56 protein-coding genes, 3 tRNA genes and 3 riboswitches (1 of these 62 running past the window's edge) are annotated in these 57,671 nt (G+C 35.8%); of the genes, 58 read left to right on the plus strand and 1 reads right to left on the minus strand.

What is annotated here, in order from left to right:
- Positions 1-82: 82 nt before the first annotated feature.
- The 3 genes from MWH28_RS08140 to MWH28_RS08150 all read left to right on the plus strand — a co-directional run bounded on the left by MWH28_RS08140 (position 83) and on the right by MWH28_RS08150 (position 533).
- Positions 83-159 (plus strand) — tRNA-Ile (locus MWH28_RS08140).
- 118 nt (positions 160-277) lie between these two features.
- A tRNA-Arg gene (locus MWH28_RS08145) sits at positions 278-354 on the plus strand.
- A 102-nt stretch (positions 355-456) separates the two neighbouring features.
- A tRNA-His gene (locus MWH28_RS08150) sits at positions 457-533 on the plus strand.
- A 141-nt stretch (positions 534-674) separates the two neighbouring features.
- Here MWH28_RS08150 and MWH28_RS12880 read toward each other — a convergent pair.
- Entirely contained in the window at positions 675-797 is a 123-nt protein-coding gene (locus tag MWH28_RS12880) for a hypothetical protein (RefSeq protein ID WP_282580171.1), read from the minus strand.
- Between the two features lie 294 nt (positions 798-1,091).
- Here MWH28_RS12880 and rsmH point away from each other — a divergent pair, with 294 nt between their 5' ends.
- The 55 genes from rsmH to cobS all read left to right on the plus strand — a co-directional run.
- Complete coding sequence (gene rsmH, locus MWH28_RS08155; RefSeq protein WP_248618864.1) at positions 1,092-2,027, plus strand: 16S rRNA (cytosine(1402)-N(4))-methyltransferase RsmH; 936 nt, start codon at positions 1,092-1,094, stop codon at positions 2,025-2,027.
- Positions 2,028-2,065: 38 nt separating this feature from the next.
- On the plus strand, positions 2,066-2,542 hold the full coding sequence (locus MWH28_RS08160) for an FtsB family cell division protein (protein ID WP_248618865.1): 477 nt from the start codon (positions 2,066-2,068) through the stop codon (positions 2,540-2,542).
- Between the two features lie 32 nt (positions 2,543-2,574).
- Positions 2,575-4,653, plus strand: a complete 2,079-nt coding sequence (locus MWH28_RS08165; protein ID WP_248618866.1) for a stage V sporulation protein D — start codon at positions 2,575-2,577, stop codon at positions 4,651-4,653.
- A gap of 33 nt (positions 4,654-4,686) precedes the next feature.
- Positions 4,687-6,171: a UDP-N-acetylmuramoyl-L-alanyl-D-glutamate--2,6-diaminopimelate ligase gene (locus tag MWH28_RS08170; protein ID WP_248618867.1), complete on the plus strand. Its 1,485-nt coding sequence runs from the start codon at positions 4,687-4,689 to the stop codon at positions 6,169-6,171.
- Positions 6,171-7,544, plus strand: coding sequence for a UDP-N-acetylmuramoyl-tripeptide--D-alanyl-D-alanine ligase (locus MWH28_RS08175; protein WP_248618868.1), 1,374 nt, complete (start codon positions 6,171-6,173; stop codon positions 7,542-7,544). Before MWH28_RS08170 ends, MWH28_RS08175 begins: the two co-directional genes overlap by 1 nt.
- A gap of 12 nt (positions 7,545-7,556) precedes the next feature.
- The gene (gene mraY / locus MWH28_RS08180; RefSeq protein ID WP_248618869.1) at positions 7,557-8,510 is read left to right on the plus strand and encodes a phospho-N-acetylmuramoyl-pentapeptide-transferase; all 954 of its coding nucleotides are present in this window, start codon (positions 7,557-7,559) and stop codon (positions 8,508-8,510) included.
- A gap of 58 nt (positions 8,511-8,568) precedes the next feature.
- Positions 8,569-9,933, plus strand: a complete 1,365-nt coding sequence (gene murD, locus MWH28_RS08185) for a UDP-N-acetylmuramoyl-L-alanine--D-glutamate ligase (RefSeq protein ID WP_248618870.1) — start codon at positions 8,569-8,571, stop codon at positions 9,931-9,933.
- Position 9,934: 1 nt separating this feature from the next.
- Complete coding sequence (gene spoVE / locus MWH28_RS08190) at positions 9,935-11,029, plus strand: stage V sporulation protein E (protein ID WP_248618871.1); 1,095 nt, start codon at positions 9,935-9,937, stop codon at positions 11,027-11,029.
- Positions 11,030-11,042: 13 nt separating this feature from the next.
- Positions 11,043-12,149 (plus strand): undecaprenyldiphospho-muramoylpentapeptide beta-N-acetylglucosaminyltransferase, encoded by a 1,107-nt coding sequence (gene murG, locus MWH28_RS08195; protein ID WP_248618872.1) that lies wholly within the window; start codon positions 11,043-11,045, stop codon positions 12,147-12,149.
- 280 nt (positions 12,150-12,429) lie between these two features.
- Positions 12,430-13,335, plus strand: coding sequence for a UDP-N-acetylmuramate dehydrogenase (gene murB, locus MWH28_RS08200; RefSeq protein ID WP_248618873.1), 906 nt, complete (start codon positions 12,430-12,432; stop codon positions 13,333-13,335).
- 16 nt (positions 13,336-13,351) lie between these two features.
- Positions 13,352-14,620, plus strand: coding sequence for a UDP-N-acetylglucosamine 1-carboxyvinyltransferase (murA, locus tag MWH28_RS08205; protein ID WP_248618874.1), 1,269 nt, complete (start codon positions 13,352-13,354; stop codon positions 14,618-14,620).
- Between the two features lie 404 nt (positions 14,621-15,024).
- Positions 15,025-15,729 carry a cell division protein FtsQ/DivIB gene (locus tag MWH28_RS08210; RefSeq protein WP_248618875.1) on the plus strand — a complete coding sequence of 235 codons (705 nt, stop codon included), beginning with the start codon at positions 15,025-15,027 and terminating at the stop codon, positions 15,727-15,729.
- A 141-nt stretch (positions 15,730-15,870) separates the two neighbouring features.
- Positions 15,871-17,157 carry a cell division protein FtsA gene (gene ftsA / locus MWH28_RS08215; RefSeq protein ID WP_248618876.1) on the plus strand — a complete coding sequence of 429 codons (1,287 nt, stop codon included), beginning with the start codon at positions 15,871-15,873 and terminating at the stop codon, positions 17,155-17,157.
- A gap of 25 nt (positions 17,158-17,182) precedes the next feature.
- Positions 17,183-18,283: a cell division protein FtsZ gene (ftsZ, locus tag MWH28_RS08220; RefSeq protein ID WP_248618877.1), complete on the plus strand. Its 1,101-nt coding sequence runs from the start codon at positions 17,183-17,185 to the stop codon at positions 18,281-18,283.
- 160 nt (positions 18,284-18,443) lie between these two features.
- Positions 18,444-19,355 (plus strand): sigma-E processing peptidase SpoIIGA, encoded by a 912-nt coding sequence (spoIIGA, locus tag MWH28_RS08225; RefSeq protein ID WP_248618878.1) that lies wholly within the window; start codon positions 18,444-18,446, stop codon positions 19,353-19,355.
- A 21-nt stretch (positions 19,356-19,376) separates the two neighbouring features.
- The gene (gene sigE / locus MWH28_RS08230) at positions 19,377-20,114 is read left to right on the plus strand and encodes an RNA polymerase sporulation sigma factor SigE (RefSeq protein ID WP_282580172.1); all 738 of its coding nucleotides are present in this window, start codon (positions 19,377-19,379) and stop codon (positions 20,112-20,114) included.
- A 16-nt stretch (positions 20,115-20,130) separates the two neighbouring features.
- Positions 20,131-20,466 (plus strand): hypothetical protein, encoded by a 336-nt coding sequence (locus MWH28_RS08235; protein ID WP_248618879.1) that lies wholly within the window; start codon positions 20,131-20,133, stop codon positions 20,464-20,466.
- Positions 20,467-20,594: 128 nt separating this feature from the next.
- Positions 20,595-21,635 carry an FAD:protein FMN transferase gene (locus MWH28_RS08240; RefSeq protein ID WP_248618880.1) on the plus strand — a complete coding sequence of 347 codons (1,041 nt, stop codon included), beginning with the start codon at positions 20,595-20,597 and terminating at the stop codon, positions 21,633-21,635.
- 21 nt (positions 21,636-21,656) lie between these two features.
- Positions 21,657-21,903: riboswitch (cobalamin riboswitch) on the plus strand.
- A gap of 92 nt (positions 21,904-21,995) precedes the next feature.
- Entirely contained in the window at positions 21,996-23,273 is a 1,278-nt protein-coding gene (gene thiC / locus MWH28_RS08245) for a phosphomethylpyrimidine synthase ThiC (RefSeq protein ID WP_248618881.1), read from the plus strand.
- An 87-nt stretch (positions 23,274-23,360) separates the two neighbouring features.
- Positions 23,361-24,632, plus strand: a complete 1,272-nt coding sequence (gene thiC / locus MWH28_RS08250; RefSeq protein WP_248618882.1) for a phosphomethylpyrimidine synthase ThiC — start codon at positions 23,361-23,363, stop codon at positions 24,630-24,632.
- A 147-nt stretch (positions 24,633-24,779) separates the two neighbouring features.
- Complete coding sequence (gene cobT, locus MWH28_RS08255) at positions 24,780-25,832, plus strand: nicotinate-nucleotide--dimethylbenzimidazole phosphoribosyltransferase (protein WP_248618883.1); 1,053 nt, start codon at positions 24,780-24,782, stop codon at positions 25,830-25,832.
- 21 nt (positions 25,833-25,853) lie between these two features.
- Positions 25,854-26,354 carry an ECF transporter S component gene (locus MWH28_RS08260; RefSeq protein ID WP_248618884.1) on the plus strand — a complete coding sequence of 167 codons (501 nt, stop codon included), beginning with the start codon at positions 25,854-25,856 and terminating at the stop codon, positions 26,352-26,354.
- 33 nt (positions 26,355-26,387) lie between these two features.
- Positions 26,388-27,128 carry an AIR synthase related protein gene (locus MWH28_RS08265; protein ID WP_248618885.1) on the plus strand — a complete coding sequence of 247 codons (741 nt, stop codon included), beginning with the start codon at positions 26,388-26,390 and terminating at the stop codon, positions 27,126-27,128.
- A gap of 64 nt (positions 27,129-27,192) precedes the next feature.
- Complete coding sequence (locus MWH28_RS08270; RefSeq protein ID WP_248618886.1) at positions 27,193-28,113, plus strand: sugar phosphate isomerase/epimerase family protein; 921 nt, start codon at positions 27,193-27,195, stop codon at positions 28,111-28,113.
- Positions 28,114-28,191: 78 nt separating this feature from the next.
- A riboswitch (cobalamin riboswitch) is annotated at positions 28,192-28,529 on the plus strand.
- A 336-nt stretch (positions 28,530-28,865) separates the two neighbouring features.
- A complete protein-coding gene (locus MWH28_RS08275) occupies positions 28,866-29,978 on the plus strand; it encodes an aldo/keto reductase (RefSeq protein WP_248618887.1) in 1,113 nt (370 codons plus the stop codon).
- A gap of 180 nt (positions 29,979-30,158) precedes the next feature.
- Positions 30,159-31,043, plus strand: a complete 885-nt coding sequence (locus tag MWH28_RS08280; RefSeq protein WP_248618888.1) for a mechanosensitive ion channel family protein — start codon at positions 30,159-30,161, stop codon at positions 31,041-31,043.
- The gene (nikR, locus tag MWH28_RS08285; protein WP_248618889.1) at positions 31,036-31,449 is read left to right on the plus strand and encodes a nickel-responsive transcriptional regulator NikR; all 414 of its coding nucleotides are present in this window, start codon (positions 31,036-31,038) and stop codon (positions 31,447-31,449) included. Before MWH28_RS08280 ends, nikR begins: the two co-directional genes overlap by 8 nt.
- Positions 31,450-32,328: 879 nt before the next feature.
- Entirely contained in the window at positions 32,329-33,174 is an 846-nt protein-coding gene (locus MWH28_RS08290) for a DUF4198 domain-containing protein (RefSeq protein ID WP_248618890.1), read from the plus strand.
- Between the two features lie 427 nt (positions 33,175-33,601).
- Positions 33,602-34,432, plus strand: a complete 831-nt coding sequence (locus MWH28_RS08295; protein WP_248618891.1) for an ABC transporter substrate-binding protein — start codon at positions 33,602-33,604, stop codon at positions 34,430-34,432.
- Positions 34,433-34,464: 32 nt separating this feature from the next.
- Complete coding sequence (locus MWH28_RS08300) at positions 34,465-35,166, plus strand: ABC transporter permease (protein WP_248618892.1); 702 nt, start codon at positions 34,465-34,467, stop codon at positions 35,164-35,166.
- A 76-nt stretch (positions 35,167-35,242) separates the two neighbouring features.
- Positions 35,243-35,893, plus strand: coding sequence for an ABC transporter ATP-binding protein (locus MWH28_RS08305; RefSeq protein ID WP_248618977.1), 651 nt, complete (start codon positions 35,243-35,245; stop codon positions 35,891-35,893).
- Positions 35,894-35,918: 25 nt separating this feature from the next.
- The gene (locus tag MWH28_RS08310; protein ID WP_248618893.1) at positions 35,919-36,254 is read left to right on the plus strand and encodes a winged helix-turn-helix domain-containing protein; all 336 of its coding nucleotides are present in this window, start codon (positions 35,919-35,921) and stop codon (positions 36,252-36,254) included.
- Positions 36,255-36,500: 246 nt separating this feature from the next.
- A riboswitch (cobalamin riboswitch) is annotated at positions 36,501-36,834 on the plus strand.
- A gap of 181 nt (positions 36,835-37,015) precedes the next feature.
- Entirely contained in the window at positions 37,016-38,143 is a 1,128-nt protein-coding gene (locus MWH28_RS08315; protein ID WP_248618894.1) for an FMN-binding protein, read from the plus strand.
- 111 nt (positions 38,144-38,254) lie between these two features.
- Complete coding sequence (locus MWH28_RS08320) at positions 38,255-38,680, plus strand: Ig-like domain-containing protein (RefSeq protein ID WP_248618895.1); 426 nt, start codon at positions 38,255-38,257, stop codon at positions 38,678-38,680.
- Positions 38,681-38,697: 17 nt separating this feature from the next.
- A complete protein-coding gene (cbiM, locus tag MWH28_RS08325) occupies positions 38,698-39,345 on the plus strand; it encodes a cobalt transporter CbiM (RefSeq protein ID WP_248618896.1) in 648 nt (215 codons plus the stop codon).
- Entirely contained in the window at positions 39,342-40,109 is a 768-nt protein-coding gene (cbiQ, locus tag MWH28_RS08330) for a cobalt ECF transporter T component CbiQ (protein ID WP_248618897.1), read from the plus strand. The genes cbiM and cbiQ overlap by 4 nt, the downstream gene beginning before the upstream one ends.
- Positions 40,106-40,732, plus strand: coding sequence for an energy-coupling factor ABC transporter ATP-binding protein (locus MWH28_RS08335; RefSeq protein ID WP_248618898.1), 627 nt, complete (start codon positions 40,106-40,108; stop codon positions 40,730-40,732). The genes cbiQ and MWH28_RS08335 overlap by 4 nt, the downstream gene beginning before the upstream one ends.
- 198 nt (positions 40,733-40,930) lie before the next feature.
- Positions 40,931-41,296, plus strand: a complete 366-nt coding sequence (locus tag MWH28_RS08340) for a sirohydrochlorin chelatase (RefSeq protein ID WP_248618899.1) — start codon at positions 40,931-40,933, stop codon at positions 41,294-41,296.
- Positions 41,297-41,530: 234 nt separating this feature from the next.
- Entirely contained in the window at positions 41,531-42,154 is a 624-nt protein-coding gene (locus MWH28_RS08345; protein WP_345894762.1) for a precorrin-8X methylmutase, read from the plus strand.
- 192 nt (positions 42,155-42,346) lie between these two features.
- Positions 42,347-43,441, plus strand: a complete 1,095-nt coding sequence (cbiD, locus tag MWH28_RS08350) for a cobalt-precorrin-5B (C(1))-methyltransferase CbiD (protein ID WP_248618901.1) — start codon at positions 42,347-42,349, stop codon at positions 43,439-43,441.
- A gap of 313 nt (positions 43,442-43,754) precedes the next feature.
- Positions 43,755-44,381 carry a precorrin-6y C5,15-methyltransferase (decarboxylating) subunit CbiE gene (gene cbiE, locus MWH28_RS08355; protein ID WP_248618902.1) on the plus strand — a complete coding sequence of 209 codons (627 nt, stop codon included), beginning with the start codon at positions 43,755-43,757 and terminating at the stop codon, positions 44,379-44,381.
- Complete coding sequence (gene cbiT, locus MWH28_RS08360; RefSeq protein WP_248618903.1) at positions 44,374-44,961, plus strand: precorrin-6Y C5,15-methyltransferase (decarboxylating) subunit CbiT; 588 nt, start codon at positions 44,374-44,376, stop codon at positions 44,959-44,961. Before cbiE ends, cbiT begins: the two co-directional genes overlap by 8 nt.
- A gap of 4 nt (positions 44,962-44,965) precedes the next feature.
- Positions 44,966-45,667 carry a precorrin-2 C(20)-methyltransferase gene (gene cobI / locus MWH28_RS08365; RefSeq protein WP_248618904.1) on the plus strand — a complete coding sequence of 234 codons (702 nt, stop codon included), beginning with the start codon at positions 44,966-44,968 and terminating at the stop codon, positions 45,665-45,667.
- A 203-nt stretch (positions 45,668-45,870) separates the two neighbouring features.
- Positions 45,871-46,626 carry a precorrin-4 C(11)-methyltransferase gene (gene cobM / locus MWH28_RS08370; RefSeq protein ID WP_248618905.1) on the plus strand — a complete coding sequence of 252 codons (756 nt, stop codon included), beginning with the start codon at positions 45,871-45,873 and terminating at the stop codon, positions 46,624-46,626.
- Positions 46,623-47,654, plus strand: a complete 1,032-nt coding sequence (gene cbiG, locus MWH28_RS08375) for a cobalt-precorrin 5A hydrolase (protein WP_248618906.1) — start codon at positions 46,623-46,625, stop codon at positions 47,652-47,654. The genes cobM and cbiG overlap by 4 nt, the downstream gene beginning before the upstream one ends.
- Before the next feature lie 26 nt (positions 47,655-47,680).
- A complete protein-coding gene (gene cobJ / locus MWH28_RS08380; RefSeq protein WP_345894763.1) occupies positions 47,681-48,367 on the plus strand; it encodes a precorrin-3B C(17)-methyltransferase in 687 nt (228 codons plus the stop codon).
- Entirely contained in the window at positions 48,364-49,119 is a 756-nt protein-coding gene (gene cobK, locus MWH28_RS08385; RefSeq protein ID WP_248618908.1) for a precorrin-6A reductase, read from the plus strand. The genes cobJ and cobK overlap by 4 nt, the downstream gene beginning before the upstream one ends.
- Positions 49,112-49,705 carry a bifunctional adenosylcobinamide kinase/adenosylcobinamide-phosphate guanylyltransferase gene (gene cobU, locus MWH28_RS08390; protein WP_248618909.1) on the plus strand — a complete coding sequence of 198 codons (594 nt, stop codon included), beginning with the start codon at positions 49,112-49,114 and terminating at the stop codon, positions 49,703-49,705. Before cobK ends, cobU begins: the two co-directional genes overlap by 8 nt.
- A 118-nt stretch (positions 49,706-49,823) precedes the next feature.
- Positions 49,824-51,356: a cobyric acid synthase gene (locus MWH28_RS08395; RefSeq protein WP_248618910.1), complete on the plus strand. Its 1,533-nt coding sequence runs from the start codon at positions 49,824-49,826 to the stop codon at positions 51,354-51,356.
- Positions 51,353-52,870: a cobyric acid synthase gene (locus MWH28_RS08400; RefSeq protein WP_248618911.1), complete on the plus strand. Its 1,518-nt coding sequence runs from the start codon at positions 51,353-51,355 to the stop codon at positions 52,868-52,870. The genes MWH28_RS08395 and MWH28_RS08400 overlap by 4 nt, the downstream gene beginning before the upstream one ends.
- A 156-nt stretch (positions 52,871-53,026) precedes the next feature.
- Positions 53,027-54,034: an arsenic resistance protein gene (locus MWH28_RS08405; protein ID WP_248618912.1), complete on the plus strand. Its 1,008-nt coding sequence runs from the start codon at positions 53,027-53,029 to the stop codon at positions 54,032-54,034.
- 92 nt (positions 54,035-54,126) lie between these two features.
- On the plus strand, positions 54,127-55,077 hold the full coding sequence (gene cbiB, locus MWH28_RS08410; RefSeq protein WP_248618913.1) for an adenosylcobinamide-phosphate synthase CbiB: 951 nt from the start codon (positions 54,127-54,129) through the stop codon (positions 55,075-55,077).
- A gap of 218 nt (positions 55,078-55,295) precedes the next feature.
- Positions 55,296-56,675 (plus strand): cobyrinic acid a,c-diamide synthase CobB, encoded by a 1,380-nt coding sequence (locus MWH28_RS08415; protein WP_248618914.1) that lies wholly within the window; start codon positions 55,296-55,298, stop codon positions 56,673-56,675.
- Positions 56,676-57,275: a cob(I)yrinic acid a,c-diamide adenosyltransferase gene (locus tag MWH28_RS08420; protein ID WP_248618915.1), complete on the plus strand. Its 600-nt coding sequence runs from the start codon at positions 56,676-56,678 to the stop codon at positions 57,273-57,275.
- Positions 57,275-57,671, plus strand: partial view of an adenosylcobinamide-GDP ribazoletransferase gene (gene cobS / locus MWH28_RS08425; protein WP_248618916.1) — the 5' portion only. It continues 338 nt past the right edge of the window; 397 of the gene's 735 nt are visible here — the first part of the coding sequence; its start codon is at positions 57,275-57,277; the stop codon falls past the right edge of the window. Before MWH28_RS08420 ends, cobS begins: the two co-directional genes overlap by 1 nt.

Consider the following 57,671-nt stretch of genomic DNA (forward strand, 5'->3'; position numbering starts at 1 on the left):
CGGGAGTAGCTCAGTTGGCTAGAGCACCAGCCTTCCAAGCTGGGTGTCGCCGGTTCGAGTCCGGTTTCCCGCTCCAGAATATGGGTCTATAGCTCAGTTGGTCAGAGCGCACGCCTGATAAGCGTGAGGTCGGTGGTTCAAATCCACCTAGACCCACCAATTTAGAAAGCAGAGAATAGTGAATAGATAATAGAGAACAGTTAAAAAGCATAAAATAATTTGGATTTAAGGTTTGAACTATACACTATTAATTATTATCTATTAACTGAATTATTGTGTGCCTGTAGCTCAGCTGGACAGAGCAACGGCCTTCTAAGCCGTGGGTCGGGGGTTCGAATCCTCCCAGGCACGCCATTAAAACCAGAGAATAGTGAACAGTGAATAGAGAATAGTTGAAAATCAAGAGCTTAAAAGAATTTGTTTTTATTAATTATTATCTATTAACTAAATATTGTGGTGGGTGTAGCTCAGTTGGTTAGAGCGCAGGATTGTGGCTCCTGAGGCCGTGGGTTCAAATCCCGTCATCCACCCCAAATTATTATTTTCCCTTACATAGAGGGTTTTTTTGTTTTATAATACTTTTTAATTAAAAAGGAATATTAAACTTAATTAAAGAAGAAAGCCTTTCTATTTAAATAGAAAGGCTTTCTTCTTTATAATTAGAATAAGATTAATTATTTTCTTTTAAATACTGATTTTATTAATTTGAATGGAGTGGGTAGTTTAAAGCCGCCACTAACTGATTTTACATCATCATGTTCATTTTTAGACCAGGCAAATAGAAAATCGATCTTCATGTTAGTGTCCCTCCTTTATGTAGTGGTTACTTATTATTTATTTTATGTATTAGAGAGAAGAATGTTACATCTTATAAGCGTGACTTTAGGATTAATTTGTTTTAATTAAGACTAACAATTAATCTGCAAATGTGATACAATTATTTACAGATGATCTTATATAATTTTAATTAGTTTTAAAGGGAAAGATAAAAAAGCGTAGAATAATTAATCATTGAGTGATTGAAGGTAGCTAAAAAACTATGATAATTATCTTGAGTAGTAGATTATTAAATAAATTAAGGGGTTTTTATAATGGACTTTAAACATGTTTCAGTTTTATTGAATGAAAGTGTTGAATATTTAAAGTGTAAAAGTGAAGGGATTTATGTTGATTGTACTTTGGGAGGAGCTGGGCATTCGGAGAAGATAATAAAGAATTTAAAAGCAGGAGGAAAGTTAATAGGTATAGATCAAGATCAAGCAGCGATTGAGGCTGCTACAAAGAAGTTGGCTAAATATGATGTTGATTTTGAGTTAGTCAGAGATAATTATCAAAATCTAACTTCTATCTTAGATCAATTAAATATAGACAAAGTTGATGGTTTTTTATTTGATTTAGGAATTTCTTCTTATCAATTAGATACACCAGAGCGGGGTTTTAGTTATAAATATGATGCACCTTTAGATATGAGAATGGATCAAAGAAAAGATACTACAGCAGCTGATTTAGTGAATAATCTCTCAGCTGATAGGTTAACTGAGATAATAAGAAAATATGGTGAGGAGAAATGGGCTAGTAGAATTGCAAAATTTATTGTTAAGTTTCGAGAGGAGCAATCGATTACTAAAACTAACCAACTAGTAAAGGTAATTAAAGCTGCTATTCCAGCGGGAGCTAGAAGATCAGGACCTCATCCAGCTCGAAGAACTTTCCAAGCATTGAGGATAGCAGTTAATAATGAGTTAGATATTATTGAAACTGCTCTTAATGATGCTGTTTCAAGATTAAAGCCTAAAGGGAGAATCTGTGTAATAACTTTCCATTCCTTAGAGGATAGAATTGTAAAACATACTTTCAAAGATTTGAGCACTAAATGTACTTGTCCCCCTAATTTTCCTGTCTGTGCTTGTGATACAAAGCAAAAAGTAAAGGTTATAACTAAGAATCCAGTAACTCCTAGTGAAAGAGAAATTGAGGATAACTTTAGGGCTAGAAGTGCTAAGTTAAGAGTAGCAGAGCGGAAGTAGACTAGTTCTAAAATAAAGGGTAGGTGAATAAGTTGATAATGGGGTTACAGATAAAAAAGAACAAAGATTATCAACCAAAAAGGGCTCGAAGAAGTTCTAAAAATAATAAGCAACAAGGATATACATTGAAATATATGCTGATAGGCGGATTGATTATATTTTCAATAGTTTTATTTTGGATTGTATATATTAATCAGTATGTTCAAATCTCTAGAAAGAATTTAAGAATTGAAACTTTACAAGAAGAACGACAGAGTTTAAAGCGGGATAAGTTATATTTACAATTACAGATTTCTAGATTGCAATCTTTAAATAGAATTGAAGAGGTAGCCAAAGATGAGCTTAATATGGTAAAGCCACAAGAGGTTAATTATCTTGCTTTAGAAGGAGATAAAGAACAAGAAGATTTTGAACAAGATGAGTTTCAATCTGAATCACAGAGTTTGAATTTTAGAGAAAGATTAACCACTTTGATTAAAGGATTGACCCAGGTTGAAGCTGGTTCGCTAGATTAATATTTTGTAATGGAATGAGGTGGATTAGCTAGGTGAATAACTTAAAGCTAGAAATTAGAAAGAGAATAACCTTTCTTTTTGTTATGGTAGTTATAGTAATGGTTTCCTTAATTGCTAGGTTAGCTTGGATTCAGATCATTCAAAATACGAAATATCAACATCAAGCTTTAGATCAACGATTAAGGCAGTTACAAGTAGAGCCCAAAAGAGGAATTATTTATGATAAAAATGGAGTTGAATTGGCTGTTAGTGCTAGTGCTGATACAGTTGTAGCCATACCAAATGAAATAAATAATCCTCGTCAAACTGCTCAACAATTAGCTGATATTTTAGAGATGCCGGAGGATGAAATTTACTCAAAATTGACAAAAACAGCAGCGGCTGTTTATGTAGTACGAAAGACTGATGAAAAAAAAGCTAGAAAAATTAGAGAGTTAAATTTAGCAGGGATTAGATTTACAGAAGAAAGTAAGAGGTTTTATCCTAAAGGTAATCTAGCAGCTCATACTTTAGGTTTTGTAGGAATTGATAGTCAAGGGTTGCAGGGTATAGAGTTATCATATGATGATATATTGCGTGGTAATCCAGGAAGAATATCAGTTGAGAGAGATGCAGCAGGTCGAGAAATTCCCGAAGGAATAAAAGATTATGTTGATCCAGATGATGGACATGATATTTATTTAACAATAGATAATGTGTTACAGCATATTGCTGAAAGAGAACTTGATAAAGCTATGCTTGAGCATGAAGCTAAAAGTGGTACAATTGTTATGATGGATCCTCAAACTGGAGGAGTTATGGCTTTAGCGAATAGACCTACTTTTGATCCTAACGATTTTGTCAATTCTTCCCCTGAACTCTGGAGAAATAGAGCTGTTTCAGATACATATGAACCTGGTTCAACCTTTAAGATCATAACAACTGCAGCGGGGTTAGAAGAAGGAGTAGTTAATCCTAATGATACGTTTTTTGATCCTGGACATATTGAAGTTTCAGGACAGATTATTAACTGTTGGAAGGCTGGAGGACATGGTTCTCAAACTTTTGCTGAGGTTGTTCAAAATTCTTGTAATCCAGGTTTTGTGCAAGTTGGTCAACGAATTGGTACTGATGTATTTTATGATTATATTGAAGCATTTGATTTTGGTAGAAAGACTGATATTGACTTAGTAGGTGAAGCACAAGGGATAAAATATGGCTTAGATCAGATTGGCCCTGTGGAGTTAGCTACAATGTCTTTTGGTCATGGAATTACAGTAACTCCAATTCAGTTAACTACTGCTGTTTCTGCGATAGCTAATGATGGTGAATTATTAAGGCCGCATTTAGTTAGTGAAATTAAAGGCTCAAGAGGAGAGTTGATCAAGGAGATAACTCCAGAGAAAAATAAGAGGGTGATTTCTAGTGAAACTGCTCAAAAAACAAGGGAATTATTGGCTGGTGTTGTAGAAGAGGGCTCGGGAACTAAGGCTGCAGTAGAAGGATATGAGATTGCTGGTAAGACAGGGACTGCTAAGCATTATGGAGTTCAGTTGTATGATTCATCTTTTATTGGTATGGTACCTGCAGATGATCCTCAAATGGTTGTGTTAGTAGTTTTATCTGGGGTTAGTAGTTATCCTTATTACGGTTCGCAAGTTGCAGCGCCTATTTTTCATAATGTTGTTAAAGATGGATTACGTCATTTAGAAATTCCACCAACCACTAGTTCAAAAGATGAAGAAGAGGAGATTGAGAAAGTAGAAGTACCTAATGTAGAAAATTTGTACTTATCAGAAGCTCAAAGAGAGTTGGCGGCTAGAGATTTAAATGTTAAATTAGAAGGAGAAGGGGAATTGGTTGTTGATCAACTTCCTCATCCAGAGGCAGTTGTTAATGAAGGAAGTACAGTAGTATTATTTTTTGAAGATGGTACTAGTCAAGAGAGTGGGTATCAAGTTACTGTACCTGATTTAAGAGGAATGAGAATAAGGGAAGCAGCTGAGTTACTAGGAGAATTAAACTTAAGAGTAAGGTGGGATGGTTCTGGAATTATTGAACGGCAAGACCCTGCTCCAGGAATTACGGTTCAGTCAGGAGAATATATTGAAGTTCAATTATCTGAAGAATGAATCAGACAAACTATTTAAATTAGGAGGTTAATGATGATTAAGTTACAAGAATTAATTGAAGTGTTAACAGTTGAAGATGTTGAAGGAGATTTACAATCGGATATTTTAGGTATTTCTTATGACTCAAGAACTGTTAAAGCCGATTATTTATTTGTAGCGATATCTGGTTTTAAACAAGATGGTCATAGTTTTATTAAAGATGCTATTGCTAATGGTGCTACAGCAGTAGTAGTTGAAAAAGAAGTTAATCTAGATTTATCTCAGCAAGACATTACTCTAATCAAAGTTAATGATACTAGAAAAGCATTAGCTTATCTAGGTGCTAAATTTTATGATTATCCTTCTCGGGATTTAACTGTAATAGGAGTAACAGGAACCAATGGTAAGACGACTACTACATATTTAATTGAGGGAGTTTTGAATAATATTGGATTTAAGACGGGTTTGATAGGTACTATAAAAAATAAGATTGGACCTAAAGAAAAAGAAGCTGAACGAACAACTCCTGAAGCACTTGATTTGCAGAGAATTTTAGCTAAGATGGTTAAAGAGGGTGTAACTCATGTTGTGATGGAGGTTTCTTCTCATGCATTAGAGTTAGATCGAGTTTTAGAAATTGATTTTGATTGTCAGATATTTACTAACTTAAGTCAAGACCATTTAGATTTTCACCGGAATTTTGATCAATATTTGGCAGCTAAACTCAAGTTATTTAAGTTTAATGAGAATCCTGCAATCATCAATTTTGATGATCCAAGGGGTCAGCAAGTTGTTAAGAAAGCAAGAGGAAAGGTAGTAGGTTATGGAATTGATGATCCAAAAGCTGAGATTAGGGCCAACAGAATTCAGATTGATCAAAAGGGTGTTTCTTATTTATTACAAACAGATGAAGAAGAATTTGAGATTAACCTAAAGTTGACTGGGCGATTTAATGTTTATAATTCGTTGGCTGCTATTGGAGCTATCTATAGTTTAGGAGTTGAATTAGAAGAAATTAAGAAGGGGATTGAAGAAACTGAGGGGGTACCAGGTCGTTTTCAGATTATAGATGAGGGCCAACCTTTTGGAGTGATTGTAGATTATGCTCATGCTCCAGCTGGAATGGAGAATGTTTTAAAGACAGCTGATGAAATTACTGAAGGACGTAAAATTATTGTCTTTGGTTGTGGAGGAGATCGTGATCGTAAGAAAAGACCTATTATGGGTAAAATAGGTGCTAATCTAGCTGATTTTGCAATAGTTACTTCTGATAATCCCCGCAGTGAAGATCCGTTAAAGATTATTGAAGATATTGAAGTAGGAATTAAAGAGGATGGAAATGTTGAAGGGGAAGATTATATTATTATTGAAGATAGAGCAGCAGCAATTAAGAAAGGGATTGAGTTGGCCCAAGAGGGGGATTTAGTAATTATAGTAGGTAAAGGGCATGAAACTTATCAAGAGGTTAAAGGTAAGATTTTAGAGTTTGATGATCGTAAGGTTGCGCGAGAAATTTTACAAGGTAGGGGAGAAAATTAATGGAGGAGCTTAGTTTAACAGAGATAGCAGAGGCAATTGATGGTCAGATTAAAAATAAGCAGGAAATAAATATTTCCAATATTTCAATTGATACACGAACTTTACAGTCTGGTGATCTCTTTATAGCATTGATTGGAGATAATTTTGATGGACATCAATTTGTAGCTGATGCTTTTGAAAAAGGGGCCAAAGCAGCAATAGTCTCTCAAGAGATTGATTCTAAGCAGCCACTGATTGAGGTTGAGGATACGACTGTAGCTTTACAAGAGTTGGCCCGATATTATCGTAAGAAGTTTGCAATACCGGTGATTGGTGTAACGGGAAGTACAGGTAAGACTACAACTAAAGATATAGTGGCCTCAGCTTTATCTAAAAAATATAAGGTTTTAAAGACAGCAGGGAACTTTAATAATGAAATAGGTCTGCCATTGACTTTATTTAGACTGGATAGTACCTTTGATGCAGCAGTTGTAGAGATGGGAATGAGAGGGTTAGGACAGATAGAGCAATTGGCCCAGATTGCAGAGCCGAATCTAGGTATTGTCACCAATGTAGGAGTAACTCATATTGAGCTACTAAAGAGTCAAGAGCGGATAGCACAAGCAAAATCTGAACTTGTTTCTAATCTAGGTGATAATAGTGTAGCTATCTTAAATGGTGATGATGAGTATGTTAAGCAGATGGCTTCGTTGGCCTCCGGAAAGGTTATTACCTATGGTTTGAATCAATATAATCAAATAAGAGCAGCTAATATAGAAAATTTAGGAGCAAGTGGGCTCAAGTTTGATTTAGTTGTGGATGATGAATATATTTCTAAAGAGGTCTATATCCCAGCTCCTGGCGAGTATAATGTCTATAATGCTTTGGCTGCTATTTGTGTAGGAATAGCTTTAGAATTTGATCTTGAGGATATAAAGGATGGGTTAGAGGAACTGAAATTAACTGAGATGAGAAATCAGATTTTAGAATCTGAATCAGGCTTTAAAATTATTAATGATGCTTATAATGCCAATCCAACTTCAATGGAAGCAGCCTTAAATACTTTAGAACAAGTAGCTTCTAACAGGAAGATAGCCATCTTAGGAGATATGCTAGAATTAGGTGAAATCGCCAAAGAAGAACATAATAAAGTAGGAAAGTTAGTTGCTGATAAAAGAATTGATTATCTAGTTGCAGTTGGAGAATTGGCTTCCGAAATTGCCATCGGCGCTGAAGATAATGGAATGAAGCAAGAAAATATTTTTAGTTACTTAGACAAAGATGCAGCATTAAAAAAAATATTGAAGATTATTAAAGCAGATGATACAATTTTAGTTAAAGGTTCACGAGGAATGAAATTAGAGCAGATTTCCTATGCTTTACAAGATAAATAGGGAGTGATAATAGTGGTCAATTTAATATACGCAACTACTCTAGCCTTTATTATTTGTTTGATGACTGGGCCAATCATGATTAGTTGGTTTAAAAAATTAGAGTTTGGCCAACAGATCAGAAATTTAGGTCCACAAAGCCATTTAGAAAAAGCAGGAATTCCTACAATGGGCGGAGTTATAATTATACTTTCTGTAGTTATTTCAACTTTAGTTTTTGCAGAAATAAACATGAAGGTGATGTTAGCATTATTTGTAACTGTAGCTTATGGTTTTTTAGGGTTGTTGGATGATTCGATAAAGATAATTGCTAATCGATCATTAGGGTTAAGAGCCTGGCAAAAGATTGTAGGGCAAATTTTGGTTGCCTTATTATTAGCTGTAGTAGTTCTAGGAAAGTTGAACTTAGGAACAGAAGTTTTAATTCCTTTTTTAGGTTCAACTATTGATTTAGGAATATTATATATACCTTTTATACTTATAGTTGTAATCGGTACTTCAAATGCTGTTAATTTAACTGATGGGTTAGATGGATTAGCAGCGGGAGTTACTATTATTGTTACAATTACTTATGCTTATATGACCTTTCAATTTGGAGCGTATGAGCTAGCTATCTTTACAACTGCTATTGCTGGTGCTTGTTTAGGTTTTTCTTGGTTTAATACTCATCCGGCTCAAGTTTTTATGGGTGATACAGGTTCTTTAGCTTTAGGAGGTGCTCTTGCTGCGATAGCAGTTTTAACTCGAACACAGTTTTTTTTGTTGATTATTGGTGGGGTTTATGTAATAGAAGCTTTATCAGTTATGATTCAAGTTAGCTTCTATAAGCTGACTGGGAGGCGGGTTTTCAAAATGAGTCCGATTCATCACCATTTTGAATTGAAAGGCTGGGAAGAATCTAAAATAGTTGTTAGATTTTGGATTTTAACTACTCTATTATCATTAATTGGACTATTAGGATTGGTTTAATTATTCGAAACCTAATTATATTTGTCATGATGAATTGGCATTAAGAAAGGAAGATATTATGAAATTAAAAGATAAACTAGTGACTGTTGTAGGTTTAGGTAAGAGGACTGGGGTCGAAGTAGTTAAATTTTTAGATCAAAAAGGGGCTAAAATAATAGTTACTGATACCAAAACTAAAGCAGAATTAATGATAGAGTTATCTAGATTAGAAGATTATCAATTTAAATTAGATTTAGGAGGGCATACTGAAGAGTTAATTTTGAAATCTGATTTAATTGTTATTAGTCCAGGCGTCCCGTATGATATTCCAATTTTAAAACAAGCGAGAGATAAAGGAATTAAAATAATGAGTGAGATTGAGCTTGCTTATTCTTTTTCTACTACTTCGCTTGTAGCTATTACGGGAACGAATGGAAAAACAACAACTACAACCTTGTTAGGAGAAATATGTTCTAAGTTGGATCGACAAGTGGCTGTCGGTGGTAATATAGGTCGACCTTTAATTAAAGATCTACCTGATTTAAAAAGAGATGATTTAGCAATAGCAGAGATAAGTTCTTTTCAGTTAGAAGAGATAACAGATTTCAAACCTGATATTGGTTTGATTTTGAATATAACACCCGATCATTTAGATCGTCATGGTACTTTTGAAGAGTATATTAAGGCTAAAAGAAGGTTATTGAGTAATCAAACTGAACAGGATTATGCAGTCTTAAATTATGATGATCAGTTAGTCAGGGAATTTGCTGATTATACTGCAGCAGAGACTCTTTTTTTTAGTCAAAAAACTGAATTAGATCGTGGAGTATATATTAAGAATGGGGAGATTATTGCTAATTTGACCGGTCAACCAGAAAAGATTATTGCTACTGATGAGATTAGGATTAAGGGACCACATAATTTAGAAAATACTTTAGGAGCAGTTACCACTTCTTTATTATTAGGAATAAGAAAAGAAATTATAGTTGAAACCTTACATCAATTTGGTGGTGTAGATCATAGAATTGAAAGTGTGGGAGTAGTTAATGGAGTTGAGTATATTAATGATTCAAAAGGAACTAATCCTGTAGCAGCAACTAAAGCAGTAGAGACATTTAAGCAACCTTTAATTTTAATAGCAGGTGGAAAGGATAAAGGGTCTGATTTTTCAAAGTTTGCAGAGGTTATAGTAGATCAGGTTAAGGAGTTGATCTTGCTAGGAGAGACTGCACCTCAGATAGAGCAGGCTGTTAAAAAATTAGGCTATCAGGCTACTAATAATGTCGATAGTATTGAAGAAGCGGTTGATTTAGCAGATAAATTGGCTGTTAAAGGAGATGTCGTTTTATTGTCTCCTGCCTGTGCAAGTTGGGATATGTACAATAACTATAAAGAAAGAGGCGAGGAGTTTAGAGGAACTGTAAAAAAATTGAGGAGGGAGTAATTTGCAACAGAAGGCTCCTGATTTTGTAATTTTTTTTGTGATTATAGTCTTATTAGGAATAGGGGTAGCAATGGTCTTTAGTGCTACTTCAATTTTAGCTTACCAGAGATTTGGGGATAGTTTTCATTACTTAAAGAGGCAATTAGGGTGGTCAGTTTTAGGGATAGCAGCAATGACTACATTTATGAATATTGATTATCATAGATATCTTAAGTGGGCACCTAAAATTTTGTTAGTTAGTATTATATCATTGATTTTAGTTTTGATTCCAGGAATTGGCCATGTAATTGGTGGTTCGAGACGTTGGTTTATAATTTTAGGTTTGCGGGTTCAGCCGTCGGAAATAGCGAAAGTTGCATTAGTAATTTATTTGGCTCGTTATTTATCTTTGAAAAATGATCAATTAAAAAGCTTTTTTAAAGGTTTATTACCACCCCTTGCGATTTTAGGGGCAGTATTTATCTTGATTTTATTGGAACCAGATTTGGGAACTGCTGCTACAATAGCAGGAACGGCAGTTGTGATGTTGGTTGCAGCAGGGGCCAGCTATGTACATTTAGGAAGTTTAGTAGCAATGGGCATACCTGGATTATTATATATGATTATTAGCGAGCCTTATCGTAGAGATAGACTATTGGCTTTTTTAGATCCGTGGCAAGATCCTTTGGATACTGGTTTTCATATTATTCAATCTCTCTATGCTTTAGGTTCTGGTGGTTTATTTGGGATGGGGTTAGGTAGAAGTAGGCAGAAATTCTTTTATTTACCTGAGCCTGGAACTGATTTTATTTTTGCTGTTTTAGGAGAAGAATTAGGGTTTATTGGAACTTTTACGATTGTAACTTTATTCTTTTTATTTGCATGGCGTGGGTTACAGATTGCATTACATGCACAAGATCTATTTGGTAGTATTTTAGCAGTAGGAATTACAACGATGATTACTTTACAAGCAGTAATTAATATGGGAGTAGTTACTGGTTCAATGCCTGTTACTGGAATAACATTACCTTTCATTAGTTATGGAGGTTCTTCGCTAGTAATTATGTTATCAGGAGTAGGTATATTATTGAATATTTCAAGATTTACTACTAATTAGGAGTGGCTAAAATATGAAAATACTAATTTCAGGTGGTGGCACAGGAGGTCATATCTATCCTGGCTTAGCTATAGCTAAGAGTTTAGAACAAAGAAATGATGATGTTGAAATAGCTTTTGTAGGTACTGAGCAAGGGTTAGAAGCAGATATTGTTCCTAAAGAAGGTTATCAACTAAAGACAATTCAAGTACAAGGGTTACCGCGTAAGGTGTCATTAGATTTAATTAAGGCAGCCTTTAAAAGTCTAGTAGGATTTTTTGAGGCAAAGTTAATTTTAAATAATTTTGAACCGGATATTGTAGTAGGAACAGGTGGCTATGTTTGCGGGCCAATTGTTCTAGCAGCAGCTTTAAGTAATATCCCTACGGTAATTCATGAGCAGAATGCTTATCCTGGTTTGACTAATCGTTTATTGGCTAAAGTTGTAGATAAGATTGCTTTAAGTAATCTTGATGCTAAAGAATATTTAAAGGACTTAGATAAGGTAGTTTTAACTGGGAATCCAATTAGACCTGCAATTTTAGAGCAGAATCGAACCAAGGCTTTTAAAGAATTAGGATTGAATCCTAGACAGAAGGTTATTTTAGTTTTTGGAGGTAGTCGAGGGGCTAAAAGCATTAATCAAGCAGTAGTTAAGTTATATAAAGAGATCAAAGGTTCTAATTTGCAGCTGTTACATATAACGGGTAAGAATGGATTTGAGGAAGTTGAAGCTAAAGCAGAAGAGTTGGGAATAAATAATATGGAAAGCGGGCAAATTATAATCAAGCCTTATTTATATAATATGGAAGCGGCTTTAAATGTGGCCGATTTGGTTATTTCTAGAGCTGGAGCTACGGGATTAGCTGAAATTACAGCTTGTGGAATTCCAGCTATTTTAATTCCTTACCCTTATGCTGCTGAAAATCATCAAGAATATAATGCACGTTCTTTAGAACGAAAGAATGCTGCTGAAGTTATCTTAGATCAAGAATTGACCGGTGATAAATTGTCTGAAGTTGTAAATGAATTGATCTTTGATGAACAAAAATTAAAGAAGATGGCTCAAGCAAGTAAAGAGTTAGGTCAGCCTGATGCAGCTAAGAACTTAGTTGCTTTAATTCAAGATTTGATTTCTTAGTACTGGCAATTTGAATTTTATTACAAAACAGCTTAAGTCTAAGGTTGAGGAAATGGTTTTTATTACGAAGGGTTTTTATAAACCCGAAGGTGAGGCTAAGCCAACCGTTAAAAGCATAAGGGTTTAGGTTTTACTTAAACTTAAACTTAGCCTTAAACTTAAGCTTGATATCAATATGGACAAGCAGTTGATGAACGGATTATTTTTTAATTACATATTATAATGTATATTGAATAGGAGAATTACTTTAAATTGGGGTTATATAAATTGAGGTGGTAATATGAAACAACAGATCAAGCAGGAAATTAAGAAGTTAGTTGAAGGAGAAGTATTATTTTCTGAACCATTAAAGAAGTATACTTCTTTTCAGATTGGTGGGCCAGCAGAAGTATTAGTAACTCCTAGAGATATAGCTGATTTACAGAGGTTGATTAGTTATTTATACCGGTGTGACATTCCCTATCAAGTGTTAGGAAATGGAACTAATCTATTGATCAGTGATCAAGGATTATCTAAAGTTGTAATTAAGATGACTGATTTATTTAATTGGTTTAAATTCAAGAGTAATCAACTTAGAGCAGGTGCTGGGGCCAAACTACCTGTAATTGCTAAGAAAGCAGCTGAGCGGGGATTGAGTGGTTTAGAGTTTGCTGCTGGATTACCTGCTAGTATTGGAGGAGCTGTGATTATGAATGCAGGTGCAGGAAATTTAGGCTCGATTGGAGATTTAATTACTGGGGTTAAAGTTATATCATCTACAGGAGAATTAAAGCAATATCGACGGAATGAACTGGATTTTAGTTATCGACAGAGCAACTTACAAAAAGATGAGCAGATTATAATCGAGGTTGAGTTGGAGTTGATACCTACTGATTCAAAAACTGTACATAACAAGATGCAAAAGCTGTTCTTAAAACGAAAAGAAACCCAACCACTAACTATGCCTAATGCTGGTTGTATCTTTAAAAATCCAACGGATGACTCAGCAGGTAGATTAATTGATCAAGCCGGGGGGAAGGGTTTAAAGGTAGGAGATGCTCAAGTATCGACTAAGCATGCTAACTTCATAGTTAATCTAGGTTCAGCTTCTGCCCAAGATGTATTAGATTTAATTGGTAAGGTGAAAAAACTGGTCAATGAGCAATGTGGGGTTGAGTTAGAAACAGAGATTATTTATTTAAGTTAGATTGGAGGTGAGGCTGATGGATCAATTTGTAATTAATGGTGGTTCTCCTTTAGAAGGAGAGGTAACGGTTAGTGGTGCTAAAAATGCTGTTTTACCTATCTTAGCAGCAACTGTATTAGGTGACGGGCAATCTGTAATTAATAATGTACCTAAGTTACATGATGTGAAAGTAATGAAAGAGGTCCTAGAAAATTTAGGAGCAAAAGTTCAAGATGATTCCGAACAGATTATGATTGATACCTCAACAGTGAATTGTTGTGAAATTCCTGAAAATTTGATGCGGAAGATGCGGGCGACAGTATTTTTGATGGGCCCTTTAGTAGCCCGATTTGGAAAGGTTAAAATTTCCCAGCCGGGAGGATGTAGTATTGGCCCGCGACCTATTGATTTGCATTTGAAAGGACTTGAAGCTTTAGGAGTTGAATTTAAACAAAGGCATGGTGCATTAGAAGGAACAGTCGATCAATTAGTAGGAGCTGAGATTCATCTTGATTTTCCAAGTGTTGGTGCTACGGAAAATATTATGATGGCTGCTACTAAAGCTGAAGGAGAGACTTTAATTTATAATGCTGCTAAAGAACCAGAAATAATTGATTTACAGAATTATTTAAATCGATTAGGAGCTAGCATTAGAGGCGCTGGGACTAATGTAATTAAAGTTAAAGGGGTTCAAGAGTTGCAGGCAGTTGAATATCAAGTGATTCCTGATCGCATAGAGGCAGGGACATTTCTGGTAGCAGCTGCTATAACTAAGGGTAATGTGATTATTAAAGATGTTATTCCTGAACATATAGAGCCTGTGATAGCTAAACTGAATGAAGCAGGGATTGAAATGAAAGTGGAACATAATCAAATTGAAGTAATCGGTAAGGAAGATTGGAAGGGAATAAATATTAAAACTTTACCTTATCCAGGACTTCCTACAGATATGCAAGCACAATTGATGACTTTTTTATCTTTAGCTGAAGATACAAGTATTATTACTGAAAATATTTTTGAAAATAGATTAAGCCATGCTGATGAATTGCGAAGGATGGGGGCAAAAATTAGGATTGAAGGAAATACTGCTATTGTAAATGGTGTAGATAAATTATATGGAACTAATGTTAGAGCAACCGATTTACGAGCTGGAGCTGCTTTAGTTTTAGCAGGTTTAGCTGCTGAAGGAGAAACGATTATTGAGAATATTTATCATATTGATCGTGGGTATGAATATTTAGAAGATAAATTATCTAATTTAGGTGCAGATATAATCAGGAAGTCTGATTTTTCCAGTGAAGATTAAATATAAATTTTAATAATCTTGCAGGAGATTCGATGGTTATCACAGAACAATTACATAACAAGCTATTATTTACATTTATTCCTAATAGTATAGGTTGTTGTTCATACAATAAGATAATTTTCTGAAATTTAATTTATTTTGGAGAAAGGGTTTTTTGAATGTAAAGTGAAGTATAATTATTAGGGTGGAGTGATTTGTTATCTTATTGAGTTCAAATATTAAAGTTGATTAGTTTAAACTTACAAAATGACTTAAATAAGTTCCCTGCCGTGAGTAATTAGTTTGCTGTTAGATATAGCTTTAAAGAGCTAACTTGTAGTTTTATTAACAGATGAATTATTAAGGGCTAGTTATTAGTTAATGATAACTGGCCCTTAATTTTGGGTTTTAAATGAGGTGGTATTGTGGACAAACAATATATATATATAACTGCTTTTTTATTATTGATTATCTTTGCAATAATTGGAATTATTAATTCTGAACTTTTTGAAGTAGACAAAATAGAGATTATTGACAATGATTTTTTAACTGATGAAGAAATAATTACTTATTTAGATTTAGAAAAAGAGCTTAATATTTTTAATCTTGAATCTCAACAGCTAGCTGATAAATTGATTGAATTACCTCAAATTGAAGGTGCTGTTGTTACTCGTAGTTTTCCACGACAGATAATTATTGAAATTAATGAACGACAGGCAGTAGGAATAGTAGGTGATGATAATTCTTATTTAGTGATAGATAAAGAGGGCTGGATTATAGATGATATTTATAGATTATCAGAGTGGAAATTACCTTTAATTACAGGAAGTGATATTTTAATCGAAAATGACATGGTTAAATTAAACCAAATGTCGGAACAAGCAATTAAATATTTGAGTTTTTTATCAAAATCAATCTTACAAGAAATTTCTGAAATAACTATTACTACTGAGGATGAAATAAAATTGTTTTTAAGAGATGGTGGGGAGGTTAGGTTAGGAGATGAGTCTAACTTAAATTATAAAGCAGAGGTTTTGACATCAATTTATCAGGATTTACAAGATAAAAACTTAGAAGTTGATTATATAGATTTAACCTATCAGAAAAACAAGGTTGTCAAAACAAAGTAACGGAAAGAGGAGTTTTTTAAAAATATAGAGCTAAAAAAAAGGGAATTAAGTATATTTGTTGAAATTAAAACTAAAAAGGAAATTTAGAAACTAATCCAATAGAAAAATTTGTTTTATATAGAATAGAAAGGGGGGCGTTTAGTGGCACCGAGAGATATAGTTGCTGGGATTGATATAGGAACTACTAAAGTGTGTACTATTATTGCAGAAGTTAATGGTGATAAAATTACTGATATACTTGGAGTAGGAACCAGCCCTTCTACTGGTTTAAGAAAAGGTATGGTTGTTGATATAGATGATACTGTTTGTTCAATTGAAACTGCAGTTGTTAAAGCAGAGAGAATGGCAGGGTTAGAGTTAGAATCGGTCTTTGTAGGAATTGCTGGTTCTCATATTTCTTCAACTAATAGTCACGGAGTAGTGGCAGTGACAGGTGAAGATAAGGAAATAAGCCAAAAAGATATTGATCGTGTAATTGATGCTACAAAGATTATCTCTATTCCTCCAGAGCGTGAGATTATTCATGTTATACCTAGAGAATTTATTGTAGATGGCTGTGGAGATATTAAGTCTCCACTAGGTATGTCAGGAGTAAGATTAGAAGCTGAGACTCATATTGTTACTGGTTCTGTAACTTCTATTCAGAATTTAGTTAAGAGTGTTCATCGAGTAGGGATTAATGTTGAGGGGGTTGTTTTACAACCATTAGCAGCTAGTAAGGCAGTTTTATCAGAAAGTGAAAAAGATCTAGGAGTAGTTTTGGTTGATATGGGTGGAGGAACTACAGATATTGCCATCTTTAAAGAAGGAAGTATTTGGTATACTTCTATTTTACCTGTAGGTGGTGATCATGTTACAAGTGATATAGCTGTGGGATTAAGAACACCTATGTCGAATGCTGAAAGAATTAAGATTCAGCATGGTTGTGCTAAAGCTAGTTTGATTGATCGGGAGCAACAAATAGATATTTTGGATACTAGTGGAAAGAAAAAACATAGTATTTCGCAAAAAATGTTATGTAATATTATTGAGCCTAGAGTTGATGAAATATTTACATTGGTCAAGCAAGAAATTCAAAAGGCAGGGTATGATGATTTGATTCCAGCGGGAGCAGTTGTGACTGGAGGGGCTTCTTTATTGAATGGTATTCCTCAATTAGCTTCTGAAAAATTGGATTTGCCTGTTAGAGTGGGAGTACCAGAGAATATTGATACGTTATTAAATTATATAGATGGTTCTATTTATGATATTGGTGAAGGCTATTCTGAGTTTTCTAAGGATAATGGAGCTATTTTTTCTACAGGAGTTGGATTGGTCCATTATGGGGCAGAGGTTTTAGGTGAAGATTCTTTGGAAGATATGGGAGAAGAAGAGATAGTAAGTGATTTATTTGATAAAGTTAAAAGCTGGTTTAGAGAAATCTTTTAATCAGTTGGCAAAGGGGGTAGTTGAGATGTTTGAATTCGATTCTGAAATGGAACAATTCGCAAATATAAAGGTGGTTGGAGTTGGTGGTGGTGGTAATAATGCTGTCAACCGCATGATTGAATCTGGTTTAAAAGGGGTAGAGTTTATTGCTGTTAATACTGATGGTCAAGCATTAGTTTCATCACGAGCAGAGGTAACTTTACAGATTGGAGAAAAGTTGACTGATGGGTTAGGTGCTGGTGCTGAGCCAGATATAGGAGCTCAAGCTGCTCAAGAGAGTCAGGAAATGATAGCTGATGCTTTAAAGGGTGCAGATATGGTCTTTATTACAGCTGGTATGGGAGGTGGAACTGGAACAGGAGCTGCTCCGGTTGTAGCTCAAATAGCCAAAGAAGTAGGTGCTTTAACTGTCGGTGTTGTAACTAAGCCTTTTACAGTAGAAGGTCGGCAGAGAATGAGAAAAGCCCAGCAGGGAATTGAAAATTTAAAGGAGCAGGTAGATACTCTAATAATTATACCTAATGATAGGTTATTGGATGTTGTAGAAAAGCAGACATCACTGATAGATGCTTTTAAGACTGCTGATGATGTATTAAGACAAGGAGTACAAGGTATTTCTGATCTGATTACGATTACTGGACTAATAAATTTAGATTTTGCTGATGTGAAAACGATCATGACTGATGCAGGTTCTGCATTAATGGGTATTGGAAACTCAAATGGTGAAAATAGAGCAGCAGAAGCTGCTAAAGCAGCAATTGCTTCTCCATTACTTGAGGCTTCAATTGATGGGGCTAGAGGTGTATTATTAAATATAACTGGTGGTTCCGATTTGGGCTTGCATGAAGCTAATGAGGCTGCTCAAGTTATTTCTGAGGTTGCTGATGATGAAGCAAATATCATTTTAGGAGCAGTTGTTGATGAAAAGATGGAAAATGAAGTTAAGGTGACAGTAATTGCTACCGGTTTTGATAGAAGCCAGCAGATAGAAGATAAGGTTCAACCTGCTTCTACTGAAGAGAAGCCTAATAAAGAAACGCCATCAGCAGAAGACTTAGATATAAAATCTTTTTCTAATGATGATTTAGATATTCCAGCATTTTTGCGTAAAAATAAAAAAGTTTGATCTTGATCTCGATGCCTTAGGGGTATCGAGATTTTTTTATTCGTCAAATAAAGACATTTAGTTACGAGAAAAGATTTATTTTTAGTTTCTTTTTCAAGTTATATTTCTGTTTTCTAAAAATATAAATGTTTATAAGGGGGAGATTAAGTAAGTATTTATTATGAAATTAATAGTTTATTTAGATCTGTTATTATTGATTAATTTAATTATGAATTATTTGATTTTATGGGCTACTGCTAAGTTATCTGATTTAAGATATAATATTTGGCGATTAATGATAACTTCATTATTTAGTACAATTTATACATTAATGATTATTTTACCAAGGTTTAACTTTTTGAATAGAGTCTCTAGTCATCTTTTAGTATCTATAATTATGTTATTACTTTCTTTTGCACCTTTAACGAGGAGGTTGTTTTTTAAGACAGTAGGTTATTTTTATTTGATTACTTTTGTAACTGCTGGAGTTATCTTTGCTGTTTATAATCTCACAGGAGGTTCTCCATTAGATACCTTAGATCAAGTATTGAGTATTTCTCCTGATAAGTTATGGATTATTCTTCTTGGGTCATTAGTAGTTGTGATTATAGGTAAGTTTGGTTGGTTATTGATCCAAAGTAAATTAATTCCTGACATTTTTTGTATTCCAATTACAATTAAATTTGATGATCAGTCTTTACAATTAATTTCTTTAGTTGATACAGGAAATCAACTGCAAGATCCCTTGACCAAAGTTCCAGTAATAGTTGTTGAGTTGGGAGTAATGCTTGAAATTTTACCTGATAAATTGCAAGAATCGTTTAGTCGTTACAAAAGTGATAGCAATCAATTATTGAGTGAGGTGGTTGATACTTCTTGGTCAAGTAGGTTTCGGTTGATACCTTTTTCTACAATCGGAAAGGAGAATGGAATGTTAGTTGGTTTCAGACCTGATGAAGTAAAAATCCAGACTGAGGAGGGAGTTATAAGGACTAGTCGAGTTATTATTGCTTTACAGGATAGTTTTTTAGATAATAATAATAATTATCAAGCTTTATTGAATCCTGAGGTATTAAGATCAGTTAAGAATTAATAAATTTAGGGAGGGGATATTTTGCGTTCATTAGTTTTAGGTGCTAAGTGGAATTTGAGATTAGGGATGGTTAAGTTGTTACAGCTGTTAGGTTTATATAATGCTAAGAACGTGTTTTATGTAGGGAGTAGTGAGGCTTTGCCACCACCTTTATCGACTCAAGAAGAAGAGTTTTTACTTTCAAAATTAGATAATGGAGATCAAGCAGTTAGAAGTATATTAATTGAAAGGAATTTGCGATTGGTAGTCTATATTGCTCGTAAATTTGATAATACTGGAATTGATATCGAAGATCTAGTTTCAATTGGAACGATTGGCTTGATTAAAGCAGTTAATACTTTTGATGTCAGTAAAAATATTAAGTTAGCAACATATGCATCGCGGTGTATTGAAAATGAGATATTAATGTATTTGAGAAAGAACAACAAAAAGAGATCAGAGATTTCTTTTGATGAGCCATTAAATATTGACTGGGATGGAAATGAATTAAAATTATCTGATGTATTAGGAACTGATATTGATTTAATCTATAAGTATATCGAAGAAGAGGTTGATCGAGAATTACTGTTAGAAGCTATGGAAGGTTTAACATCTCGGGAAAGAAAGATTATGATTTTGCGTTTTGGTTTACAGGAAGATAAAGAGGAGTTGACACAAAAAGAGGTGGCTGATGTGTTAGGAATTTCACAATCTTATATTTCTAGATTAGAAAAAAGAATTATTCATAAGTTACAACTTGAAATCGATAAGATGAAATAATTTATGGAGGGATATAATGAAAATTAAGGCTGATGAAATAATAACAACAACTGAACTAATGAAAGAGATTTTTGGGATGAAAGAAAGATTGATCTATAATTTAAGTGAAAGAGTAAGATATGAACAGATTTATGATTATTTGATTGAGGATGGAGCTGAAGAATTAGGAATTAAAGAATTTAAAGGAGAAAAGTATCTATTTTTACAGCTAGAAGATGAAAACTATCTAATTCCAAATGATATTTTTGATGAGTTTGATCAAGAGTGGGTTAACGAATTAAAACCATCAGATGAGCCAGCAACTAATAAATCTCCTTCTGAACTTATTTCTTTAACTAAGAAAGCCAATTAAAAATATTTGTTAATTTTTGCAGGAAAAAATATTTTGATCGAGAAAAATGGGTATTGAAATAATAAAATAAACATGAGATAATAATAAATAGTTGTGGATAGATAATTTATAAGAGATGGGGGTTAGTTATGCAAATTTATAAAAAACTAGTGGTTGCATTAATTCTAATGTTTACTCTAATAGGATGTACTGCTCTAGAAGATGAGATAGATTCTGCTAGTGATACAGCTTATATGATGGGAACAGCAATTCAGGGAAAAGTTTATGCACCTCAAGCTGAAGAATTATTAGCAGAAGGTTTTGCTATGATTGATCAGATGGAACAAAAATTAAGTGAAAAGATTGCTGATAGTGAAGTCGATCAAATTAATCAAGCTGCGGGACAGGAAGCAGTAGAAGTAAGTCAGACTACTTTTGAAATAATTGAGGCTGCTAAAGAGTATGCTGAGTTGAGTGGGGGTAAGTTTGACCCTACTATTGGCCCGGTAGTTGAGTTATGGGGAATTAATACGGATCAGCAGAGAGTTCCTGAGCCTGAAGAATTAGAAGAGAAATTACAGATAGTTGATTATAATAAAATTGAATTGGATCATGAGCAACAGACTGTCTTTTTAGAAGAAGAAGGTATGAGCTTGGATGTTGGAGGTATTGCTAAAGGTTATGCAGCTGATCAGGTGATTCAATTATTTGCAGAAAGAGGAGCTAAAGGTGGTTTTATCAGTATGGGTGGTGGAGTTACAACTTTAGGTACTAAGCCTGATGATAGCTTATGGCGAGTAGGGATTAAAGACCCACGACCTGATGATGGTAATGATATTGTAGCGGCTGTAGAGTTGACCGATTTAACGGTAGATACATCTGGAGATTACGAACGATACTTTATTGAAGATGGAGTTAGATATCATCACATTTTAGATCCCAAAGCAGATGGTTATCCAGCTGAAAGTGATGTAATGGGAGCAACGGTAGTTACTGAAGACCCTACTGAAGCAGATGTGTTGGCGACAATAATCTATTTGTTAGGAGCTGAAGCTGGTTTAGAGTTGATTGAAGGAATGGAAGATGTTGAGACTTTAATCGTTACTGAAGATAGAAAGATATATGTAACTGATGGCTTAGAGGATGAAGTGACTATACTAGAAGATAATAAATATCAATTACAGGAATAGTGATTAGAGATTAGCAAAAATTAAATATTATGTTAGATGGGTGATTGATTATTTATTGGGGAAAACCTACTAGATAATTAATTTAAAAGGGAAGTCTGCATGAGATTAAGGAGACTGGTCAGTTTCTTCTTGTGACAGCGTGGTCCCGCCACTGTAAACGATGGAATTACTTCTTTTGGTTGCCACCTGATTATCAATTCAAATAATTGGGGAAGGCTGGAGAAGTTAAGTCGTAAGCCAGGAAACCTGCCTATTTAACGAGTAACTTTTAAAGTTACGGAGTGGATGATGGAAAAGTCCACAACCTCCTTAGGAGGTTGTGGACTTTTTTCTATTTAAAATACATAAGGAGGTATGATAATGACACAATTATTGAAGGCTAAAGAAGGTATTATTACTCTAGCAATGGAGGAAGTAGCTGACAAAGAAGGTGTAACAGCAGATTTTATTAGACAGGAGGTAGCAGCAGGTAGGATAGTAATTCCTAAGAATAAAAATAGAGATACTGTAAGCCAAGGTTTTGGAAGTGGTTTAAAAACTAAGGTAAGTACTAGTGTAGGTCTCTATGAAGATTATACAGATTTGGATACAGAAATGGCTAAGATTGATTTAGCTGTAGATTTGGGAACAGATGCAGTTATGGATTTGAGTAAGGATGGAGATATAGATCAAGCTCGCCAAGAGATTTTAGCTAGGACTGAATTACCAGTAGGAACACTACCTATTTATCAAGTGGCTAAGGAGAGTGAGGAGAGGACAGGCTCAATTTTAGAGATGAGTGTTGATGATATTTTTGAAATTGTGGAAAAGCAGGCAGCAGATGGTGTTGATTTTTTTGGGGTTCATGCTGGTTTGACAATGAAGACTCTAGAAAGATTAAAAAGAGAAGGCAGGATTGAGGGGTTGGTTAGCCATGGGGGCCAAATTTTGGCAGGTTGGATGTTACATCATAATCAAGAGAATCCATTTTATGAAGAGTACGATCGGTTATTAGAGATTGCTAAAAAATATGATGTAACGATTAGCTTAGCTGATACTTTTCGACCGGGAGCATTAGCTGATTCCTTAGATCGAGCTCAGGTACAGGAGTTAATTATTCTAGGAGAGTTGGTTAATAGAGGTCAGCAAGCTGGAGTACAGATGATGGTTAAAGGACCAGGACATGTACCATTAGATCAGGTTGAGAGTACAGTTCAATTACAAAAAGAGCTCTGCCATGGGGCACCGTATTTTGTCTTTGGCCCGTTAGTAACTGATCTGGCAATAGGAGAGGATGATATTAATTCAGCGATTGGAGGAGCTGTTGCTGCTTCAGCAGGGGCTGACTTTTTATGTTATGTAACGCCTGTGGAGCATCTTGATTTTCCAACTACAGAAGATATTAAAGCTGGAGTAATGGCTGCTAAGATTGCTGCTCAAGTTGGAGATTTATCTAAAGGGCGAGAGGGTGCTTGGGAGCAGGAAGAGAAAATGGCTTATGCTAGAAAAAAATTAGATTGGGAAGCAGAGATAGAGTTGTCTTTAAATCCTGCAGAAGCAAGAAGGATGAGAGAGAAGAGAAATCCAAGTGATGGTGATGGCTGTGCTATGTGTGGAGAGTATTGTGCAATTAAAGTTGTTACTCAACATTTGAATTAGTAACTGGTAATTAGTGATTAGTAATTAGTGACTGGTAATTAGAAAAGAAATTAAAAGTTATTTTATACAATTAGGAGGGATAAAATTATGACACAATTGATTAAAGCACGAGAAGGAATTATTACTAATGAGATGGAAGTAGTAGCAGAGAATGAAGGAGTTAGTGCAGAAGAGATTAGAGAGAAGGTAGCTGAGGGATTAGTTGTAATTCCAAGGAATGTAAATAGAGCAAGAGATAATTATATGGGGATTGGGACAGGCTTACAGACTAAGGTTAATGCCAGTATGGGGGCTTCTAAGGATTATCCAGATCCAGAGATGGAAAAAACAAAATTAAAAGCAGCTTTAGAAGCAGGAGCAGATGCAATTATGGATTTAAGTACAGGTGGAGATATAGATCAGATTAGGGAGAATACTTTAGAAATTTCAGAAGTACCTGTAGGAACGGTGCCGATTTATCAAGCAGGAATTAAAGGAATTGAAGAATATGGCTCAGTAGTAGAGATGAAAGCAGAGGATATCTTTGCTGAAATTGAGAGGCAAGCTAAGGCTGGGGTAGATTTTATGGCTATTCATTGTGGGATGACTTTAGAGGTATTGGAACGATTAAAAGAAGAAGGAAGAGTTACTGATGTAGTCAGTCGTGGAGGGGGGTTTTTAACTGGTTGGATGTTACATCATAATCGGGAGAATCCTTTGTATACAGAGTATGATCGGGTTTTAGAGATAGCTAAAGAGTATGATGTTACTTTGAGTTTGGGTGATGGAATTAGACCGGGGGCAGTTGTTGACTCAATGGATCGAGCTCAGATGCAAGGATTGTTGATTACTGGTGAGTTAGTCCAACGGGCTAGAGAAGCTGGAGTGCAGGTAATGGTCGAAGGGCCAGGACATGTACCACTAGATCATATTGATACTACGATTCAGTTGCAAAAGGAGTTATGCCATCAAGCTCCATTCTTTATCTTAGGAATGCTAGTAACTGATATAGCTGCTGGTTATGATCATATAGTAGCAGCAATTGGAGGGGCAAAGGCAACGTGGGCTGGAGCTGATTTTGTCTGTTATGTAACTCCTGCTGAGCATTTAGGTCTGCCAGCACCAGAGGATATCAGAAAGGGAGTAATGGCTGCTCGAATAGCTACCCATGCTGGAGATATTGCTAAAAGAGGTGAGCAGGCTAGTCGGTTAGATAAGCAGATGGCTCGAGCTAGGGTGAAGAGTGATTGGGAAGAACAAGCTAGATTAGCAATTAATTCGGAGAAGGTGTTGAGTAGCAAGAAGGATGAGATTTCAAAGCAGAGAGTGATGGATCAAAAGGCTGAGCCAATGGAAATAGCGGCGGAATATATTGGGTAATTACAATATTGTGTCAGTTATGTGTGTGAGTGTGAGTAAGGTCAAAAGCATAGGGGCTAAGGTTTTGCTTTTACTCACACACACTACTCACACTGACACTTAATATCAATATTGTTTAAGAAAAAATAAAACGAAGGAGCGATAATAATGAAATTATTAGAACAAACAATAGCTGAAATTGAAGGATTAAATGAAGAGAAGATGGCTGAAGCACAAGAGAGGTTGGATGGCTTAACCAAACCACCAGGGAGTTTAGGTAAATTAGAAGAGATAGCAGTTAAGTTAGCTGGAATGAAAGGGGAAGTATTTACAGAGGTTGATCAGAAGGTACATATTGTGATGGCTGGTGATCATGGGGTGGTAGAAGAAGGGGTCAGTACTTGTCCGTCAGATGTAACGACTCAGATGGTCTATAATTTCTTAAACGGTGGTGCGGCTGTTAATGTTTTGGCTAGGCAGGTTGGAGCAGAAGTTAAGGTAGTTGATATTGGTGTAGAAAATGAAATAGAGGCTGATGGAATAATTAGCAGGAAGGTTAAAGCAGGAACTGATAACTTTCTTAATGGGCCAGCAATGTCACGAGCAGAAGCAGTCTCTAGCATAGAAGTAGGAATAGAACTTGTGCAAGAGTTGATTGCAGATGGTGCTAATTTGATTGGAACTGGAGAGATGGGAATTGGTAATACAACACCTAGTAGTGCAATTATAGCTACAGTTACAGATCTATCATTAGATCAGTTGGTTGGTCGAGGTACTGGAATTGATGATCAGAGGTTGGCTAAGAAGAAGGAAGTTATTGCTCAAGCCTTGGAGCTAAATCAGCCTGATAGTGATGATGGAATTGATATACTAGCTAAGGTTGGTGGTTTAGAAATAGGTGGTTTGACTGGAGTTATCTTGGGAGCTGCTGCTAAGAAGACTCCTGTAATGGTAGATGGTCTGATTTCAGCAGCAGCGGCTGTGATTGCCCATAGACTGGAGCCAAAGGTAAGTAATTATTTAATTCCATCTCATAGATCTGTGGAGCCAGGCCATATCAGAATGCATGAAATATTAGGATTGGAGCCGATGTTGGAGATGGATATGCGTTTAGGGGAAGGTACTGGAGCAGTATTAGGAATGGAGCTAGTAGAAGCAGCAACCAGAATTATCAGTCAGATGGCTACTCTTGAAGAAGCTGGAGTTATTGCAAATAAATAAATCAAAGGAGGAATTAGAATAATGAATACTGAAGTTAGTACAGAAGCTAGTAGAAGTGATTTTTGGAATACTAAAAGATTAGTCAGGATGGCTTTGTTTGTGGCATTGGGAACGGTAGGTGGTTTGATTCCCCTGCCTAGTCCGACTGGTACGGTAGGATTGGATTCGGCACCAGGTTATTTTTTGGCCCTCTTTGCTGGAGGAGTTGAAGGAGGAATTGTATTAGGGATTGGTCATCTAGTTTCAGGGATTAAGGCTGGTTTTCCACTCGGGCCAATCCATCTACCGATTGCAATTGGAATGGCAGTCTGTGGTTGGTTATTTTGGTATGTTAATCAAAGATTCAATTTGACTACAGCAGGTTTAGTAGCTACTTTATTTAATGGGGTAATCTTAAATCTGTTATTGATTCCATTATTGGGAGTAGGATTCTTTATGGGGATGACTCCTGTTTTATTAATAGCTTCAGCAGTTAATATTGTGATAGCGATTGCAGTTTATCGTTTTTTGGATAATAGATAATCAGATCTCGAGACTTTAATTGGGGTGATAGATATGGAAAGGGATATTTCAGTGATCGATCTAAATGATCAGCAACAATTAGTAATAGCTTGTGATTCTATCGGAGGGATTGGTCCTAAGGAAGAAGATTCTTTGCAGGTATCTGGTAAGATAGTTGGTAAGCTCGGAGTTAGGGTGGCTTTGTTGGAGGTGCTGGCAGTTAGAGCTAGACCTGTGACAGTAATTAATACGTTAAGTGTTGAATATGAACCAACAGGTAAGGAAATCATAAAAGGGATTAAAGAGGAAATGGTTGATTTAAGTGTTGGCCCGGAGAAAATATTAAATGGAAGTACTGAGGAGAATGTAGCTACCATTCAAACAGGAGTAGGAATTACAGTAATTGGAGTAACTAATAAGGATGACTTGAAGTTAGCTAATTCTAAGGCTGGAGATATATTAGTAGCGATTGGCTTACCTAAAGTAGGTGGCGAGGTTTTAACTGCTGCTGATGAGATTGCTTCTTTAAAGGAGATGGAGCGGTTATTAGAGTTGAATTATATTTATGATATCTTGCCTGTTGGCTCTAAAGGGATAAAATTTGAAGCTGAATTATTAGCTGAAATGAATAATTTAAACCTTAATCTAGTCAATCAAGCAGAGATAGATCTTAAAAAGTCGGCTGGCCCTGCTACTGTATTATTAGTCACCTTACCTGAGAATAGATTAGATGATTTGCAACAAAAGATTTCTAAGCCGGTCAACTTATTAGGTAATTTTTATCAAATAAGCTAAAGAAATTGTAGGGGCGTATTATAATGCGCCCCTATGATAATTAAAGATGAGGAGCTCTAAAGCAATGGATAAATTATTTAATCTCAGTATTTATGGTTTATCTTGGTTTGATAATCAATGGGAGCAAGTAGTTGAGTTTTGCCAGCAAAATGGTTTTGCTGGAGTTGAATTATTAGCAACTGGAGTGATGGGTAGTCAGTATTTTGAGGCAATACCTAAGGAGTTAATCAAGGGGCTTCACCTTTCTTATCATTTAAATTGGTTAGGAGTTGGTGAAGCTAAAAATAGCTTAGATTTAAAAGAGTTAATTGAAAATTATCGTCAAGAATTGAATTTGGCTGCTCAATTAGAGGTTGATTATGTTGTCTTTCATGCAGCTAATGCCAGTTTTGAAGAAATATTGACTGCTGAATTTAAGTTTAGTAATATTGAGATCTTAGCTAAAATAGCTGAGATTATCAATCAAATTATAGTAGGTTTGGAGTTTGATTTTAAATTATTATTTGAAAACTTGTGGTGGGGAGGGCTTGATCTTTTAAATGCTAAGGAAACAGTTGGTTTTTTAGAGCAGGTAAATTCTGAGCAAAGCGGATTATTGCTAGATACAGGTCATCTCTTAAATACGACTTTAGAAATAAGGAATGAACAGGAAGCAATCGATTATATTGAGGAAGTATTATCAAATTATCAACAGTTAGATAATCTATTTTATAGTGTTCATTTACATAAGTCCTTATTTGAGGATTGTCGATTAGAAAATCGTAACAAACTATATCAGCAATTTAAAGAGACAATTGATTTAGAGGAGCAAGAAAAATTAGTGGGACAATTTATTTTGCAAGTAGATCAACACCTGCCTTTTTCTGAAGTATCTCCTCAAAGGGTATTAGAGATGCTCAATCCAAAGTATATAACTTATGAGTTTGTCTGTTCTGAAAAAGAAGAATTTATTAATTACTTACGGATTCAAGATCAGTTATTATAATTTTTTTAGAAATTTTAATTTTTAAGCAGGAGAATTTAAATTTATGCTGAATAATTAAATAGAGAAAGATTTAACAATTGAATACGCTGGTGATTGGGTGCCCTTAGTTATGGCTAAGGGAGAATAGGGAATCAGGTGAGAATCCTGAGCGGGCCCGCCACTGTGATTAGCTATAAAAGCAATGAATATTGAATAATTAATAGTGAATAGTTGAAGTTCAAAGGCAAAATCAAAAACTATTAATTATTAATTGCTACAAGACTTAGTAATACCACTTGGATTAACTGGTAACTAGTAGCTAGTGATTGGTAATTGGTAACTAATTACTAATCACAAATTACTAATTACTAGTCCCCAGGGAAGGTGAAGTTCTTACAGCTATGAGTCAGGAGACCTGCCTAATCATTGAGCCTACTATGCTTCGTTAGCAAGGAAGGTAGGTAATTAGTGATGTTAACTAATTAACTCCAATCCTTTTTATCGGGATTGGTTTTTTAGTTATTAATCTTTGATCTAATTACTCTAATCTTGCGGGTCGAGGTTAGGGTTTTATTTTTTATAGTAAGTATCTCTAATCGTGTTAATCCCATTAATTCCCTGTTCCCAATTCTAAATTTAGGATTGGGAACTTTTTTTATTGGAAGGGAAATTAATTATTATAGAGAATTATAAGTATTGTAAGCAATAAAGATAAGATGAAAAAAGATAATTTGATTTAACTTAAAACAAGCAAAGAAGGAGAATGGTTAAAATTGATTTATAAAGAATATGGTAAGACCGGAAAGGAAGTATCTGCTTTAGGGTTTGGTGGTATGAGATTTGATATTGAAAATAATAGTATTGAAGAGAATGCTCAGCTTGTAAGGAGAGCATCTGAACTAGGAATTAACTATTTTGATACAGCGCATAGTTATTGTAAAGATCAAAGTGAGATTATTTATGGTGAGGCATTTAAGGAGATGCCTAATCCTTTTTATGTTTCAACAAAGAGTATGGTAACAAAAGATCCAACTGCCGATGATGTTCGCAGGAGGGTTGAAACTTCATTACAGAGAATGGGATTAGAGAAGATTGATTTTTTTCATATGTGGTGTATTTTAGATCTGGATATGTATCAAGAGGTGATTAAAAAAGGTGGTCCTTACGAAGGTGCACTAAAATTAAAGGAAGAAGGATTAATTGATCATATCTGTTTTTCAACCCATGCTAATGGTGATGAAATTGAACAAATAATCAATGATGATCTATTTGAAGGGGTTATATTAGGTTATAATGCTACTAACTTTGCTTATCGAGAGCAAGGAGTTAAGGCTGCTTATCAGAATAATTTAGGGGTAGTAACTATGAATCCACTTGGCGGAGGAGTAATACCTCAAAATCCTGATTTTTATTCATTTATCAAGGATAATCCTAATGATACAGTAGCTCAGGCAGCGTTAAAGTTTAATATAGCTCATGAAGAGATTACGATTGCTTTGGCAGGGATTAATAATATAGAAGAGCTAGAAGAGAATGTAGCAGCAGTCAACTCTGCTGAGGGTTTATCAAATGAAAAGATAGAAGAGATTAAAGATCATCTAAAAGAGGAGTTAGATGCTTTATGCACAGGTTGTGGTTATTGTCTTGGGTGTCCTGAAGATATATATATCCCGACTTATATGATGGCTTATAATGAGGCGATTATTCGTGATGATCAAGAAATTATTGCTGATAAAATAGATGGTGCTCGAAAGCATGGCCCATTAACTAATAGACCAGAAAGTAAAGCTAACAGCTGTATTGAATGTGGATTATGTGAGTCGCAATGTACTCAACATTTACCAATTATTGAGCGGCTGAAGGAGTTTATAGGGTTAGAAGAATAATTATTAACTACTGACTAGTAAAAAAGGAGTAAAAGAAGGTTGAAAAGAATTAGGTTAGATAAGGGGTTATTATTTTTAAAAGTTTAGCTCTGGTTGATTAAATCTTTGATTTTGTATATAATAATCAGGTAATCAACTTATAATAGTAAAGAGAAGTTTGAAGGGGTGTAGTGAATAAAAATGGAGTCATTTGATTTTAATGACCCTGTAGTTCAAAAGATATTATTTTCAGTTGGAGCTATAGTCTTTAATTACTTTATCACTTTTTGGGTGATAAGATTTATTAATAAGAAGGTGGATGATTTCAAGAGGCGTCATCGCAGTAGACGCTATACTTATTATGTAGCTACCTTAATAACTTTTGTGATTTTAATCTTAATTTGGGCAGATATGACAGGTACAATTACTACATATTTGGGTTTTTTATCAGCTGGATTAGCTTTGGCGTTGCATGATGTGATCTTAAATCTAGCTGGTTGGGTCTTAATTATGCTACGGCGTCCTTTTGGGCTTGGTGATCGAATTGAATGGGATGATGTTAAAGGTGATGTAATTGATATTCGGGTTTTTTATACATCTTTATTGGAGATAGGAAACTGGGTTGACTCTGATCAGAGTACAGGTCGGATAGTACATATTCCAAACAGTAATATTTTTCGTGAATCTCTATTTAATTATACACGTGGCTTTGAATATTTGTGGAATGAGATTAAGTTTTTAGTTACCTATGAAAGTGATTGGGAGAAGGCTAAGGAGATTATTTTGGAAACTGCTCAGCAAGAAGGGGAAAAGATTCAAGATCTAGCAAAAAGAAAGATTAAATTGATGTCTAAACGTTATATGATTAAATATAGTAAATTTTCTCCGATTGTCTATTTAGATATTGCAGATAGTGGGGTAGAGATAACCTTGCGTTATCTAACGACAGCTAGGCGAAGAAGATTAGTTGAGAGTCGAATTAGTGAGATTATATTGAAAAAGTTTGCACAAGAATCGGAGATTGATTTTGCTTATCCAACGACCCGGTTTTATACTACAGAAAATAGGGAGGCTAAAAATGTCTGAATTAATTAGGTTTGGAGTATCGATTGATAAAGAGTTATTAAAGAAGTTTGATCAGTTGATTGAAGATGGTTATACAAATCGTTCTGAAGCAATTCGTGATCTGATTCGAGATAGAATTGTAGAAGAGAAGTGCCAAGATGAAGAGGAAAATGTTGTAGGAACTTTAACCTTGTTTTATGACCACCATCAACGAGGAATGACTGAGAAGATGATAGAAATCCAGCATGATTATCATTCTTTATTTAAGTCTAATTTACATCTACATTTATCGCATCATATCTGTTTAGAGGTGATTATAGTAGAAGGTAAAAGAGAGAAGTTAAATGAAGTGACTCAGAAATTGGTTGGATTAAAGGGAGTTAAGCATGGTAAATTGACTGTTTCTGCAGTTGATGAATCTTTGTGATTAAGTCTAAGTCTAAGTAAGAGCTAAGACCTTATGTTTCTAGTGGTTGACTTAATCTTATATTACAATTATGTGTAACTTTTACTTTGAACCATGAGGGGCATTTCTCGTTCGGGAAGATTTTTTCTGAGTTTCTAAGACTCACCTTCACTCAAATAAGAGTATGAATTAGCTAATTTTAAAGAAGAAAATTAGCTAATTCATACTCTTATTTGATTTTCGGTTCGTCAAGAAACTAAACGAAAAAATCTAGATGTCACTGCGAAACACCCCTCATGGTAAATTTTTAGAGTGTAATGTTTTGATTTATCTGAAGAATTTATGTGATTACGGTGAGAGTGGAGGAGTTTATTTATTTTTTAATATTTTAAGTAAGAAAAATTTAATTTTGGTGATTGCAAAAATTAAAATTCTTATTGATTTTTTGGCTACTTTTTTATCAAGTGTCCTGAAGGGCTGATAAGCCCTGAGGAAATGCCCTTGGGGTGAAAAAAGGTAGCACGGAAGAAAGTTTGGTTTTTAACTTTTCTGTAAAATGGTTTTGATTTTAAGGTTTAAATTGTAATTTTTTAATTTTAAAAGTTAAGCTATTTATCAGTTAAGTTGAAAGCTCCAATCTTCTATTAATAGAAGATTGGAGCTTTTTGTATTGAGATAGATCAAATTAAGACAAAGTGTAAAAAATTAAATTTCAAGAAGGACTTTTCTAAAAGAAGAAGAATTACTATTTTAGTAGCATAAAAAAATAAAAAGTAACACAAGGAAAGAGGTTAAAGTGTAAAAAAATTAAATTTTAAGAAGGACTTTTCTAGAGAAAGAAGAATTACTGTATTAGAGTGACACAAAAAATAAAAAAATAACACAAAAGGAGAATTTAAAATGAAATTTTCAGGAACAGAACTTAGGAGATTTGCAGTGGTAGCTTTTGTAGCATTATTAGTCTTCAGTTTGACTGGAGGAGAGGCGTTGGCCCATGAAATAGTTTTGGATTTCCCACAACAAGTGGAGAGTGGAGAGGAAGTGGAGATAGAATTTTTCTTTGGACATCATCCTGATGTTGCTGATGTTGAACATTCTTTCTTTGCTACTTTAGAAGATAATGCGGAGTTAATGGTAATCAATGAAGAAGGTGAATTAACAGAGTTAGATTTTAATTTGGTAGAAGATAGCTATAAAGCTAGCTTTACTCCAGATGGAGAAGGGCTTTACTGGGTGGTTGCTATTGGACCTCGAGGTGTAGTTGATAGAAGTGATCGAGATCCATCTGGTGGAATGCAGTTGCGTTATTATGATGCTAAAGCTCCTTTATTAGTTGGAAATGTAGATCAAATCACAGCTTTTGAAACTCCATTAGGGGTAGAGTTTATTGGTGAAATTGATTCACTGACTGTTGGAGAAGAGATTAGTTTGGAATTAGATTATGATGGCGAGTTAGTTAGTAATCAAGAGGTAACTATTGTTGGCCCTAATGATAGAGTAGAGCAAGTGACAACTAATGATGAAGGGGTTTTAAACTTTACATTTCCTGAAGAAGGAAGATGGTTTATCCATGTTGGAAATGTGACTGATTTGGAGCGACAGGGAGAAGATTATGCAGAGGCTAGTACGGAGATAGTCGAGTATGATCGTGTTAGGTATAATTCAGCTTTATATTTAGAGGTAGAAGAAAGGCTAGGATTTTTTCAAAGATTATTTAGATTCTTCCGAAGAATATTTGGTTGGTAATTTAGAATTAGAATTCAGAAAATTTGCGATGATATTAAACTAAAAATTTTTAAAGTAGTATAATGGCTAGTTATCCTCAATCTTTGCTACGAAGGTTGAGGATTTTATTTTGGGTTAGGAAATTATGCTTTTTAGAGGTTATGGATAACCTTTGTCAGTTTGTATTTGTTGGTTTTACTTAAACTCAATCTTAGACTTAAACTGAGTTGCCGGAGGCAACTTTTTTATTGATATTATAAAATTTTCGGGAAATGAATTCCAGAGTTTAAAGGAGAAAAACAGGACATTTTGTAGCTTGCCATTTGCTCGATTGATTGCTGATTTAGTTTGAAGTATATTTTATTTTATGATAATATTTAGGTAATGTAAATTTTTAGAGACGTTATGTCATGATTGATATAATGAAAAAATATGGAGGCTTACGGAAATGAAAAGATCATTTTTAATAGCTTTAGTCTTAATTTTAACCTTTGTATTTATAGGTTGTACAAGAGAAGATACAACTGAAAGAATAAGACTAGCTACTACAACAAGTACGGATGATTCAGGATTATTAGAAGAGTTATTACCTATTTTTGAAAAGGAAAGTGATTATAATGTTGAAGTGATTGCTGTAGGTACAGGACAAGCTTTAGAGATTGGTCGTAGAGGAGATGTGGATCTTTTATTGGTTCATGCTCTGGAGTTAGAGCATGAATTTGTTGCTCAAGGATATGGAACAGAACGCTTTCCTGTCATGTATAATGATTTTGTGATTGTTGGCCCGGATGATGATCCAGCAGATATTAAGGAAGAAAGTAATTTGGGGGACAGTTTAAAAGCAGTTTATCAAGCAGGTTTAGCTGGAGATGCTACTTTTGCTTCACGAGGAGATGATTCAGGAACACATGCTAAGGAAATTAATCTGTGGAGTGAATATGAAATAGATAGAGAAGGTGATTGGTATAAGTCATTAGGTCAGGGGATGGGTGATACTTTAATTACAGCTAATGAGATGCAAAGCTACACTCTAGCTGATAGAGGTACATATTTATCTATGAAGGATTACTTACCTAACTTAGCAATTCTTGTTGAAGGTGATCAAGAATTATTTAATCCTTATGGAATAATTCCTATTAACCCAGATCAACATGATGTTAATTATGAAAGAGCAGAGAAACTAGTAGAGTTTTTTGTTAGATCTGATATTCAAGAACAGATAGGCGAGTTTGGTAAAGATAAATTTGGTCAGCCATTATTCTTTCCAGATGCTGACTAAGCTTAATTAAATCTATTAACTGGAGGTTTAACATGGATCTTTTAATTGAGGGATTACAAGAAGCTATCTCTTTGCTGATAAGTTTTGACCCACGAGTAATTAATATAATTCTAACCTCCCTACAGGTAACAGGAACGGCACTCTTTTTTGCAACTTTAATTGGAATTCCTCTAGGAGCATTTTTAGGCTTGAGTGATTTTCCAGGTAAGTCGATCATTGTAGCAGTACTTTATACAGGGATGGGTTTTCCCCCTGTAGCAATTGGTTTATTAGTCTTTATTACTTTTTCTTCAGCAGGGCCTTTTGGTTTTCTTAATTGGCTCTTTACTACTCGAGCTATGATTGTTGCTCAAATAATTATATCTTTTCCTTTAGTTGCTGGCTTTACTATGACGGCAGTAAGTAGTGTTGATAGTAATTTATTATTACAGCTTAAAGCTCTAGGGGCTACTAAAAGGCAGATTGTATTGGCCATTTTAAAGGAATCTAGATTAGGGGTTTTAGTTTCGATTATTGCTGGTTTTGGGGCAATTATATCAGAAGTAGGAGCAGTAATGATGGTTGGTGGAAATATTGAAAGGAGTACTAGGGTATTAACAACAGCAATTGTTTTGGAGACTAGAAAAGGAAACTTTGGTCTTGCAATCTCATTTGGAATTATTCTATTAGCAATTACATTTATAGTTAACTTCTGCATGTCTAATCTGCCAGGGAGAGGAGGAAGAAGAGATTAAAGATCTAGTATATCATTTAAATAATCTATTAAAAACTTATCAAGGGCGCAATGTTTTAGATATCGATCAATTATCAATTCATAGGGGAGAGGTATTTTGTTTAGTAGGGCCAAGTGGGGCAGGAAAGAGTACTTTATTAAGGCTCTTGAATTTTTTAGAAGCACCTGATCACGGAGAGATTGAATTTTTAGATAAGGTCTATAATCAATCTAAACAACCTTCTTTAGATATTAAACGTAAGGTAACCACAGTTTTTCAAAGACCAGCTTTAATGAGCAGCTCAGTAGTTGAAAATATTGCTTATCCTTTAAAGATAAGGGGGAAAGATGTTAATTACGAGCAGATTGATCAACTCTTAGTTAAGCTTGGCCTAGAGGAGTTGAAGAAGCAACGGGCAGATAAACTTTCGGGTGGAGAAGCACAGCGGGTTTCGTTAGCAAGAGCTTTAATCTTTAAACCTGAAGTATTATTACTTGATGAACCGACTTCTAATCTTGATCCAGCGAATATAAAGATTATTGAAGATATAATTACAGATTATATTAAAAATAATAAGACTACTATTGTTATGGTAACCCATAATCTATTCCAAGCTAAAAGATTAGCAGATAGGGTTGGATTATTGCATGATGGAGATTTTATAGAAGTCAAAGAGAAAGAGGAATTTTTTAATAATCCAGAGCAAGAATTAACTAAAGATTATTTAGCAGGGAGATTAATCTGTTAAGACTGAATTTTAAAAGGAGAGAGTTATGAAATTAAATTATAAAATTTGGTTAGAAAATGAGCAAGGTGAGCGGGTGATGGGCAAAGGTTTATTAGCCCTATTGAGCTTTATTGACCAGACAGGTTCTATTAATAAAGCTGCTAAAGAATTGGAGATGTCATATCGTGCTGCTTGGGGTAAATTAAATAAAGCAGAAGAAGAGTTAGGGTATGATTTAATTGAAAGAAGGTCAGGTGGAAGAGGAGGCGGTGGTAGTCGATTAACGGAGAAGGGGAATAATTTGCTTGATAAGTTTAACAAGTTCAGTAAAAAGGTTGATCAAGAATTAAATATAATGTTTTTGGATTTTTTTGATAGGTAATCAGCTATTTATCCTCAATTTTTTGTGAATATTGAGGATTTTTTTCTTTTTAGAGGAGGAAAAAAGATAGAAATAGAGAATATATAGTATTAGTAGCACAAATATAATATTTGTAATACCAAGAAAAGGAGCAGGAAAGGGAATCAATCAGGTTCAAGAAATTGGGCTCGGAAGTGAGAAAATTATAAAAAATTTAATTTTGATGCAGGAAAAAATTGAGTTATGGTGAATAATTAATTTAACAATAGAATACGCTGGTGATTGGGTGCCTTTAGTTTAACAGCTAAAGGAGAATAGGGAATCAGGTGTAAATCCTGAGCGGGCCCGCCACTGTAACTAGCTATAAAAGCAGTGAATAATGAATAGTTAATAGTGAATAGTTGAAGTTCAAAGGCAAAATCAAAAGCTATTAATTATTGACTGCTAAAAGGACTTAGTAAAACCACTTGGAGTAACTAGTAGCTAGTGATTGGTAATTGATAACTAATTACTAATCACAAATTACTACTTACTAACCTCCAGGGAAGGTGAAGTTCTTACAGCTAGGAGTCAGGAGACCTGCCTAATCATTGAGCCTACTTGATCTTCGATGGTAAGGGGGAGTAGGTAATTAGCCTTAGTATGTCTAATTATCCTCAATCTTTGCTGCGAAGATTGAGGATTTTTTGATTTTGATGAAGGTGATTTTGGTAGTTATTAGTATTGAGAGATAAGAAAGATTGAAGTGAAAATCATTAAAAATTAAAGTGAGGTGAAGATTAATGAAAAGAAAATTAGGATTGATAATATTAATGATGATGTTAGTATTGACCTTAGGTACTAGTGTAGCATTTGGTCATGAGATTATGTTGGATTTTGATCAACAGGCAGAAGCTGGAGAGGAAGTAGAGATAGAACTTAGCTTTGGTCACTTCCCAGATGATTTTGATTATGAACATTATTTCTTTGAAAGTTTAGATGAAGGCGAATTGTTAGTAGTAGCTGAGGATGGTAGTATGACTGAATTAGAGCTTACAAAGCAGTCTGATAGGTATGTAGCTAGTTTTACTCCTCAACAAGAAGGGGTTCATTGGGTAACTTTCAATGGGACTAGAGGAGTGGTTGATCGAGTAGATAGTGATGATGGATTACAACTAAGATATTATGATGCTAAAGCTCCTTTGCTTGTAGGAAATGTTAGAAATTTTGAGGTGACTGGTACTTCTTTAGCAGCAGAATTTATTACTCAGGATACAAGTTCTTTTAAAGTTGGGGAGCAGGTCACAATGGAATTAGATTATCTTGGAGAAGAGGTTAGAGGAGAAGATGTTACGCTTGTTAGTCCTGATGGACAAGTAAGCCAGGTAGCTACTGATGCTCAAGGTAAAGTAGATGTTGAGTTTAATGAGGAAGGAATCTGGTTGTTACAAGCTAGAGTTGTAGATACTGATAGTCAAGGAGTAGATGAAGATGGTAATGAGTATGATAGAGAGAGATTTAATACTGTTTTATACATAGAAGTAAGGGAAGAGCATAGAGATGATGCTGCTTGGCAAGATGGAACTTATACTGGAATTGGTGCTGGTCGGGGAGGAAATATTGAATTGGAAGTGACAGTTTCAGATGGAGTGATTACTGCTATTGAAATTTTGGAGCATAATGAAACAACTGAGATTTCAGATCCAGCTTTTGAAGAGATTCCTACAGCAATTAAAGAAGCACAATCAACAGATGTTGAGTTAGTCAGTGGAGCTACTAGTACCAGTCAAGGGATTATTGAAGCTACTGAAGTAGCTTTAGAAGAGCAAGAAGAAAGTGGTCTACCAATAGAACAGATTATTATGTTAGCGATTTCAATTGGATTAATAGTTATCAGTATTATTTTATTTAAAAATGTTAAACAGCAGTAAAAATTGTCAAAAGGAAAATAATCTTTTGATAAAAGAGGATTTTTTGTTCCTTTGCAGAATAATTCAGACAATGAAGGTAAATTTCAGAATAATCTTGGAGGAGTGAGTAGAATGAATTTAAATAAATCATTTAAGATAATAGTTATGATCTTTTTGATGATTGGTATTTTAACAAGCAGTGCTTATGCTCATCGGATGTTATTAGATGAACCTCAAAATGGTGAGGTACAGGTTGGATTTGATGATGGTACTGTAGCCCCTGGTGCTGAAGTTATTATGTATGATCAAGATGGAGAAGTTATTGTAGAAGGAGCGGCTGATGAAGATGGTATTTTTAGCTATGATACAACAATTGAACCATATCGAGTAGTTTCTACTGATGATACAGGTCATCGAGCAGAATGGACTGCAGATGTAGAGCAAGGATTTATGGAGGAAGCTCCAATGTGGATGAGGTTTATTTTCGGTTTTGCTATAATAACCTTTTTAGCAGCTATAACGATGTTTTGGAAAGCAAAACAAGCGGCAAACAATTAAGTTGGGGGTGATTGAGAGTGCATATTTCTGAAGGCGTACTTTCTGCTCCAGTATTACTTACAGGAGCAGCAGCTACTGCTACAGGAACAGCTGTAGCTTTAAGACAGCTAGATAATGAAGATATTCCGCAGGTAGCGATAGTTTCAGCAGCATTATTTGTGGGGAATCTGATTCATATTCCATTAGGGCCAACCAGTGTCCATCTGATCTTGAATGCAATGGCAGGGATCTTATTAGGTTGGAAGGCATTTCCTGCCTTTTTAGTAGCCTTTTTGTTGCAGAGTATTCTGTTTCAGTTTGGGGGGCTGACCGCTTTAGGGGTTAATGTGGCTATGGTCTCAATTCCTGCTGTGGTCTGTCATTATTTATTTAAGATTGTGACTAAAAGAGATGAGGAAGGGATTAAGAGGTTAGGAGTAGCTGGTTTTATCTGTGGAGCAGTAGGTATAGCTTTAGCAGCAATCTTTTTGATGTTGGCCCTTAGCTTTACTGATGGTTCATTGGAGGAAATGGGCAGGGCTATTTTAGTAGCTAATATACCATTAGCAATTATTGAAGCTTTATTGACCTCATTATGTCTAGTCTTTTTACAGAAGGTCAAACCTGAAGTGTTTACTGAGTTTCAAGATGGAGCTCAATCATTACAGAGGCGTGGAAGATTATGATTAATATTAATCAAGGTTTTGCTCAAGGGTCAAGTTGGGTTCACCAGCTTGATCCTAGAATAAAGATAATAACTATCTTTTTATTAGCTACTGTGTTAGCTGTAGGTGAAAGTATAGTGATGCTACTGCAGGCTTTAGTCTTTTCTAGTTTTTTAATTCTTTCGGCTAAGTTAGATCTAAAAGAGGTTGGAAAGAGGTTGATGGTGGTCAACTTCTTTATACTTGGAATTTGGTTATTTGTGCCGCTTACCTATCCAGGAGAAGCTTTATTTCAGGTTGGCCCATTGAGCTTTTCTATACCTGGAGTGATTTATGCTACTAAGATCACTTTACGATCTAATGCTATTATGCTGGGGATTATTGCCTTGCTCTCTACCTCAACAGTATCTTCTTTAATGCAAGCTATGAGGTATTTATATATTCCTGAAAAGATAGTCTATTTATTCTTCTTTGTTTATCGCTATGTTCATGTGATTTGGAAGGAATTTAATCGATTACATGATTCAATGTTGATGAGAGGGTTTAAGAGTGAGACAAGCTTACATTCTTATAGATCTTATGCTTATTTAATAGGAATGCTGATCATTAGAAGCTATGATCGTTCAAGAAGGGTTTATGAAGCTATGCTTTGTAGAGGTTTTAGAGGAGAGTTTCATAATCTTGATGAACTTAGCTTTTCCAGTCGCGATCTAAAGATTTTTTCAGGGATATTGTTCTTTATTAGTTGGATTATTATTGTGGAGAAAGGAGTCTTTCTTGTATGATTGAGTTGAAGAATATTTCGTACCAGTATCAAAATGGAGAACAAGTTTTAGATGATTTCAATTTAACTTTAGAACCAGGAGATAAGATAGGGTTGGTAGGGCCAAATGGCAGTGGGAAGACTACCTTATTTAAGATAATTATGGGGTTGTTGGCCCCTGATGAGGGAGAAGTAATCATCTTTGATCAACCAAGAGAGAAGGAAGAGGACTTTATTGAGGTCAGAGAGAGGGTTGGTTTTATGTTTCAAGACTCTGATGATCTACTCTTTTGTCCTACTGTCGAGGAGGACTTGGCCTTTGGCCCGTTGAATTTAGGTAAGAGCAAAGAAGAAGCCAAAGAGATTGTGCAGGAAACATTAAAGTTAATTGGGATGGAAGGCTTTGAAAAGAAGGTAAGTTATAGATTATCTGGAGGTCAAAAGAGGATGATCGCCTTTGGGGCTATCCTAGCAATGCAGACTGAGGTATTATTATTAGACGAGCCATTCTCAGGACTTGATGAAGATGCAATCGAGAGGATGGTTGGTATTTTGAATGATACCGATAGGTCTTATATAATCGTCTCTCATAATGGAGAGTTGATTGAGAGGGTTACTAATAAGCTTTATTATATGAACGAGTAATATAGTTGACGGTTGACAGTGTACAGTTTACAGTTAAAGATCAAAAGCTTAGAACCTCTAAAAGGTCTTATGCTTACATACAGGTTTAGAGTGGTTTTGAATTTAGAGTTTTAACTGTCAACCGTCAACTGTTCACTGTCAACTGATATTTAGTGGCAAAATGCCACTAAATATCAATTAAACTTAAGGGGGAAAATTATGAAAACTGGAATTATCGTATTAGGACATGGAAGTAGAGCTACGGAAGCTAGTCAAGTTTTTGCAGAAATTGTTGATAAACTTAGAGAAAAGGTAGATTATGATTTAGTAGAGGGAGCAGCGATGGAGTTAGCTGAGCCTAGTTTACAAGATAGTGTAGCAAAGATTATTAATGAAGGAGCGGAGAAGGTAGTTATCGTTCCTTTATTCTTATTCCCAGGGATACATATTCAAGAGGATATTCCTAATTTAATCGAAGAGTTAGAAGCAGAGTATCCAGAGGTTGAGTTTAAGTTTGGAAGAAATCTCGGTGCTGATGATAAGATAGCGGATATTTTGATTGAACGAATTGAGGAAGTTAATTAAAATATTGTGTCACTTTCGTGTCACAATATTGAGTTGACAGTTTACGGTTTACAGTTTACAGTTAAAAATTAAAACCTTAAAGACTTAAGACTATTAAATACCCATTTAATCATAGTTTTAGAGTGGTTTTGATTTTAATGTTTTAATGCTCTTAACTGTCAACCGTCAACTGTTCATTGTCAACTGATATAAAGTGAAACTTTATATCAATTAAATTTAACAGGGATGGTGAAAATAATGGAGATAATTAAGCAACCACAAAAGATAGAAGGTCGAAGTATGGAGATTATTGATGAAGAGGTAGGAGGATTTGATTGTTCACCTGAAGAGGCTAAAGTGATTAAAAGGGTGATTCATGCTACTGCTGATCTTGAATTTAAGGAGTTAGTAGTTATTTCTGATGGAGCGATAGAGTCAGCTTTAAAGTCATTAAAATCAGGGGCCAACATCGTAACTGATGTTAATATGTTGAAGCAGGGAGTCAGTAAGCGTAAGACAGCAGAACTAGGTAATGAAATTAATTGCTTTATCAGTGATGATGATATTGCTCAAGAAGCTAAGGAAGCAGGGGTTACTAGATCGATGATGTGTATGAGAAAGGCAGTTGAAGATCCTGATAATAAGATCTTTGCTATTGGAAATGCTCCGACTGCTTTATTTGAATTGATGAAGTTAATAGAAGAGGGGAAAGTAGAACCAGATTTGATTGTTGGAACTCCGGTTGGATTTGTAGGAGCTAAAGAATCTAAGGAAGAATTAGAGAAGTTAGATGTACCTTATATTACTGTTCGAGGAAGAAAGGGAGGCAGTCCAGTTGCTGCTTCGATTATGAATGCATTACTATATCAGATTGACTAGAAATTAGTAACTAGTGATTAGTGACTAGTAATTAGTAATTAGTAAGATCAAGAAACTACTAATTTACACAGATTAGCACCAATTAAAACAATTAATTTTTTATTTGTGTTTAGTGGTGTTAATTTGTGGTTGCAGGGTTTGTTTGTCAACTATTCAATATTAATTATTAAATGCTTTCAAAGGGGTAGCATTATGGGATTTGAATCTTACATAGTTAGAGATGGGAAAAAGTTGAAGCGAGGTTATACGACAGGGAGTGCTGCTACAGCTGCTGCTAAAGCAGCGACTAAGATGTTAGTCACTGAACAAGAGGTTAAAAGAATTAAGATAGATACTCCAGCAGAGATTGAGCTTGAATTAGAAGTTGTTAAGGCCAGTTTTAATCATCAGCAGGCTACAGCTTCGATCATTAAAGATGGTGGAGATGATCCAGATGTGACGGATGGTTTGGAGATTGTAGCTCATGTGGAATTGCTTGATATACCGAGAATTGAGTTAGATGGTGGTCAAGGGGTGGGTCAAGTAACCAAACCAGGTTTAGCAACTGAAGTGGGAGAAGCAGCGATCAATCCTGTTCCACGAAAGATGATTACAGAGGAAGTTAAGAAGGTATTACCTGATAAGCAAGGTGCCAAGATAATAATCGAAGTTCCTAAAGGAGTTGAGACAGCAGCTAAGACCCTCAATCCACAGTTAGGGATTGAAGGAGGGATCTCGATCTTGGGAACGACGGGGATTGTAGAGCCTATGTCCGAGCAAGCCTATAAGGATTCTCTGGTATTAGCAGTTGATCAGGCTTTAGCTGCAGGAGAAGAGGATTTAGCCTTTGTTTTTGGCAATTATGGTAAGAGAATGGCTGCTAAATTGGGTTATCAACCACAGCAAGTGATTAGGATGAGTAATTTTGTTGGCTTTATGCTGAAATATGCAGTGGAGAAGGGGGTCAGCGAGTTGACTTTGATTGGACACTTAGGTAAGTTGGTTAAAGTGGCTGCTGGTATCTTCAATACCCACAGTTATGTAGCTGATGCTAGAAGAGAAACGATAGCAGCTTATACCGCTGTCAGTGGTGGTCAACGTGATTTGATTGAAGAGATCTTGACTGCTAATACTGCAGAAGAGACGATAGAGTTACTTAAAGAGGCTGAGTTGACAGAGGTCTTTGATCTGTTGGCTGAGCGGGTTGCGATCAGATCCGAAGAGTATGTGAAGGGTGAGCTGGAAGTGAGGAGTTTGCTCTTTTCGATGGAGGAAGAAATACTGGGAAGTTATAGATTAGAGTTATAATTAAACGTTGTTTTCTGTATGATATGAGAGGTTTTTTCGTTTTGAAAGATTTTTTCTAAACTTCTAAGACTCATCTGCGAATAAATAAGAGCAAGCTAATTTAAAATAGGAAATTAGCTAAATCAAGCTCTTATTTATTTCTCAATTCGTCAAGAAGTTAAACGAAAAAATCTAGATACCACTATAAAAAACTCTCATGACAAAGTTTGAGTGTATAGTATTTTATGATTTTGATTTTAAAGGTTTTAATGCCTTTAACTGTCAACCGTAAACTGTAAACTGTACACTATTAATTGCGAAGCGGGGTGGTTAGATGAGTAAGATCTATGTTTTAGGGATTGGCCCGGGTACTAAAGATTATGTACTGCCGATTACTGATAGACTTGTTAGGGAAGCTGATCTTTTGATTGGAGGAGAGAGAGCTCTAGCTTTATTTGCAGAATATAATAAAGAAGAGATGGTAATTAAAGCAGATTTAGCAAAGATCAAAGATTATATTGAGGCTAATTATCAAAATCAACAGATTGCAGTCTTGGTTTCTGGTGATACCGGTCTATATAGTATGCTAAATTATTTGAAGCGGCATTTTTCTGAAGAGGTATTGGAGGTTGTACCAGGAATCAGTGCTATGCAGTTAGGTTTTGCTAAGGCTAAGCTCAGTTGGCAGGATGCTAAGTTGACCAGTCTGCATGGTAATCAAGATAAGGAAGAATTACTGGAGTTGCTTGCTGAGCATAATAAAGTAGGTTTCTTTACGGATAATAAGTTTCCTCCCCACCAGATTGCTGAATATTTAACGGCGGAAGGTTTGGGAGATAAACAGGGAATTGTGGCTGAACGTCTTTCTTATCCAGAAGAAAAAGTGATTAAGGGAAGTTTAGCTGAATTGAGTCAACAGGAATTTGGAGGTTTGACAGTGATGGTGATCTGTGATGAGTAGTTGGCCGTATCAAGTTCCTGGTATTCCTGATGCTGAATTTATTAGAGGAGATCTACCGATGACCAAAGAAGAGGTCAGGGCGGTTACGATCTCTAAGTTGAGATTGAAAGAGGATACAGTGATGTATGATATTGGTGCTGGAACCGGTTCAATCAGTATTGAAGCTGCCTTAGTTGCTAAAAAGGGGCAGATTTATGCTATTGAGCGGGAAGAGGAAGGGATGGAGTTAATCCCACAGAATATGAAGCAGTTTGGAGTAGATAATATTGAATTGATTCATGGTGAGGCACCACAAGCTTTAGCTGATTTACCAGCAGTCGATCGGGTTTTGATCGGTGGTAGTGGAGGGAATCTAGATCAGATCCTAGAAGTGGTGACTGATAGATTGACTCCTCAAGGAAGGGTTGTTGTCAATGCTGTGACGATGAATACCTTGACTGCAGCTTATCAGAAGTTAGAAGAGCTTGATTATCAGCTTGATATCTGTAATTTAGCAGTTACGCGGACGAGAGAGATTGGGAACTATCAGATGTTTAATGGATTAAATCCAGTTTATATTATTAGTGGAGAGAAGAGGTGACAGGATGAGTGGTAAATTATATGGTTTAGGAGTTGGCCCAGGTGATCCAGAATTATTGACCTTAAAAGCTAAACGAGTCTTAGAAGAGGTTGATATGATATGTACTCCGCAATCTAAGAAGGGTAGAGATAGTGTTGCCTTGCAGATAGTTAAGGAAGAGGTGGATTGTCAAGGGCGAGTTAAGGAATTGCTCTTTCCGATGATCCATGATCAGGATGAATTAAACAAATTTTGGGATCAAGCGACAGAGGAGATGGTCACTTTATTAGAAGAGGGCCAAGATCTTGCTTTTATTACGATCGGAGATCCATTATTATATAGTACATATATTTATGTCTTAGAGCGGATTAAGAATAATCATCCAGAGATTGAGGTGGAGACGGTACCGGGAATTACTTCGATAGCAGCATCCAGTTCTCGGGTCAATATACCATTGACTGAAAAAGATGAGAAGCTGGTTATTGTGCCGGCAACCTATGATCATGACAAGCTAGAAGAGATAATTAAACAGAATGAAAATATTGTTTTACTTAAGGTAGCTAAGTATTATGATCAAATTGTTGAATTATTAACTGAATTGGAGTTGCAGGAGAATGCCTGGTTTGTCAGTCGTTGTGGGCAAGAGGATGAATTGATTACGAAGGATTTAGATTCTTTGGTAGGGACAGATATCGATTATTTATCGATGATGATCGTTAAGAAATAGTGACTAGTGATTGGTAACTGGTAATTAGTAACTAGTAAAAAGGAATGAATATTTAATATTTAATAGTTAATAGTTCAAAAACAATTAACAATGTACAATTGACGGAATGTACAATTTACAATTAAAAAGTTTTTGGCTTTAAGGGGTTTTTTAACTGTAAACTGTCAACTGTAAACTGTACACTAACTAGAGGGGGTAGGTCAATGAAGGTTTATTTTATTGGAGCAGGAGCAGGTGATCCTGAATTATTGACGATTAAAGGAATGAAAGCATTAGAACAAGCAGAGGTCGTAATCTATGCAGGATCATTGGTCAATCCTGAAGTTTTGGAGTATGCTCCGCAAGCGGAAGTCTATAATAGTGCGAGCATGACTTTAGAAGAAGTATTAGAAAAGATGGAAGAAGCGGTTGCAGATGGTAAGATAGTAGCCCGAGTCCATACAGGTGATCCTAGCATCTATGGAGCGATTCAAGAGCAGATGGATCATTTAAAGAAAGTAGAAATTGAGTATGAGATTATTCCAGGGGTCAGTTCATTTTTAGCTGCAGCTGCAGCGGTAGAACGGGAGTTTACTTTACCAGATGTTACTCAAACTGTAATTGTAACGCGGATGGAAGGAAGAACTCCTGTACCAGAGAAGGAGAAGTTGGCTAAGCTAGCTCGGCATAATGCTTCGATGGCAATCTTTTTGAGTGTGCAGATGATTGAAGATGTAGCAGCAGAGTTGGCTAAAGAGTATTCTAGTTCAACACCGATTGCTGTAATTCAGAAAGCATCTTGGTCTGATCAAAAGATAGTCAAGGGTACTTTAGAAGATATAGCTGAAAAGGTTAAGGAAGCAGGAATTAATAAGACTGCTATGATCTTGGTCGGCGATTTCTTAGATACTGAATATGAGAAATCTAAGTTATATGACAAAAATTTCACCCATGAATTTAGAGAGGCCCAAAGCGAATGAAGTTAGCCATTGTTGCTTTAACTGAAGAAGGTAAGAAGTTAGCTTCTAAGTTAGAACAGGATCTAGAAGCGGACATCTATCTACCAACCAAGTTGTCAGCAACAGGAGTAATTAAGTTTGATTCTTCGTTAAAGGAGCTGGTAGGTCAGTTATTTAAAGAATATGATGGGATTATCTGTATTATGGCCTTAGGGATTGTGGTGCGGGTGTTGGCCCCTTATGTAGCTGATAAACGAGAAGATCCAGCAGTGATCACTATTGATGAGACGGGCCAACATATAATCAGTACCTTATCCGGTCATTTAGGTGGGGCCAACCGTTTAGCTGAAAGGATAGCAGGACTGCTTGATGCTGATCCTGTGATTACAACTGCAACCGATTGCCACGGCAAGTTGGCCTTTGATCTGTTGGCTAAGGAGCTTGGTTGTGAGATTGTCCCATTCTCTAATTTGAAGTTGGCTAATGGAGCATTGGTCAATGGGAAGAGAGTCAATATCTTTACTGATCTTAAGCTTGATTTAGAATTGGATCAGAATGTTAGACTATTTCCGTTAGAGAAGCTAGGAACGGTAGAAGGATTTCCTGTTATTATCTCTGAGCGAGACTTTACGATTGAGGAGCCCTATTTACAGTTAGTACCTCAGAATATAGTTGTAGGCCTTGGCTGTCGGCGGGGAGTCAGTAAAAAACAGGTAAAGGAAGCTGTTGAGTCAGCTTTAGCAAAATTAGAGTTAAAAAAAGAGAGTGTTAAGAAGTTAGCAACGGTTGACTTAAAGCAGGATGAAGCTGGAATTTTAGAGTATGGTGAAGAATTGGAAGTTCCGGTTGAGATTATTTCTAGAGCAGAGATTAAGGAAGCGGATTTTGAATATACTACGTCAGAATTTGTTAGAAAACAGATAGGAGTTGGTGGTGTATGCGAGCCAGTAGCGATAATAAGTGCCAACAAAAGAGGGGAGCTGATCTTATCAAAAACAGTAAGGAACCAAGTCACAGTAGCAGTAGTCAAGGAAGTATCTATGTTGTAGGTATTGGCCCGGGGAATATTGAGCAGATGAGTTTGAAAGCTTATCGGTTGTTACAAGAGGTTGATGTAGTAATCGGCTACAAGACCTATATTAAGTTATTAGATGATGTAGTATCTGAGGAGCAAGAAGTGATTGAATCACCGATGATGAAAGAGGTTGATAGAGCTAATAAAGTAATTGAGATAGCTCAAACAGGTAAGAGTGTAGCAATTGTCAGTAGTGGTGATCCAGGAGTTTATGGTATGGCTGGTCTGATCTTAGAGGTTGTTCAAGAAGAAGAAATAGATCTACCAGTAGAAGTGGTTCCAGGAATTACAGCTGCTAATGCAGCAGCATCTTCTTTAGGAGCACCACTGATGCATGATTATGCGGTGATCAGTTTAAGTGATCTATTGACGCCTTGGGAAGTAATCAAAGATAGATTAACTAAGGCTGCTCAAGCCGATTTTATCGTAGCATTATATAATCCTAAGAGTAAGAAACGGACTGAACAGATTGAAGTAGCTCAACAGATATTTTTGGAGCATCGAGATGGAAGTACACCGGTAGGGATTGTACGTAAGGCTAAGCGAGGAAATGAAAGAGTGGTGATTACTACTTTAGCTGAGATGCTAGAAAAAGATATCGATATGTTGACGACAGTGATTATTGGTAACTCTGAAACATTTACAGCCGATGATTTAATGATTACACCGCGAGGTTATAATGTATGATTCTTGTTTTAGCTGGGACCAAGGATAGTCGTCAGATAATCAAAAGCTTAAAAGAGGCTGGTAAGGAGTTAATCGCTTCTGTAGTGACAGATTATGGCTATCAATTAGTATCCCAACTAGGAGTTGAAGTAATCCAAGAACGTTTAGATAAAAAAGCTATGGCTGAGTTGATTAAAAAGCGAGGGATTGATCTTGTAATTGATGCAACCCATCCTTTTGCAGAAGAGGTTTCTAAAATAGCAATCGGGCTCTGTAATAATTTAGAGGTTGATTATCTGCGTTTTGAACGAGAGGAGATTGAAGTTCCTAAGCAGGAGTTGATTATTGAAGTTAATAATTATCGAGAAGCTGCTAGAAGGGCCAACGACTTTGAACGAGTGCTATTGACGATAGGTAGTCGAAGGTTGAATTACTTCGTTGAGGAAGTCGATAATTGGGAAGAGAGATTAGTAGCACGGATCTTGCCTACTTGGCAGTTTGTTAAGCAAGCTCAGGAATTAGGATTTACTCCTCAGAACTTAATCGGGATGCAAGGTCCTTTCAGTAAGGAGTTAAATCAAGCAATCTTAAAGAGATATGATATTTCAGCTTTAGTTACTAAAGCAAGTGGTAAGACTGGTGGATTGGGGACCAAATTAGAAGCAGCTTTAGATTTAGGGATTCCAGTAATCTTGATTACTAGACCACAGTTGCCGACAGATAAGATTGTAACTGACTATCAGAAGTTATTAGGAGAGATTGCAGATGAGTAAATTGATCTTAGTATTAGGTGGAGCAAGGAGTGGAAAGAGTAGCTTTGCTGAGGATGTTGTAGAGAACTTAGGAGGTCAAGATGTAATTTATGTGGCTACTTCTGAAGTACGAGATGAAGAGATGAAAGAAAGGATTATTAGACATCGTCAATCTAGACCACAAGAGTGGCGAACGATTGAGGAGTCAAAGCTAGTCAGTCAAGCATTGACTGAGCTGGAGGAAGGCTCAGTCGTCTTGCTTGATTGCTTGACGGTCTTACTCTCTAATCTGGTTTTAGCTGATAGTGATCTAGCAGAAGATGAGACTGATTTTACTTTACAGGCTAAAGAGGAAGAGATTTTGGCTGAGGTTGAGCAGATAATTGAGGTAGGACGAAAGAAGAATTTAGAGTTGGTCATTGTTTCTAATGAAGTAGGGCAGGGTGTAGTCCCTTCTTATAAATTAGGACGAGTCTATCGTGACCTAGTAGGTTGGGCCAACCAACGGGTTGCTGCTCAAGCTGACGAGGTTTATATTACATATGCAGGGCTACCGGTTGAGATTAAGGAACTAGGGATTGAAACAAGAGAACAATTTCGTGGTTAGTAATTAGTGATTGGTGATTAGAGTTAATAATGAACAATGTATAATTTGAATGGGTTTGATTTTTAACTGTCAACTGTAAATTGTCAATTGTAAACTGCTTTATAACGGGGGTGTTTAAATGGTAGAGGGGATTATGCTCCAAGGAACAGCATCAAATGTAGGAAAGAGTATCTTAGCGACTGCTTTATGTCGTATCTTTGCTGAAGATGGCTATCGAGTAGCTCCTTTTAAAGCTTGGAATATGGCTCTAAACTCCTATGTAACTAAAGATGGAGGAGAGGTTGGTCGAGCCCAAGCTGTCCAAGCTAAAGCAGCAGGGATTGAGATCGATGTTGATATGCAACCTCTTTTAGTCAAGCCTAAGGGTGGTGGTCTATCTCAAATTATAGTCAGAGGAAAGCCGATTGGTGATCGAGGCTTGGATCGTAAGACTGAAGAGTATATTGACTGGGCAGTTGAGATTATCGATCAATCTTTGACCGAGCTGGGCCAAAATTATCAAGTCTTGGTGATGGAAGGAGCAGGAGCTGCAGCAGAGATCAATATTAAGGATCAGGATTTGGCCAATATGAGGATTGCTAAATTGAATCAGACTCCAGTCTTGTTGGTGGCTGATGTTGATCGTGGTGGAGCCTTAGCCTCAGTGGTTGGTACTTTGAAGTTATTAGAACCTGAAGAGAGGAAGTTGGTCAAAGGGATTATCTTAAATAAATTTCGAGGGGATTATGAGTTATTAAAGCCGGGGCTTGATATCTTAGAGGAGAAGACAGGTAAGCCGGTTGTCGGAGTTATTCCTTACTTTAAAGGTTTTAAGATTCCTGATGAAGATGCAGTTGTTCTGGATCGATTCGATTCTGAGGAGGCTGAGATTAAGATTGGGGTGCTTAAGTTACCCCATATTTCTAATTTTACTGACTTTGATGCTTTGGCTGAAGAAGAAGAGGTAATGGTTGATTATATAACCAAGAATGATGAATTGGCTGATTATGATGCTTTAATCATTCCTGGGACTAAGAATACAGTAGCCGATTTACTCTATTTACAGGAGGAAGGTCTGGCTGAACGAATAACTGAACTTGCTGAGCAAGGAATGAATATTGTAGGAATCTGTGGTGGATATCAGATCTTAGGGACTAAATTGATCGATCCTGAGTTGGTTGAAGGGACAGAGGAAGAATTGCCTGGACTGGGTCTACTGGATTTAGAGACGACTTTTAACCAAGCTAAGACGACTCATCAAGCAGAGGCAGTGATTGAGTCAGAGGTAGGTTTTATGGCTAATCTGGCTAGTAAAGAAGTAACAGGTTATGAGATCCATATGGGCCAAAGTAAGTTGGGAGCAGAGGCAGTACCTTTCTGTAGGATTGAAAAGCGATCTCAGCAAGAGGTTGAAGTAATTGATGGTGCTTGTAATCAGAGTGGTTCGGTGTGGGGGACTTATCTCCATGGCATCTTTGATAATCACCATTTTAGATTGAGTTTTATTAATCACTTGCGCCAGCAAAAGGGCTTGGAGCTATTAGAAGTTGAATCAGATGCAAGTCAAGATAAATTAGAAGAAGGTTATCAGAAGTTGGCTGCAATAGTCCGCGAAAATCTAGATTTAGATTATATTTATCAGGTCTTAGAAGAGGATGGGATGTTGTTATGACAGGAAGAGCAATTATGTTTCAAGGGACAGGTTCAGATGTAGGAAAGAGTGTTTTGACTGCTGCTATCTGTCGGATTCTGGTACAGGATGGTTATTCTGTAGCTCCTTTTAAGTCACAGAATATGGCTTTGAACTCTTATATTACTAAAGCAGGAGGAGAGATCGGTCGGGCTCAGGCTGTCCAGGCGGAGGCAGCTAAAGTCGATGCTACGGTCGATATGAACCCAATTTTGTTGAAGCCGAAGGAGGATACCTCGTCACAGGTGATTATCCATGGGCAAGCCAGTCAGAATATGACTGCTCAGGAGTATTTCAGTTCACAACAGGTTGGCTTAGAAGCGATTGAGGAGTCTTTAGAGCGGTTAAAGGATGAGTATCAGATCGTTGTTTTAGAAGGAGCAGGTAGTCCAGCAGAGGTTAACCTTAGGGACTATGATCTGGTCAATATGCGGATAGCGAGGTTGGCTGAAGCACCAGTGATCTTAGTAGCTGATATAGATCGTGGTGGGGTCTTTGCCTCGATCATTGGTACCTTTGAGCTATTGAATGAGGAAGAGCGAGAGCAGATTGAAGGGATTATCATTAATAAGTTTCGCGGGGAGGTCAGCCGACTTCAATCAGGGATCGATTATGTAGAAGAAGATACAGGGGTACCAGTATTAGGAGTACTTCCTTATTTTGAAGATTTTAAAGTGCCAGAAGAGGATTCAATTCCTAGTTCTATCCAAGGAGCAGAGGATTATCAATTGGAGATTGTAGTTATTAGACTACCTCATATCTCCAATTTTACTGATTTTGATGCTTTAGCCAAGGAGCCTGGTACTAGATTACGTTATGTTGAGTACAAAGAGGAGCTTGGCGAGCCAGATTTGATCATTATTCCTGGTAGTAAGAATACGATTGAAGATTTGGAACATTTATATCAGACAGAGCTTGCAGCAGAGATAATTAAGAGGGCGGAAGCTAAAGTTCCAGTGCTAGGAATCTGTGGTGGCTATCAGATGCTAGGAAGAGTGATCTATGATCCTGCTGGAGTGGAGACAGAGCGGGGACAGATTGAAGGTTTGGGTCTGTTGGATTTGGAAACGACCTTAGCTACTGAGAAGATTACCAGTCAAGTTCGAGCTAGAGTTACAGGAGATAAAGGTTTTTGGGCACAATTAGAAGAAGAGTTGGTTACTGGATATGAAATTCATATGGGACGGACTGAATTAGGGGTTGATTCCCAACCTTTATTGGAGATTACTGAGCGATCAGAAAGAGAAGTCAGTGTAGCTGATGGTGCTTGTAGTCCTGATGGTCTGATCTGGGGGACTTATTTACATGGGATCTTTGATAATGATAATTTAAGGCGTCAGTTGATCAACTTTTTGCGAAGTAAGAAGGGGTTGGCCCCGCTTGAAGATGAAGTGATAGAGATTAATTCAGAGCGAGAAGAAGCTTACGAGAAGTTGGCTGCTGGTGTTAGAGAGAATTTGGATATGGAGAAGTTGTATGAGATTATAGAGGGATAAAGCATAGCTTAAGTTTAAGTTTAAGTCTAAGTCTAAGTCTAAGTAAAAGCAGAACATATTATTTCATGAATAAGTTATATGACATCTAATTCGAGAAAATAGTGAAATCAAGGAATGGGCTATTATATTCAACTTATTTTGTGGAGGCTTAAAGTAATGTCTAATAAAGATAATAATACTGGAAAATTGAATCAATTTGAAAGATCACAATTTTTCTTTATTACACTGGCGGTATTTACTGGTTTATATTTAAGTAGATTTGAATTAATTACTGTTCATGCAGCTGATTTTATATTACCTTTTTTAATGTTAATGCTATATGGAGTATTTTTACAGGTTTCAGTTAAAAATTTAGGTCAAGCTTTTACTAACATCAAATTTACTGGATTAGGTGTTGGGATAAATTTTATTTGGAATCCATTATTAGCATTTGGACTAGCAATTTTATTTTTAAGTGATTTGCCTGATATACAAATAGGTTTTATTATGCTAATGGTAACACCCTGTACAGATTGGTATTTACTTTTTACTGCATTAGCCCGTGGAAATATTGCTTTAGGGGTTTCTATTTTACCGTGGAAGTTATTATTACAGTTGTTGTTACTTCCTATTTATTTATTTGTCTTAGTAGGACAACTTATTGAAATTGACCCTACTATTATTGGAGAAGGGGTTATTTTCGTACTCGTAATTCCTTTTGTTGCTGCATTTATAACTAATAAAGTAATACTGTCTATTACTAATTCTAATCTAGAGTGGTTAGAGAATAAGGTTTATCCTAAGATTGAAATTTTTGAATTTCTCTTTCTTTGTTTAGCGATAACGGCTATGTTTTCATCTCAAGGAAAGGTTTTGTTTGATCAACCAAGTTTATTTTTTAGAATGTTAGTTCCTGTGTTATTATTTTATAGCGTTAATTTAATTTTAGGAAATATTATTAGTTATTTAATAGGATTTTCTTATCAAGATAATGTAGCTTTAAATTTTGCAATTTTGGCCCGTAATTCTCCACTAGCTTTAGCTATAGCTGTTTCAATTTTTCCTGATAGACCATTAATTCCTCTTGCATTAGCAATTGGCCCATTGATTGAACTTCCTATGCTTGCTTTAATTTCTAAGTTCTTTTTGGTTATTAATAAATATAATTTATTCAATCATGGTTAACTTTTTTTATAATAAATTTTAAGGTTGTAAGATTTTAATGTTTTTAACTGTCAACTGTAAACCGTAAACTGATAAGCGAAGGGAGGGAGTAGATGGAAAACTACCTAGTATTAATAGCAGTAATCATTGATCTGCTAGTTGGTGATCCTAACATTTTACCACATCCAGTCGTAATAATTGGGAAGGGGATCAATTGGTTAGAGCTAGGATTGCGGAAGATATTTAGTGGTAAGTTTGGATTGAAGATAGCTGGAGTTATCCTTTCAGTAGTAGTGATTGGGAGTACTTATCTGATCAGTCAGCTGATCTTAGAAATCTTTTTTGGATTTAACTATCATTTAGGACTAATAATTAATATTTGGTTATTATCGACTACAATAGCAATCAAAGGATTGATTGGAGCAGGAAGAGAGATCTATAATCAATTGACTACGGATCAACTTAAGCAAGCAAGGAAGAGCTTAGGTTGGATTGTAGGTCGTGATACAGATTCTTTAGAAGAAGGAGAGATTGTCAGAGGTACGATAGAGACCTTGGCTGAAAATACAAGTGATGGGATTATTGCTCCTCTGTTTTTTGGTTTGATTGGGGGAGCTCCACTGGCTTTAGCTTATAAAGCGGTCAATACTTTAGATTCAATGGTTGCTTATCAGAATGAGAAGTATCAAGATTTTGGTTGGGCTGCTGCTAAGATTGATGATCTGGCTAACTTGATTCCAGCCCGCTTGACCGGAGGATTATTTGTAATAGCTGCTGTATTTTTAAATAAGGAATGGAAGCTAGCGTTAGAGACGATTATGAAGGATGCTAAGAAACACCCTAGTCCCAATGCTGGTTTTCCAGAGGCAGCAATAGCAGGAGCATTACAGATTCGACTAGGAGGGGTCAATTATTATCAGGGCCAACGTAGCAAAAGAGCTTATTTAGGGCAAGCTAAGGTTGACTTTGCTACTGAGCAGATTCAAGATACGATTAAGTTGATCTACTGGAATACTGGAATCTTTCTAGCTGGATCTTATTTGCTTAGCCTAGTGCTTAGATAAAAAGAATTTAATTAGTGTTGATTCGAGTGCATTCGTGGTTAAAAGTTTTTTTGATTTTAAATATTTAATATTAAATGGTTTGCCCTTAAGGTGTTGTATTTTAATTGTCAATTATAAATCGTACATTGTAAATCATGTATTTAACTATCAATTATCAATTGAGATTTTTGACTATTACCTATTAATTATTAACTGTTTTATAGTGGGGAGTTGATGAGATGAATCCTAGAGTAGTAATAGCTGGTACCAAAAGTGGAGTAGGAAAGACGACAATTACGATCGGTTTGATGGCTGCTTTGGTCGAGCAAGGTTATAATGTGCAGCCTTATAAGGTTGGCCCGGATTATATCGATCCAGGGTTTCATACTATAGTTACTGGTAATCAATCTCGTAATTTAGATAGTTATTTCTTATCAGAAGAAGGAGTTAGGGAGAGCTTTTTGAATGCTGCTCAAGAAGCTGATATTTCAATTGTTGAAGGTGTTATGGGGCTCTTTGATGGGAAGCAAGGTCGCAAAAAGCAAGGAAGTACAGCTCAGATTGCCAAGATATTAAAGGCTCCAGTTGTATTGGTACTCGATGTTAAAAAGATGGCCCAAAGTGCTGCTGCAATGGCTTATGGTTATAAGAATTTTGATTCTGAATTGAACTTAGCAGGGGTTATCCTAAATAATGTAGGTAGTAAGCGGCATTATGAAATGATCAAAGGGCCAATCGAAGAAGAGGTTGGAGTAAAGGTATTGGGTTATCTACCTTCTCAACAGGAGTTGGAGTTGCCAGAGCGACACTTAGGATTAGTACCGACGGCAGAGAGTGAAGAGTTGACGGACTATATTACTCAGTTGAGTGATCTGATCAGGGAGTATCTTGATTTAGAAGCTGTAGTTGAGTTAGCTAAGACTTCTGTTGACTTAGAGTTAGCAGAACAGAAGCTTTTTGTTGAGATTGCTGAGTATAATCTGACTTTAGGTGTAGCTTATGATCAAGCTTTCAATTTTTACTACCAGGATAATCTTGATATTTTAGAGAATTTAGGAGTTAAGCTGGAGTATTTTAGCCCGATTAATGATCAAAAATTACCAGGGGTTGATGGGTTATATATTGGTGGTGGTTTTCCAGAAAGCTTTTTAGAGGAGTTAGCTACTAATCAAAGTATGAAAGAAGAGATTTATCAGCAGGTAGAAGCAGGTATGCCTATTTATGCTGAATGTGGGGGCTTGATGTACTTAACAGAGCAGATTACAGATTTTACTCAAGAGAGCTTTCCAATGGTTGGATTGATTTGTGCTCAAGTAGAGATGCAAGATAGATTACAAGCAATGGGTTATGTCAAGGCCAAAGCTTGTCAAGATAATTTATTATTAAAGGCTGGAGAAGAGGTTAAAGGGCATGAATTCCACTATTCTAAATTGACCAATCTAGCAGATGAGTTGGATTATAGTTATCAATTATTTGGTGGTAAAGGGAAAGATGGAAGGTTAGAAGGAATTGTGAGTGATAATCTATTGGCTAGCTATTTACATCTTCACTTTGGGAGTAATTTGCAGGTAGCAAGGAGATTTTTAGATAACTGTCAAGCTTATAAGGAGGGTAATTAAATGGAGATACAGTCTGAATTAAAGCAAGGATTGGTTCAGGTCTATACTGGGACTGGCAAAGGAAAGACGACTGCTGCTTTAGGATTGGGTTTAAGAGCTGTAGGACATGGCTTAACTGTAGAGATGATCCAGTATCTAAAAGGAAGTAGTTATACTGGGGAATTATTTTCGACAGAGAAATTACCTAATTTCAATTTGAGACAATTTGGGAAAGGGTGCTCTTTTTCTAGTCAGATTCGCCAAGGGATAATGGAATGTACAGGCTGTGGAGAATGCTTTGTGGGAAAAGGTGATGAGCTTGAAGTTCACCGGAAATTTGCTCTATGGGCTTATCAATATACTGAAACTGTCTTAAACAAGGGAGAGGCTGATTTAGTGATCTTAGATGAGATCAATAATGCATTACGCTATGATCTATTAACAACAGAAGAAGTTTTATCCTTACTAGATCTAAAGCAAGAGCGGACAGAATTGGTTTTGACAGGGCGAGGAATTCCAGAAGAGATTGTAAAACGGGCCGATTTAGTGACTGAAATGAACGCAGTTAAGCATCCTTATCAAGAGCAAGGGATTAAGAGTAGATGGGGGATTGAGTATTAATGAACCGGTTCTTAATTGCTTTACAGTTTATTACCCGAATTCCAGTAACGAAGAAATTAGATTATAAAGAAGAAAACATAGGTAGTTCAATGCTCTATTTTCCTGTGATTGGTTCTTTGTTGGGGTTAGTGTTAGTAGGAATCAATTATTTAGGAGAGTTATATCTTCCTGAGTTAGTGACAAATAGTCTATTATTAGGGGGGATGGTAGCATTAACAGGGGGGATTCATCTAGATGGTTTGATGGATACCTGTGATGGGATCTTCAGCGGACGGCAAAAGGAGAGAGTCTTAGAGATTATGAAAGATAGTAGGGTTGGAGCTTTTGGTGTAATCGGCTTAGTGGTTTTATTTATTCTGAAATTTAGTTTATTCGTTGAGGCTCCAATAGCTGATA

It is taken from the genome of Natroniella sulfidigena, assembly GCF_023223645.1.
Lineage (GTDB): Bacteria > Bacillota > Halanaerobiia > Halobacteroidales > Halobacteroidaceae > Natroniella > Natroniella sulfidigena.

Coding starts and splice junctions, on each gene's coding strand:
- MWH28_RS12880 (WP_282580171.1), bottom strand. CDS start 797: ATGAAGATCGATTTTCTATTTGCCTGGTCTAAAAATGAACATGATGAT.
- rsmH (WP_248618864.1), top strand. CDS start 1,092: ATGGACTTTAAACATGTTTCAGTTTTATTGAATGAAAGTGTTGAATAT.
- MWH28_RS08160 (WP_248618865.1), top strand. CDS start 2,066: ATGGGGTTACAGATAAAAAAGAACAAAGATTATCAACCAAAAAGGGCT.
- MWH28_RS08170 (WP_248618867.1), top strand. CDS start 4,687: ATGATTAAGTTACAAGAATTAATTGAAGTGTTAACAGTTGAAGATGTT.
- MWH28_RS08175 (WP_248618868.1), top strand. CDS start 6,171: ATGGAGGAGCTTAGTTTAACAGAGATAGCAGAGGCAATTGATGGTCAG.
- murD (WP_248618870.1), top strand. CDS start 8,569: ATGAAATTAAAAGATAAACTAGTGACTGTTGTAGGTTTAGGTAAGAGG.
- murG (WP_248618872.1), top strand. CDS start 11,043: ATGAAAATACTAATTTCAGGTGGTGGCACAGGAGGTCATATCTATCCT.
- murB (WP_248618873.1), top strand. CDS start 12,430: ATGAAACAACAGATCAAGCAGGAAATTAAGAAGTTAGTTGAAGGAGAA.
- murA (WP_248618874.1), top strand. CDS start 13,352: ATGGATCAATTTGTAATTAATGGTGGTTCTCCTTTAGAAGGAGAGGTA.
- ftsZ (WP_248618877.1), top strand. CDS start 17,183: ATGTTTGAATTCGATTCTGAAATGGAACAATTCGCAAATATAAAGGTG.
- spoIIGA (WP_248618878.1), top strand. CDS start 18,444: ATGAAATTAATAGTTTATTTAGATCTGTTATTATTGATTAATTTAATT.
- MWH28_RS08235 (WP_248618879.1), top strand. CDS start 20,131: ATGAAAATTAAGGCTGATGAAATAATAACAACAACTGAACTAATGAAA.
- MWH28_RS08240 (WP_248618880.1), top strand. CDS start 20,595: ATGCAAATTTATAAAAAACTAGTGGTTGCATTAATTCTAATGTTTACT.
- thiC (WP_248618881.1), top strand. CDS start 21,996: ATGACACAATTATTGAAGGCTAAAGAAGGTATTATTACTCTAGCAATG.
- thiC (WP_248618882.1), top strand. CDS start 23,361: ATGACACAATTGATTAAAGCACGAGAAGGAATTATTACTAATGAGATG.
- cobT (WP_248618883.1), top strand. CDS start 24,780: ATGAAATTATTAGAACAAACAATAGCTGAAATTGAAGGATTAAATGAA.
- MWH28_RS08260 (WP_248618884.1), top strand. CDS start 25,854: ATGAATACTGAAGTTAGTACAGAAGCTAGTAGAAGTGATTTTTGGAAT.
- MWH28_RS08265 (WP_248618885.1), top strand. CDS start 26,388: ATGGAAAGGGATATTTCAGTGATCGATCTAAATGATCAGCAACAATTA.
- MWH28_RS08270 (WP_248618886.1), top strand. CDS start 27,193: ATGGATAAATTATTTAATCTCAGTATTTATGGTTTATCTTGGTTTGAT.
- MWH28_RS08280 (WP_248618888.1), top strand. CDS start 30,159: ATGGAGTCATTTGATTTTAATGACCCTGTAGTTCAAAAGATATTATTT.
- nikR (WP_248618889.1), top strand. CDS start 31,036: ATGTCTGAATTAATTAGGTTTGGAGTATCGATTGATAAAGAGTTATTA.
- MWH28_RS08290 (WP_248618890.1), top strand. CDS start 32,329: ATGAAATTTTCAGGAACAGAACTTAGGAGATTTGCAGTGGTAGCTTTT.
- MWH28_RS08295 (WP_248618891.1), top strand. CDS start 33,602: ATGAAAAGATCATTTTTAATAGCTTTAGTCTTAATTTTAACCTTTGTA.
- MWH28_RS08300 (WP_248618892.1), top strand. CDS start 34,465: ATGGATCTTTTAATTGAGGGATTACAAGAAGCTATCTCTTTGCTGATA.
- MWH28_RS08310 (WP_248618893.1), top strand. CDS start 35,919: ATGAAATTAAATTATAAAATTTGGTTAGAAAATGAGCAAGGTGAGCGG.
- MWH28_RS08315 (WP_248618894.1), top strand. CDS start 37,016: ATGAAAAGAAAATTAGGATTGATAATATTAATGATGATGTTAGTATTG.
- MWH28_RS08320 (WP_248618895.1), top strand. CDS start 38,255: ATGAATTTAAATAAATCATTTAAGATAATAGTTATGATCTTTTTGATG.
- cbiQ (WP_248618897.1), top strand. CDS start 39,342: ATGATTAATATTAATCAAGGTTTTGCTCAAGGGTCAAGTTGGGTTCAC.
- MWH28_RS08335 (WP_248618898.1), top strand. CDS start 40,106: ATGATTGAGTTGAAGAATATTTCGTACCAGTATCAAAATGGAGAACAA.
- MWH28_RS08340 (WP_248618899.1), top strand. CDS start 40,931: ATGAAAACTGGAATTATCGTATTAGGACATGGAAGTAGAGCTACGGAA.
- cbiD (WP_248618901.1), top strand. CDS start 42,347: ATGGGATTTGAATCTTACATAGTTAGAGATGGGAAAAAGTTGAAGCGA.
- cbiE (WP_248618902.1), top strand. CDS start 43,755: ATGAGTAAGATCTATGTTTTAGGGATTGGCCCGGGTACTAAAGATTAT.
- cbiT (WP_248618903.1), top strand. CDS start 44,374: ATGAGTAGTTGGCCGTATCAAGTTCCTGGTATTCCTGATGCTGAATTT.
- cobI (WP_248618904.1), top strand. CDS start 44,966: ATGAGTGGTAAATTATATGGTTTAGGAGTTGGCCCAGGTGATCCAGAA.
- cobM (WP_248618905.1), top strand. CDS start 45,871: ATGAAGGTTTATTTTATTGGAGCAGGAGCAGGTGATCCTGAATTATTG.
- cbiG (WP_248618906.1), top strand. CDS start 46,623: ATGAAGTTAGCCATTGTTGCTTTAACTGAAGAAGGTAAGAAGTTAGCT.
- cobJ (WP_345894763.1), top strand. CDS start 47,681: ATGAGTTTGAAAGCTTATCGGTTGTTACAAGAGGTTGATGTAGTAATC.
- cobK (WP_248618908.1), top strand. CDS start 48,364: ATGATTCTTGTTTTAGCTGGGACCAAGGATAGTCGTCAGATAATCAAA.
- cobU (WP_248618909.1), top strand. CDS start 49,112: ATGAGTAAATTGATCTTAGTATTAGGTGGAGCAAGGAGTGGAAAGAGT.
- MWH28_RS08395 (WP_248618910.1), top strand. CDS start 49,824: ATGGTAGAGGGGATTATGCTCCAAGGAACAGCATCAAATGTAGGAAAG.
- MWH28_RS08400 (WP_248618911.1), top strand. CDS start 51,353: ATGACAGGAAGAGCAATTATGTTTCAAGGGACAGGTTCAGATGTAGGA.
- MWH28_RS08405 (WP_248618912.1), top strand. CDS start 53,027: ATGTCTAATAAAGATAATAATACTGGAAAATTGAATCAATTTGAAAGA.
- cbiB (WP_248618913.1), top strand. CDS start 54,127: ATGGAAAACTACCTAGTATTAATAGCAGTAATCATTGATCTGCTAGTT.
- MWH28_RS08415 (WP_248618914.1), top strand. CDS start 55,296: ATGAATCCTAGAGTAGTAATAGCTGGTACCAAAAGTGGAGTAGGAAAG.
- MWH28_RS08420 (WP_248618915.1), top strand. CDS start 56,676: ATGGAGATACAGTCTGAATTAAAGCAAGGATTGGTTCAGGTCTATACT.